The 55,880-nt window shown below is 60.9% G+C and carries 51 protein-coding genes and 3 tRNA genes (1 of these 54 running past the window's edge); 25 read left to right on the forward strand and 29 right to left on the reverse strand.

What is annotated here, in order from left to right; genetic code table 11:
- Positions 1-144 precede the first annotated feature (144 nt).
- Entirely contained in the window at positions 145-498 is a 354-nt protein-coding gene (locus tag ACLEJR_RS23640; RefSeq protein WP_245142885.1) for a hypothetical protein, read from the reverse strand.
- Between the two features lie 178 nt (positions 499-676).
- On the opposite strand from ACLEJR_RS23640, the gene ACLEJR_RS23645 reads away from it, so the two are divergent.
- Positions 677-1,498 carry a shikimate 5-dehydrogenase gene (locus ACLEJR_RS23645; RefSeq protein WP_440816880.1) on the forward strand — a complete coding sequence of 274 codons (822 nt, stop codon included), beginning with the start codon at positions 677-679 and terminating at the stop codon, positions 1,496-1,498.
- A 3-nt stretch (positions 1,499-1,501) separates the two neighbouring features.
- Here the strand turns inward: ACLEJR_RS23645 and ACLEJR_RS23650 are convergent, their stop codons facing one another.
- The gene (locus ACLEJR_RS23650) at positions 1,502-2,149 is read right to left on the reverse strand and encodes a YceH family protein (RefSeq protein WP_440816881.1); all 648 of its coding nucleotides are present in this window, start codon (positions 2,147-2,149) and stop codon (positions 1,502-1,504) included.
- Positions 2,150-2,278: 129 nt separating this feature from the next.
- Here ACLEJR_RS23650 and ACLEJR_RS23655 point away from each other — a divergent pair, with 129 nt between their 5' ends.
- Positions 2,279-2,788, forward strand: a complete 510-nt coding sequence (locus ACLEJR_RS23655; RefSeq protein WP_440816884.1) for a DUF1993 domain-containing protein — start codon at positions 2,279-2,281, stop codon at positions 2,786-2,788.
- Between the two features lie 338 nt (positions 2,789-3,126).
- Here the strand turns inward: ACLEJR_RS23655 and sstT are convergent, their stop codons facing one another.
- Positions 3,127-4,359 (reverse strand): serine/threonine transporter SstT, encoded by a 1,233-nt coding sequence (gene sstT / locus ACLEJR_RS23660; RefSeq protein ID WP_440816886.1) that lies wholly within the window; start codon positions 4,357-4,359, stop codon positions 3,127-3,129.
- Between the two features lie 274 nt (positions 4,360-4,633).
- On the opposite strand from sstT, the gene ACLEJR_RS23665 reads away from it, so the two are divergent.
- The gene (locus ACLEJR_RS23665; protein WP_440816889.1) at positions 4,634-5,794 is read left to right on the forward strand and encodes an MFS transporter; all 1,161 of its coding nucleotides are present in this window, start codon (positions 4,634-4,636) and stop codon (positions 5,792-5,794) included.
- Here the strand turns inward: ACLEJR_RS23665 and nhaR are convergent.
- The gene (gene nhaR, locus ACLEJR_RS23670; RefSeq protein WP_440795368.1) at positions 5,791-6,687 is read right to left on the reverse strand and encodes a transcriptional activator NhaR; all 897 of its coding nucleotides are present in this window, start codon (positions 6,685-6,687) and stop codon (positions 5,791-5,793) included. The two genes, ACLEJR_RS23665 and nhaR, sit on opposite strands and share 4 nt — an antisense overlap.
- A 140-nt stretch (positions 6,688-6,827) precedes the next feature.
- Here nhaR and ACLEJR_RS23675 point away from each other — a divergent pair, with 140 nt between their 5' ends.
- On the forward strand, positions 6,828-7,079 hold the full coding sequence (locus tag ACLEJR_RS23675; protein ID WP_440816892.1) for a hypothetical protein: 252 nt from the start codon (positions 6,828-6,830) through the stop codon (positions 7,077-7,079).
- Between the two features lie 26 nt (positions 7,080-7,105).
- On the forward strand, positions 7,106-7,855 hold the full coding sequence (locus tag ACLEJR_RS23680) for a TerC family protein (protein WP_440795371.1): 750 nt from the start codon (positions 7,106-7,108) through the stop codon (positions 7,853-7,855).
- A gap of 70 nt (positions 7,856-7,925) precedes the next feature.
- Here the strand turns inward: ACLEJR_RS23680 and ACLEJR_RS23685 are convergent, their stop codons facing one another.
- Positions 7,926-8,090 (reverse strand): hypothetical protein, encoded by a 165-nt coding sequence (locus tag ACLEJR_RS23685; protein ID WP_440795372.1) that lies wholly within the window; start codon positions 8,088-8,090, stop codon positions 7,926-7,928.
- A gap of 224 nt (positions 8,091-8,314) precedes the next feature.
- Here ACLEJR_RS23685 and ACLEJR_RS23690 point away from each other — a divergent pair, with 224 nt between their 5' ends.
- Positions 8,315-8,992, forward strand: coding sequence for a peptidase C39 family protein (locus ACLEJR_RS23690; RefSeq protein ID WP_440816894.1), 678 nt, complete (start codon positions 8,315-8,317; stop codon positions 8,990-8,992).
- 101 nt (positions 8,993-9,093) lie between these two features.
- Positions 9,094-9,291 (forward strand): DUF6021 family protein, encoded by a 198-nt coding sequence (locus ACLEJR_RS23695; RefSeq protein ID WP_440795375.1) that lies wholly within the window; start codon positions 9,094-9,096, stop codon positions 9,289-9,291.
- A gap of 176 nt (positions 9,292-9,467) precedes the next feature.
- Here the strand turns inward: ACLEJR_RS23695 and pbpG are convergent, their stop codons facing one another.
- Positions 9,468-10,406, reverse strand: a complete 939-nt coding sequence (pbpG, locus tag ACLEJR_RS23700; protein ID WP_440816897.1) for a D-alanyl-D-alanine endopeptidase — start codon at positions 10,404-10,406, stop codon at positions 9,468-9,470.
- A gap of 279 nt (positions 10,407-10,685) precedes the next feature.
- Positions 10,686-11,540: a bifunctional methylenetetrahydrofolate dehydrogenase/methenyltetrahydrofolate cyclohydrolase FolD gene (folD, locus tag ACLEJR_RS23705; protein ID WP_440795378.1), complete on the reverse strand. Its 855-nt coding sequence runs from the start codon at positions 11,538-11,540 to the stop codon at positions 10,686-10,688.
- A 281-nt stretch (positions 11,541-11,821) separates the two neighbouring features.
- On the opposite strand from folD, the gene ACLEJR_RS23710 reads away from it, so the two are divergent.
- From ACLEJR_RS23710 to ACLEJR_RS23755, 10 genes are all read left to right on the forward strand, one after another.
- A tRNA-Arg gene (locus tag ACLEJR_RS23710) sits at positions 11,822-11,898 on the forward strand.
- A 41-nt stretch (positions 11,899-11,939) separates the two neighbouring features.
- A tRNA-His gene (locus tag ACLEJR_RS23715) sits at positions 11,940-12,015 on the forward strand.
- Positions 12,016-12,073: 58 nt separating this feature from the next.
- A tRNA-Leu gene (locus tag ACLEJR_RS23720) sits at positions 12,074-12,158 on the forward strand.
- A 422-nt stretch (positions 12,159-12,580) separates the two neighbouring features.
- Positions 12,581-13,891: a trigger factor gene (gene tig / locus ACLEJR_RS23725; RefSeq protein ID WP_440795380.1), complete on the forward strand. Its 1,311-nt coding sequence runs from the start codon at positions 12,581-12,583 to the stop codon at positions 13,889-13,891.
- A 92-nt stretch (positions 13,892-13,983) separates the two neighbouring features.
- Positions 13,984-14,625, forward strand: a complete 642-nt coding sequence (clpP, locus tag ACLEJR_RS23730; RefSeq protein WP_003183177.1) for an ATP-dependent Clp endopeptidase proteolytic subunit ClpP — start codon at positions 13,984-13,986, stop codon at positions 14,623-14,625.
- Positions 14,626-14,732: 107 nt separating this feature from the next.
- On the forward strand, positions 14,733-16,016 hold the full coding sequence (gene clpX / locus ACLEJR_RS23735) for an ATP-dependent Clp protease ATP-binding subunit ClpX (protein WP_440795384.1): 1,284 nt from the start codon (positions 14,733-14,735) through the stop codon (positions 16,014-16,016).
- 162 nt (positions 16,017-16,178) lie between these two features.
- Positions 16,179-18,575 carry an endopeptidase La gene (lon, locus tag ACLEJR_RS23740; protein ID WP_440795386.1) on the forward strand — a complete coding sequence of 799 codons (2,397 nt, stop codon included), beginning with the start codon at positions 16,179-16,181 and terminating at the stop codon, positions 18,573-18,575.
- 149 nt (positions 18,576-18,724) lie between these two features.
- Positions 18,725-18,997, forward strand: a complete 273-nt coding sequence (locus tag ACLEJR_RS23745; protein WP_245142928.1) for an HU family DNA-binding protein — start codon at positions 18,725-18,727, stop codon at positions 18,995-18,997.
- Between the two features lie 200 nt (positions 18,998-19,197).
- The gene (locus ACLEJR_RS23750) at positions 19,198-21,069 is read left to right on the forward strand and encodes a SurA N-terminal domain-containing protein (RefSeq protein ID WP_440816899.1); all 1,872 of its coding nucleotides are present in this window, start codon (positions 19,198-19,200) and stop codon (positions 21,067-21,069) included.
- A gap of 221 nt (positions 21,070-21,290) precedes the next feature.
- A complete protein-coding gene (locus ACLEJR_RS23755) occupies positions 21,291-22,169 on the forward strand; it encodes a DUF2242 domain-containing protein (RefSeq protein ID WP_440816902.1) in 879 nt (292 codons plus the stop codon).
- Positions 22,170-22,450: 281 nt separating this feature from the next.
- On the opposite strand, the gene ACLEJR_RS23760 is transcribed toward ACLEJR_RS23755, so the two are convergent.
- Complete coding sequence (locus tag ACLEJR_RS23760) at positions 22,451-23,488, reverse strand: AraC family transcriptional regulator (protein WP_440816904.1); 1,038 nt, start codon at positions 23,486-23,488, stop codon at positions 22,451-22,453.
- Between the two features lie 2 nt (positions 23,489-23,490).
- On the reverse strand, positions 23,491-24,621 hold the full coding sequence (locus ACLEJR_RS23765; RefSeq protein WP_440816907.1) for a carbon-nitrogen hydrolase family protein: 1,131 nt from the start codon (positions 24,619-24,621) through the stop codon (positions 23,491-23,493).
- 207 nt (positions 24,622-24,828) lie between these two features.
- Between ACLEJR_RS23765 and ACLEJR_RS23770 the strand changes: the two genes are divergently transcribed.
- Together ACLEJR_RS23770 and ACLEJR_RS23775 are read left to right on the forward strand one after the other, a co-directional pair.
- Complete coding sequence (locus ACLEJR_RS23770) at positions 24,829-26,868, forward strand: oxidoreductase (protein WP_440795397.1); 2,040 nt, start codon at positions 24,829-24,831, stop codon at positions 26,866-26,868.
- Between the two features lie 95 nt (positions 26,869-26,963).
- Positions 26,964-27,872, forward strand: a complete 909-nt coding sequence (locus ACLEJR_RS23775) for a 1-aminocyclopropane-1-carboxylate deaminase/D-cysteine desulfhydrase (RefSeq protein ID WP_440816910.1) — start codon at positions 26,964-26,966, stop codon at positions 27,870-27,872.
- Between the two features lie 4 nt (positions 27,873-27,876).
- Here ACLEJR_RS23775 and ACLEJR_RS23780 read toward each other — a convergent pair whose 3' ends face one another.
- Positions 27,877-28,425 carry a cytochrome b gene (locus ACLEJR_RS23780; RefSeq protein ID WP_440816913.1) on the reverse strand — a complete coding sequence of 183 codons (549 nt, stop codon included), beginning with the start codon at positions 28,423-28,425 and terminating at the stop codon, positions 27,877-27,879.
- 223 nt (positions 28,426-28,648) lie between these two features.
- Positions 28,649-30,055 carry a type VI secretion system Vgr family protein gene (locus ACLEJR_RS23785; RefSeq protein ID WP_440816915.1) on the reverse strand — a complete coding sequence of 469 codons (1,407 nt, stop codon included), beginning with the start codon at positions 30,053-30,055 and terminating at the stop codon, positions 28,649-28,651.
- Between the two features lie 219 nt (positions 30,056-30,274).
- Between ACLEJR_RS23785 and ACLEJR_RS23790 the strand changes: the two genes are divergently transcribed.
- Positions 30,275-30,979, forward strand: coding sequence for a YebC/PmpR family DNA-binding transcriptional regulator (locus tag ACLEJR_RS23790; RefSeq protein ID WP_440795405.1), 705 nt, complete (start codon positions 30,275-30,277; stop codon positions 30,977-30,979).
- A 141-nt stretch (positions 30,980-31,120) separates the two neighbouring features.
- Here ACLEJR_RS23790 and ACLEJR_RS23795 read toward each other — a convergent pair whose 3' ends face one another.
- The 8 genes from ACLEJR_RS23795 to ACLEJR_RS23830 all read right to left on the reverse strand — a co-directional run bounded on the left by ACLEJR_RS23795 (position 31,121) and on the right by ACLEJR_RS23830 (position 39,399).
- Positions 31,121-32,434, reverse strand: coding sequence for a leucine-rich repeat-containing protein kinase family protein (locus ACLEJR_RS23795; protein WP_440816917.1), 1,314 nt, complete (start codon positions 32,432-32,434; stop codon positions 31,121-31,123).
- A gap of 260 nt (positions 32,435-32,694) precedes the next feature.
- Complete coding sequence (locus ACLEJR_RS23800) at positions 32,695-33,756, reverse strand: ABC transporter substrate-binding protein (RefSeq protein WP_440816920.1); 1,062 nt, start codon at positions 33,754-33,756, stop codon at positions 32,695-32,697.
- Positions 33,757-33,774: 18 nt separating this feature from the next.
- Complete coding sequence (locus ACLEJR_RS23805) at positions 33,775-34,890, reverse strand: NAD(P)/FAD-dependent oxidoreductase (RefSeq protein WP_440816921.1); 1,116 nt, start codon at positions 34,888-34,890, stop codon at positions 33,775-33,777.
- Positions 34,887-36,242 carry an FAD-dependent oxidoreductase gene (locus ACLEJR_RS23810; RefSeq protein ID WP_440816923.1) on the reverse strand — a complete coding sequence of 452 codons (1,356 nt, stop codon included), beginning with the start codon at positions 36,240-36,242 and terminating at the stop codon, positions 34,887-34,889. The genes ACLEJR_RS23805 and ACLEJR_RS23810 overlap by 4 nt, the downstream gene beginning before the upstream one ends.
- A gap of 166 nt (positions 36,243-36,408) precedes the next feature.
- Complete coding sequence (locus ACLEJR_RS23815) at positions 36,409-36,699, reverse strand: (2Fe-2S)-binding protein (protein WP_440795415.1); 291 nt, start codon at positions 36,697-36,699, stop codon at positions 36,409-36,411.
- A gap of 7 nt (positions 36,700-36,706) precedes the next feature.
- Positions 36,707-37,501 (reverse strand): ABC transporter permease, encoded by a 795-nt coding sequence (locus tag ACLEJR_RS23820; RefSeq protein WP_440816926.1) that lies wholly within the window; start codon positions 37,499-37,501, stop codon positions 36,707-36,709.
- 6 nt (positions 37,502-37,507) lie between these two features.
- Positions 37,508-38,377, reverse strand: a complete 870-nt coding sequence (locus ACLEJR_RS23825) for an ABC transporter permease (RefSeq protein ID WP_440816928.1) — start codon at positions 38,375-38,377, stop codon at positions 37,508-37,510.
- Positions 38,374-39,399 (reverse strand): ABC transporter ATP-binding protein, encoded by a 1,026-nt coding sequence (locus ACLEJR_RS23830; protein WP_440816930.1) that lies wholly within the window; start codon positions 39,397-39,399, stop codon positions 38,374-38,376. The genes ACLEJR_RS23825 and ACLEJR_RS23830 overlap by 4 nt, the downstream gene beginning before the upstream one ends.
- Before the next feature lie 245 nt (positions 39,400-39,644).
- Between ACLEJR_RS23830 and ACLEJR_RS23835 the strand changes: the two genes are divergently transcribed.
- Positions 39,645-40,481 carry an IclR family transcriptional regulator gene (locus ACLEJR_RS23835; RefSeq protein ID WP_440816955.1) on the forward strand — a complete coding sequence of 279 codons (837 nt, stop codon included), beginning with the start codon at positions 39,645-39,647 and terminating at the stop codon, positions 40,479-40,481.
- A gap of 130 nt (positions 40,482-40,611) precedes the next feature.
- Here the strand turns inward: ACLEJR_RS23835 and ACLEJR_RS23840 are convergent, their stop codons facing one another.
- Both ACLEJR_RS23840 and ACLEJR_RS23845 read right to left on the reverse strand, forming a co-directional pair.
- The gene (locus tag ACLEJR_RS23840) at positions 40,612-41,364 is read right to left on the reverse strand and encodes an anti-sigma factor family protein (protein WP_440795422.1); all 753 of its coding nucleotides are present in this window, start codon (positions 41,362-41,364) and stop codon (positions 40,612-40,614) included.
- A complete protein-coding gene (locus tag ACLEJR_RS23845; protein WP_440816933.1) occupies positions 41,361-41,867 on the reverse strand; it encodes a sigma-70 family RNA polymerase sigma factor in 507 nt (168 codons plus the stop codon). The genes ACLEJR_RS23840 and ACLEJR_RS23845 overlap by 4 nt, the downstream gene beginning before the upstream one ends.
- 165 nt (positions 41,868-42,032) lie before the next feature.
- Between ACLEJR_RS23845 and ACLEJR_RS23850 the strand changes: the two genes are divergently transcribed.
- Both ACLEJR_RS23850 and ACLEJR_RS23855 read left to right on the forward strand, forming a co-directional pair.
- Entirely contained in the window at positions 42,033-43,115 is a 1,083-nt protein-coding gene (locus ACLEJR_RS23850; RefSeq protein WP_440816935.1) for a catalase family peroxidase, read from the forward strand.
- Positions 43,112-43,648: a cytochrome b gene (locus tag ACLEJR_RS23855; RefSeq protein ID WP_440816937.1), complete on the forward strand. Its 537-nt coding sequence runs from the start codon at positions 43,112-43,114 to the stop codon at positions 43,646-43,648. The genes ACLEJR_RS23850 and ACLEJR_RS23855 overlap by 4 nt, the downstream gene beginning before the upstream one ends.
- 117 nt (positions 43,649-43,765) lie before the next feature.
- Here the strand turns inward: ACLEJR_RS23855 and ACLEJR_RS23860 are convergent, their stop codons facing one another.
- Together ACLEJR_RS23860 and ACLEJR_RS23865 are read right to left on the reverse strand one after the other, a co-directional pair.
- Positions 43,766-44,917 carry a M14 family metallopeptidase gene (locus ACLEJR_RS23860; RefSeq protein WP_440816939.1) on the reverse strand — a complete coding sequence of 384 codons (1,152 nt, stop codon included), beginning with the start codon at positions 44,915-44,917 and terminating at the stop codon, positions 43,766-43,768.
- Positions 44,918-45,406: 489 nt separating this feature from the next.
- Positions 45,407-45,754, reverse strand: coding sequence for a DUF6124 family protein (locus ACLEJR_RS23865; protein ID WP_440795432.1), 348 nt, complete (start codon positions 45,752-45,754; stop codon positions 45,407-45,409).
- A 130-nt stretch (positions 45,755-45,884) separates the two neighbouring features.
- On the opposite strand from ACLEJR_RS23865, the gene ACLEJR_RS23870 reads away from it, so the two are divergent.
- Positions 45,885-46,532, forward strand: coding sequence for a LexA family protein (locus tag ACLEJR_RS23870; RefSeq protein WP_440795434.1), 648 nt, complete (start codon positions 45,885-45,887; stop codon positions 46,530-46,532).
- Positions 46,533-46,561: 29 nt separating this feature from the next.
- On the opposite strand, the gene ACLEJR_RS23875 is transcribed toward ACLEJR_RS23870, so the two are convergent.
- The 4 genes from ACLEJR_RS23875 to ACLEJR_RS23890 form a co-directional block, all read right to left on the reverse strand.
- Positions 46,562-48,511: an acetyl/propionyl/methylcrotonyl-CoA carboxylase subunit alpha gene (locus ACLEJR_RS23875; RefSeq protein ID WP_440816940.1), complete on the reverse strand. Its 1,950-nt coding sequence runs from the start codon at positions 48,509-48,511 to the stop codon at positions 46,562-46,564.
- Positions 48,508-49,326, reverse strand: coding sequence for a gamma-carboxygeranoyl-CoA hydratase (locus tag ACLEJR_RS23880; protein WP_440795437.1), 819 nt, complete (start codon positions 49,324-49,326; stop codon positions 48,508-48,510). The genes ACLEJR_RS23875 and ACLEJR_RS23880 overlap by 4 nt, the downstream gene beginning before the upstream one ends.
- A 13-nt stretch (positions 49,327-49,339) precedes the next feature.
- Complete coding sequence (locus ACLEJR_RS23885) at positions 49,340-50,944, reverse strand: carboxyl transferase domain-containing protein (protein ID WP_440816942.1); 1,605 nt, start codon at positions 50,942-50,944, stop codon at positions 49,340-49,342.
- Between the two features lie 90 nt (positions 50,945-51,034).
- A complete protein-coding gene (locus tag ACLEJR_RS23890) occupies positions 51,035-52,198 on the reverse strand; it encodes an isovaleryl-CoA dehydrogenase (RefSeq protein ID WP_440795441.1) in 1,164 nt (387 codons plus the stop codon).
- Positions 52,199-52,514: 316 nt separating this feature from the next.
- Between ACLEJR_RS23890 and ACLEJR_RS23895 the strand changes: the two genes are divergently transcribed.
- The gene (locus tag ACLEJR_RS23895) at positions 52,515-54,212 is read left to right on the forward strand and encodes an AMP-binding protein (RefSeq protein WP_440816944.1); all 1,698 of its coding nucleotides are present in this window, start codon (positions 52,515-52,517) and stop codon (positions 54,210-54,212) included.
- A 665-nt stretch (positions 54,213-54,877) separates the two neighbouring features.
- Here ACLEJR_RS23895 and ACLEJR_RS23900 read toward each other — a convergent pair.
- Together ACLEJR_RS23900 and ACLEJR_RS23905 are read right to left on the reverse strand one after the other, a co-directional pair.
- Positions 54,878-55,777 carry a hydroxymethylglutaryl-CoA lyase gene (locus ACLEJR_RS23900; protein WP_440795445.1) on the reverse strand — a complete coding sequence of 300 codons (900 nt, stop codon included), beginning with the start codon at positions 55,775-55,777 and terminating at the stop codon, positions 54,878-54,880.
- A 74-nt stretch (positions 55,778-55,851) separates the two neighbouring features.
- Positions 55,852-55,880 carry the final stretch of a MerR family transcriptional regulator gene (locus tag ACLEJR_RS23905; protein ID WP_440795447.1) on the reverse strand. 364 nt of this gene lie beyond the right edge of the window, so 29 of the gene's 393 nt are visible here — the last part of the coding sequence; its start codon lies beyond the right edge, outside the window; it ends in the stop codon at positions 55,852-55,854.

The following is a 55,880-nucleotide window of genomic DNA, read 5'->3' on the forward strand; positions in this document are numbered from 1 at the left end:
CCCTGTGCGGCTCAAAGGCAGCAAGCATGTCTAAACCTGTCGGAGCGAGTCGGCTCGCTCCCACAGGTATTTCCAAGTGCAGAATGAAAAACAGCCTGTGATCGAGGATCACAGGCTGTTTTTTTATGTCACATAAAAGGCGCGTTACCAGCGACCGTAATGACCGCGAGGCGGGCCGTAGTAGTAGCCCCGTGGCGGCCCGTAATACACCGGCGCCGGGCGGTAGTATATCGGTTGCTCCACGTACACCGGCTGCGGCTGGTAGTAGACCGGCGGTGGTTGTTGCACATAGACCGGCTGCGGCTGGACGTAGACCGGTTGTTGCTGCACGTACACCGGCCGATCACGGTTGATGATGGCTGAGCCGACGATGGCCGAACCGACGATGGCACCAAACACGGCGGGCCCCTCCCAACCACCACGGCCATGGGCGCTAGCCTGGCCGGTGACCGCGAGTGCCCCCACGAGCAGGGCGATTAAGGGAAGTTTACGCTTCATGGCTTGTTCCTCGTTCCGGCCCCGGCGCCTGTGGTCTGCAACAGACCCGATGAGGGCCGCGGGGTTACTTGCTATGACCGCGATTTTCCCAGGATTTGCCACGCCGTTGGGTAAATATTGTGTAAGGTCTGTGGGGGCGGTGCTTCCGTCTGTCCGAAAGTGAACGCAAGGAACCAACATGCAAATCAATCCCAACAAAGACACGCAGCTGTGCATGTCACTCTCGGGGCGTCCCGGCAATTTCGGCCTGCGGTTTCATAATCACTTGTATGAGCAGATGGGTCTGAATTTCTACTACAAGGCCTTCAGCAGTCAGGACCTGCCGGGTGCAGTCCGAGGTATTCGCGCGCTGGGCATTCGCGGCTGCGGGGTCTCGATGCCGTTCAAGGAAGCCTGCATCGCACTGGTCGACGAGCTGGATCCTTCCGCCGCAGCCATCCAGTCCATCAACACCATCGTCAACACCGACGGCCATTTGAAGGCTTACAACACCGATTACATCGCTGTTGCCCAGTTGCTTGAGACTCACGCGGTGCCCCAGGACACAAGCTTTGCCCTGCGCGGCAGCGGCGGCATGGCCAAGGCCGTGGCCAGTGCCTTGCGCGATGGTGGCTACAAGAACGGCTTGATCGTGGCGCGCAACGAAACCACTGGACGGGCCCTGGCCAAGTCCCTGGGTTACGAATGGCAAGCCGAGTTGGGAGAGACGCGGCCCCGGATGCTGGTCAACGTCACGCCGATCGGCATGACCGGCGGGCCGGAGGCCGATCAGCTGGCGTTCTCCCCTGAAGCCATCGCTGCCGCCGAAACGGTGTTCGACGTGGTGGCGATTCCGCCGGAAACGCCGTTGATCGTGCGCGCCCGGGCCGAAGGCAAGCGAGTCATCACCGGGCTGGAAGTGATCGCGATCCAGGCCCTGGAGCAGTTCGTGCTGTACACCGGGGTGCGTCCAAGCCTGGAGCAGTTTGAAAAAGCCGTGGCGTTTGCCCGGCCCGCGTAGGCGCTATTCCAGTCGTGCCAGCCGCTCTTCCAATGCGGCAATCCGCGCTTCGAGCTCTTCGAAGCGCTCCAGCGAGACGCCACCGCCGGAATGGCGTTCGGTGGGGTGCTGGCGGGCGGTGAGGATCGCTTCGATGTCCGCCGGGTCGCCCATGGCGTGCACATAGCGGTCTTCACGCTGGCCGGCCTGGCGCGGCACCAGGAGCGCCAGGCCGCGGGCAATCAGTCGTTCAAGCTGGTGCACCACTTGTTCGGCATCCTCGAAGTCGTGCATCCGACCGCTACGGGTCAGCAGCTCATTGACCGTTTGCGGGCCGCGCAGGAACAGCAGGCCCATCAGGATCACCTGGGCCGGCACCAGCTCCAGAGCCTTGTCGAGCCGATGTTCCCAGCGGTCGGCGCGGCTGCCCATCACCAGCCGGGTAAAACCGCGACCTTCCAGCGCCCGCAGGCTCTGGCCGACCTGGCCGGGGTTGAGGTTCATCACCGGTTCGCGGCTGGTCTTCTGGTTGCAGGCCAGGACCAGGGCATTGAGGGTCAGCGGGTAGGTCTCGGGATTGGTCGCCTGTTTTTCGACCAGGGCGCCCAGGATGCGAATTTCCGTGCTATTGAGCCGTGGTTCTGCGGCCTGGCTTGGTTCTTCGATGGTCATCGCGCGTTCCCTATGCTGTGGAAGCCGCCTAGCCTAATCCTTGCGCAATAAAAGACAAGCTGCGTAACCCGCCGTGGCTATAATCGCCTCCGTTCGATTGTCCTTTCCTGTCACTTGCACGAGATTGCCATGACTATTTCCCTGTACGCTGCTTCCGTTCCGGTCTTCAAACAGATGCTCAACGCTATGAGCGACGTGCTGAACAAGGCCGAGGCCCACGCCACCGCGAAGAACATCGAGCCGAACGCTCTGCTGCAAGCGCGGCTGTACCCGGACATGTTCCCGCTGGTGCGCCAGGTGCAGATTGCCGTGGACTTCGCCAAGGGCGTTTCGGCGCGTCTGGCCGAGATCGAAGTGCCAAAGTATGACGACAGCGAAACCACTTTCGCCGAACTGCAAGCGCTGATCGCCAAGGTGCTGGCTTTCATCGAAGGCATCAGCCCGGCGCAGATCGATGGCAAGGAGGGTATCGAGATCGTCACCCGTCCGGGCACGCCGAAGGAGAAGCGCTTCACTGGCCAGAATTACTTGCTGACCTACGGCCTGCCGCAGTTCTTCTTCCACGTCACCACCACCTACGCGTTGCTGCGTCACAACGGCGTGGAAGTGGGCAAGCGGGACTACATGGGCGCGTTCTGATCACGCCGATGTGAAAAAGCCCGGGACGGTTTGCACCGTTCCGGGCTTCTTTTTGTCTGATGCATTGTCGCTGAATGTACCGCCGCTATCGCGAGCAGGCTCGCTCCCACATGGGTTCCTGGTTGGTTCCAGGATTTGCTTCCACATAGATCCCCTGTGGGAGCGAGCCTGCTCGCGATGACGGCGTGTCAGGCAATGCGATTTTGTCTGGTCTATTGCTTTCGCGAGCAAGCCCGCTCCCACACTGTTTCCTGGGTAGTCTCAGGATTCGCATTCACCCTGGAACCCCTGTGGGAGCGAGCCTGCTCGCGATGACGGCGGTACAGGCGACGCGATGATCAAGCCGTACGCGCGAGCTTCTGCTCCTCACCCAAGCAAGCCGCCGCTGTGAACAGCACGTCGGTGGACGAATTCAAGGCAGTCTCCGCCGAGTCCTGCAATACGCCGATGATGAAACCCACCGCGACCACCTGCATGGCGATTTCACTGGGGATGCCGAACAGGCTGCACGCCAGCGGAATCAGCAACAGCGAACCCCCGGCCACGCCGGAGGCACCGCAAGCGCAAATGGCTGCGACTACGCTCAGTAGCACGGCCGTCGGCACGTCCACCGCGATGCCCAAGGTGTGCACCGCCGCCAGGGCCAACACGGTAATGGTGATGGCGGCGCCGGCCATGTTGATGGTCGCGCCCAGTGGGATCGATACCGAATAAGTGTCTTCGTGCAGGCCCAGGCGCTTGCTCAGTTCCAGGTTCACCGGGATGTTCGCCGCCGAACTGCGGGTGAAGAATGCCGTGATGCCGCTCTCGCGCAGGCAAGTGAACACCAGCGGGTAGGGGTTGCGACGCAGCTTCCAGAACACGATCAGCGGGTTGACCACCAGCGCGACGAACAGCATGCAGCCGATCAGCACCGTGAGCAGGTGCAGGTAGCCGAGCAGGGCGCCGAAGCCGGACGTGGCGAGGGTTGAAGCCACCAACCCGAAGATCCCCAAGGGGGCGAAGCTGATGACCAGCCGTACGATCACGGTCACGCCCTCGGACAGATCTCCCAGCACCGAGCGCGTGGTCTGCCCTGCGTGACGAATGGCAATGCCCATGCCGATGGCCCAGGCCAGGATGCCGATGAAGTTACCATCGATCAGTGCGCGCACCGGGTTATCCACCACGCTGAGCAACAGGCTTTGCAGCACCTCGCTGATGCCACCCGGGGCAGTGACGGCGACATCCTGGGTAGACAGCACCAGGCTGGAGGGAAACAGCGTACTGGCAACGACCGCGACCACCGCTGCGGCGAAAGTACCCAGCAGATACAGGAACAGGATCGGCCGGATGTGGGTTTCCTGGCCGTGCTTGTGGTTGGCAATCGACGCCATCACCAGCACGAAGACCAGGATTGGCGCCACGGCCTTGAGCGCGGACACGAAGACCTTGCCGATGAACGCGGTGGACTTCGCCACCTCGGGCGCCAGCCAGGCCAGGGCAATGCCAATGACCAGGCCGATGACGATCTGCGTCACCAGGCCGGTGCGTTTAAGACGTTGAAGAAGAGAAGGGGATAAAGCGGTCATATCGGCATCTCGGGTTTTATTGTGTGCGACGGTCAACGGATCAGGGCAACAAGCGGGCAGGCCACATGAGGAGACCGAGAAGTACGGCGTTTGCAGGGCGCCGACTTTAACACAGCCCGGTAAAAGATCTGACGGACCTGTGACGATGGGTCACCCGGATGACTGCGCTTTTGTCCGGTGCAGGCATTCTGTTAGGCTGTGTCCCTCTCACTTATCTTCCGCCAGCGGGCCCCAGGGCTAGAACGCTGGTGTTGTCGTTTTGCTGGAGTTTTGCATGTTGTTACCCATTTTCCTGTTGTCGGCTGCCGGCTTCACCGTGCTGACCACGGAATTCATCATCGTCGGCCTGTTGCCTTCCATCGCCCGTGATTTGCAAGTCAGCATCCCGCAGGCCGGGCTGTTGGTGACGTTGTTCGCGTTTACCGTGGCGGCGTTCGGACCATTCCTGACGGCTTTCTTCGCGCGCGTCGAGCGGCGCAAGTTGTTTATCAGTGTGCTGGTGATGTTCGGGCTCGCCAATCTGCTGGCGACATTCGCGCCCAACATCTGGGTGATGGCGGTCGCCCGGTTGGTACCCGCTCTTGGGCTGCCGGTGTTCTGGGCACTCGCCAGTGAAACGGCGGTGGACATCGTCGGGCCGGAATACGCCGGCCGTGCCATCGCCCGGATCGGCTTTGGCATCGTCTGCGCGACGGTATTCGGCATTCCGGTGGGCACGCTGATCTCCGATGCGTTCGGCTGGCGCAGCGCTTTCGCGATTCTGGCGATCATTGCGTTCGCCAAGGCGTTGCTGCTGTTCATTTACTTGCCGAAAACCAACCTGCATCAACAGCAGGTGAGTTTCCGTTCGCAATTCAAGATTTTGCGCAGCCCGTTGATGCAAGGCCACGTGCTGTTATCGATCCTGGTGTTCAGCGGCATGTTCACCGCCTACACCTACCTGGCGGACATCCTCGAGCGTCTCGCCGGATTCGACGGTACGCTGGTGGGCTGGTGCCTGATGGGCTTTGGCGCCGTGGGGCTGGTGGGCAATTCCCTGGGCGGCCGTGCGGTGGACCGGCATCCGCTGATTGCGTCGATGGTGTTCTGCCTGTTCATGATCGGCGGCATGGTGGCGCTGGTGCCGAGCATTCACTCGGCCCTCGGGCTGGCGGCAGCGATGGGTGTCTGGGGCGTGACCCAGGCTGCGTTGTTTCTGGTCAGCCATGTGCGGTTGATGAAGGCGGCTCCCGAGGCCCCGGCGTTTGCCGCTTCGTTGAACATTGCCGGTGCCAACCTGGGGATCGGCCTGGGAGCGATGGTCGGTGGCCGGGTGATCGATACCCTGGGCCTTGGTAGCGTCGGTTTCGCTGCCGCGGGGTTTATCCTGGTGTCGATCCTGCTGGCGCTGTTGCTGATGACCTTCAAGCCTCGCGCAAGCTGTGTCGAGGGCTAGGCGCTGAACAGTTCGCGACGCGCCCCTTCGGCAATCGCCACGATGCCTGGATGGCTGACCTTGCGTTCTACCGAGATGGCATAGAAAGACTCGCGTACGGCGTCGGTCTGCCCGATCACCTCGACGCCGTACTGGCGCGTCACCTCTTCGGCGATCACGCTCGGGCCGATGAAGATCCCGCTGCCTGACTGACCGAACGCCTGCATCAAGGCACTGTCGTCGAATTCACCGACGATACGGGGTTGGATCTGCTGCTCGGCGAACCAGCGTTGCAGGCGGCTGCCCACGACTGTTTCAGGCCCGGGGACCAATAGTGGCGCGTCGTTGAGACCACGAGGGAAGCCTTGCCCGTAGCGGTTGGCCAGCGCACCGGTGGCAAAAAAGCTGATCCCGCATTCTCCCAGCTTCTGGCTGTAGCCCTTGATGTCCAGGTGGGTTGGCATCGGGCTGTCGGAAATCACCAGGTCCAGACGCTGGATCGCCAGGTCCGCCAGCAACCGTTCCAGTTTGTCCTCGCGACAGGTGATGCGCAGCGGTTCGCTTAACTCCATGGTCGGCGCCAGCAGCCGATAGACGATGGACTTGGGCACCACGTCCGCCACGCCGACCCGGAACAGCGTCTGCTGCTCGTTGGGCTGGGCCCGCAGCATCAGCTCCAGCTCGCCGCCCAGCTGGAACATGTGTTCGGCGTAGGGCAGCGTCTGACGGCCGGCCTCGGTCAGCTCCAACTGCCGCCCGACGCGACGAAACAGTTTGATGTTATAGGTCTGTTCGAACAGCGAAATCTGTCCGCTGATGGTTTGTGGTGTCAGGTTCAGTTGCTCGCAGGCTCGCACGATGCTGCCCGTCTTCGCCACCACCCAGAAATAATGCAATTGCCGGTAATTGAGCATGAGGTCACGTCAGTTCGTAAAAGACGAAGTATAACCGCCAAAAATACGAATTTTCCTGAAGTATTCTCCTCCCTAGAATGCCTGCCACTGATGGGCCATCTTCCGTGCCCCTCTAACTCGCGTTGAGAGGTAGCTTTTTCATGACCTATAAATCTTTAGGACTGGCCGCTTTGCTGGCCACGGCTTCAATGACCTTGGCAGGCTGCGACCAAGCGGAAAAAAGTGCCCAGCAACTGATGGGGCAGGCGGCCGAAACCGCCAAACAAGCCATCGATGACACTCATAAAGCGGCGGAACAGGCCCTCAGCGAAGCCACGGGCGGGCTGATCAAGCCCGAGAAAAAGCCGGCTGACGAAGCCGACGAATCCGAGCCCTCCACCCAGACTCTCTAACGCATTACATCTGTCAGGACTGACCCATGGATTATCTTTTACAGCTCGCCGCCAGCCCCACCGCGTGGATTGCCCTGGCTACCCTGGTCGTCATGGAAATCGTGCTCGGCATCGATAACCTGATCTTCATCTCGATCCTGACCAACAAATTGCCCGAACAGCATCGCGCCAAGGCGCGGCGGATCGGTATCGGTATGGCATTGATCCTGCGTCTGGGTTTGTTGAGCACCATTGCCTTCATCGTGCAGTTGACCGAGCCTGTGATCGATATCCTGGGCCAGGCGTTCTCCTGGAAGGACATGATCCTGATCGCCGGCGGCCTGTTCCTGCTGTGGAAAGCCACCACGGAAATCCATCACAGCATGGACCCGGCGCCGAATGATCCGAAAACCGCCACCTCTGGCGTGTCCTTGGGCTTTGCCGCCGCCATCGGCCAGATCCTGATGCTCGACCTGGTGTTTTCCATCGACAGCATCATCACCGCCGTCGGCATGACCGAGCATTTGCCGATCATGATCATCGCCGTGGTGGTGTCGGTTATGGTAATGCTGCTGGCCGCCGAACCGTTGGCCAAGTTCATCAACGATAACCCGACGGTGGTCATGTTGGCCCTGGGCTTCCTGATCATGATCGGCATGACGCTAATCGCCGAAGGTTTTGGTGCCCATGTGCCTAAAGGCTACATCTACGCGGCCATGGCGTTCTCGGCGGCAATCGAAGTGCTGAACATGCTGTCGCGCCGTGCGAAGCAGAAGGCGCTGTCTGACAACGCTTGATTCGAGGCAGACAGAAGCCGCCCGGGTCGATGCCCGGGCGGTTTTTTTTTGAGAAATAAAGAGTTCTGGGTCAGTGCGCGGCGACGTGGCGCCGGGCGGTTTTCACGGTTTTATTCGATCCGACGGATGGCGCGTGATGATGGCGCCGGGCAATCCGCAGCACACCCCACAGCATGGCGGTCGCTACACTCAGCCAGCCGAATATCAGCATCAGGATTGTCGAGGTCAGGCTCATCTGTGCCTCCTTTTTATCCCGGTTCGGGACAACGCACTCAGTACAATGGACAGTCTAGTCGCTCCAGTGTTGCAGGTAGTCGTTCGCCTGCATCGACAGCGGACCGCTTTGTTCTATTAAAGCCCTGGGACTGTTGTTTAAGGCTATACCCGAGCCGGTGAGCGTCTTATGATCGACCCCCCAAGCCTGGCTCGGATGTCAGGTGCCTGTACAAGAGAGTCATCATGTTGCCGGGAATTTCCTCTTTTCGATCACTGGTACTGGCGACGACCTGTCTCGCGACCCTGGCGGGTTGCGCGGGCAGCGTGTCGCCGCAGATCCAGCGCCTGCCCGAACGGGTGGAGCTCAACAGCGTGCCTTTCTATCGAGGCGAGATGTACCAGGGTGCCCCGCAATCACTGGCCGCCTTGCTGACCTTGCAAGGCACGGTGATTACGCCGGGGTTGCTGGAGAAATCATTGCACCTGCCGGGCGGCGAAGCGGATCTGCAACGCACCATGCAAACCGTTGCGCGCGATTACGGGTTGGTGGTGTATCCCCTCGACAACAAATTACCGGCGCTGCTTGAGCAGGTTGCAGCCGGTTATCCCGTCCTTGTGCGCTATATCGACGGTTCGGCATTCTGGGCAGAGCCGCGGTATGGGATCGTTGCCGGCTACAACCGTCAGAAGCAGACGGTGTTGCTGCGTTCGGGCATGAATCGCCGTCAATTGCTGAGCTTTGCTGCATTCGAGTCAGCCTTCACCAGCGCAGGTGGCTGGGCGGTATTGCTCCAGCGCCCCACGCAACTTCCGGCCAATGTCGACTCACAGCGCTGGTTGAAAGCTGCCCAGGATCTGGCGGGGGCAGGGCAGGAACAAGCAGCTGCGCGGGCGACTCATGCATTGGGTGCAGCCCATTGATGCTGCGCCCCCGTTCGTCACTTGTCGGGCACGAGTCACCACGGCCGAGGCTCTGACGATCAGGGCCTGGCGTTTCCAGGTCGTGATTCGAGGAGGCAAGCATGGCACAGTCCGATACACCCAAGGGTCCACACTCTTCCGAGCATTCTTCCGGCGATGATCTGGGGTTCGATCCGGACTCGCCGGATCTCGATGATCCACAGGTCGATCCGGTAGGCCCGGCCAAGGCGCCGTTGGATGAGAAAGAAGAGCGGGAGAAATCCAAGGCCCATGATCCGCTTGGCGACCTGAAGCCTTGATCCCGAAAAAAGCCCGACGGGTCGTCTCACTTTTCGTTGAGGGACGCTGAACCTGTGGCGAGGGAGTTTGCTCCCGCCTGAGTGCGAAGCGCTCAAATAATGGGTCTGCTGCGCAGCCCAGCGGGAGCAAGCTCCCTCGCCACGGGTTATCTATGTTCCCTAATGACCACGACGGGTTATTTGGAAGCTTCCACCACACCGCTCTGGCGGCTCTTGAGATTCTTTGCCGCCTTGTATTGAAGGGCCACTGCCGGAACGCTGGCACTCTTACCGGTTTCGACCCAGCTTCGAATCCGGCTGGCGTCGGCGAAATGGGTGTACTTGCCGAAAGCATCGAGGATGACCAATGCCATCGGCCGATTGTTCATTTTGGTCACCAGCACCAGACAGTGGCCGGCTTCGTTCGTGAAACCGGTCTTGGTCAGCTGGATATCCCAGTTGGCCTTGTGCACCAGGTGGTCGGTGTTACGAAAACCCAGGCTGTAGACAGGCTTGCGGAACGTGACAGTCTTTTCCTTGGTGGTACTCAATTCACTCAACAACGGATATTTGCGCGCGGCGATCAGCAGTTTGGTCAGGTCGCGGGCGGTGGAGACGTTGTGAATCGACAGGCCGGTGGGCTCGACGTAGTGGGTGCTGGTCATGCCCAGGGCTTTTGCCTTGGCGTTCATAGCCGCGATGAACGCCGCGTAGCCGCCCGGGTAGTGATGGGCCAGGCTGGCGGCTGCGCGGTTTTCCGATGACATCAGGGCAATCAGCAACACGTCCCGGCGCGACAGTTCGCTGTTGAGCTTGACCCGGGAAAACACGCCTTTCATTTCGGGCGTGTTGGCGATGGTCATGGATATGTACTCATCCAGGTTCTGCTTGGCGTCCAGTACTACCAGGCCCGTCATCAGCTTGGTCACCGAAGCGATGGGCACTACCACATCCGGATTGCTTGAATAGACAACCTTGTCCGTCTGCAGGTCGAGCAGGATCGCGCTGCCCGAGGCAACTTGCAGCTTTGATGTGTCTCTTGGGGGCGCGATGGTTTCCTGAGCGTTGATATTCTGCGTGATGAAGATACCTGTGAAAGCGAAAAACAGGCTGAGGATCGAAAGACGGATTTTCACGCGAGTGCACTCGGATAGAGTTGAAGGTGCCGTTGAGCAACGACTTTAAAAAACGTCGCATTCTAGGAGTATGGGCGACAACAGTGCTACCCGCCTGTACCGACGGGGCGGCTGAATAAATAAAGTTTAATGCGGGGAATACCTGGCGCCCGAAACAACGGTGGGAGCGAGGCTGCTCGCGATAACGGTGTGTCAGCCAACATAGACGTTGGCTGGACCCAAGCTATCGCGAGCAGGCTCGCTCCCACCGGGCAAGAGACCAGGCTTCAAGGGCGGGTATCAGCTATGCAGTGTCTCTGCCGCATACAGCGTGTTTTCCAACAGGCAGGCTCGGGTCATCGGGCCGACACCGCCGGGCACCGGAGTGATCCAGCCAGCGCGGGGCAGGGCGGTCTCGTACACCACGTCGCCTACCAGCTTGCCGTCATCCTGGCGGTTGATGCCCACGTCGATGACGATGGCGCCTTCTTTGATCCACTCGCCTTTCACCAGGCCAGGCTTGCCAGCGGCTACTACCACCAGGTCCGCACGACCGACATGGCCGGCCAGGTCTCTGGTAAAGCGGTGGGTCACGGTGACGGTGCAGCCGGCCAGCAGCAGTTCCATCGCCATCGGGCGGCCAACGATATTGGATGCACCCACCACCACGGCATCCAGACCGTAGAGGTCCACGCCGGTGCTTTCCAGCAGCGTCATGATGCCTTTGGGAGTGCAGGGGCGCAGCAACGGGATGCGCTGGGCCAGACGGCCGACGTTATAAGGATGGAAACCGTCGACATCTTTGTCCGGGCGGATACGTTCCAGGAGCCTGGAGGCGTCAAGGTGTTCAGGCAGTGGCAATTGAAGCAGCACACCGTCGATGTTCGGGTCGTCGTTCAGGCGATCGATCAGATCGGCCAACGCTTGCTGAGTGGTTTCGGAAGGCAGGTCGTAGGCCTGGGAAAGGAAGCCGACCTCTTCACAGTCTTTACGCTTGTGCGAGACATAAACCTGAGAGGCAGGATCGCTGCCGACCAGGATCACCGCAAGGCCGGGCGTGCGCAGGCCTTGCTGGCGGCGCTCGGTGACTCGTTGGGCGATCTGCTGGCGCAGGCTGGCGGCGATCGATTTGCCGTCGATAAGTTGTGCAGTCATTGCGCGTGGTTAACCATCGAGAGGGGAAAAAAAGAGCACGCATTCTCGCATGCCAGGGCGTGAGGGCAAAGGCGCTTGGTCTGCAAATTCCCCTAACCCCTTTAATTAAATGAATTTTTTTTAAAAAAGAGTTGACGACCTATCAGGCCGTCTATAACATTCGTCGCACTTGTCGGGCACAGCCTAGCACTGGTTAAGAAGGTTGAGCGGAGTTGGTTGTTTCAGCTCGGTGAAACTGAAAGCACTTAGTTTGTAATCGTCCAAGAATACAGATTAAAAAGGCGCCCGTAGCTCAGCTGGATAGAGCATCCGCCTTCTAAGCGGATGGTCGCAGGTTCGAGTCCTGCCGGGTGCGCCAATTAGGCAGCTTTGGCACAAGTAAGGCAACAAGGTAATATGGTGGGCGTAGCTCAGTTGGTAGAGCACGGGATTGTGACTCCCGTTGTCGTGGGTTCGATCCCCATCGTCCACCCCATATTCTAGAAAGGCGCCAGATTTAACAGTCTGGCGCCTTTGCTTTAAAAGCTTGCTACGCGGATGTGGTGGAATTGGTAGACACACTGGATTTAGGTTCCAGCGCCGCAAGGTGTGAGAGTTCGAGTCTCTCCGTCCGCACCATACAAGTCGCTATTTAAATAGCAGAAAACGGCGCAGTACCTGAAAAGGGCTGCGCCGTTTTTGTTTTCATGGTTTTTGTGCTTGATCGCCTGTTCTGATTGCGGAGGGGCGCGCAGCGGTCGGCTGCGGGTCATTGTGTTTCTTGATGATGCGAGGTGCGCCGTCTGTCTCCTGATGGGGCTTGGCGTTCTGTGCTCGGGGGCTGCGCCTCTATATATAGAAGCGTCGTCCCAGAGCCTCGGGCTGATCAGCTGTATTTGCAACTCGGGCAGGGCGGCTTCAATTGTCCTGTTTCTAAATTCGGCGCTTGTTTCCTGCGTGTTTTCAGTAGGGTGACTTCTTGAGTTTGACCTACTAGAATGCATGCCCTTGATTCTGGGGTCGGAAACGCCCGGCCAACGTCTGTGCAACGAGGAATATCCATGCAAGTTTCTGTTGAAAATACTTCTGCTCTTGAGCGCCGCATGAGCATCACCGTGCCGGCTGAGCGCATCGAGACTCAGGTCAACAAGCGTCTGCAGCAGACTGCCCAAAAGGCCAAAATCCCAGGTTTCCGCCCAGGCAAAGTGCCGATGAGCGTGATCCGTCAGCGTTACGAAGCTGATGCGCGTCAGGAAGCCGTGGGCGACGTCATCCAGTCTTCGTTCTACGAAGCGGTGGTCGAGCAGAAACTGAATCCGGCCGGCGCACCGTCCGTCGAGCCTAAAGTGCTGGAAAAAGGCAAGGACCTGGAATTCGTCGCTACGTTCGAAGTGTTCCCTGAGTTCACCGTTGCCGGTTTCGAGTCCATCGCCGTCGAGCGCCTGAGCGCTGACGTAACGGATGCCGACCTGGACAAGATGCTGGACATTCTGCGCAAGCAGAACACCCGTTTCGAAGTGGCCGATCGCGCTGCCCAGAACGAAGACCAGCTGAACATCGATTTCGTCGGCAAGGTCGACGGTGAAGTGTTCGCCGGCGGTTCCGCCAAGGCTACCCAGTTGGTGCTGGGCTCCGGCCGTATGATCCCGGGCTTCGAAGATGGCCTGGTCGGCGCCAAGGCCGGTGAAGAGCGCGTCCTGAACGTGACCTTCCCTGAGGACTACCAGAACCTGGACCTGGCCGGCAAAGCCGCCGAGTTCACCGTTACCGTCAACAGCGTTTCCGAGCCGAAACTGCCTGAGCTGAACGAAGAGTTCTTTGCCCAGTTCGGCATCAAGGAAACCGGTCTGGAAGGTTTCCGCGCCGAAGTTCGCAAGAACATGGAGCGTGAACTGCGCCAGGCCATCAAGTCCAAGGTCAAGAACCAGGTCATGGACGGTCTGCTGGCCTCCAACCCGATCGAAGTGCCGAAAGCTCTGCTGGACAACGAAGTCAACCGTCTGCGCGTGCAGGCCGTCCAGCAGTTCGGCGGCAACATCAAGCCGGACCAACTGCCTGCCGAACTGTTCGAAGAACAAGCCAAGCGCCGCGTCGTGCTGGGCCTGATCGTGGCCGAAGTGGTCAAGCAGTTCGAACTCAAGCCTGACGAAGCCCGTGTTCGCGAGCTGATCCAGGAAATGGCCTCGGCCTATCAGGAGCCTGAGCAAGTCGTGTCCTGGTACTACAAGAACGAGCAGCAACTGAACGAAGTCCGTTCGGTTGTGCTGGAAGAACAAGTTGTGGATACTGTTCTGCAGAAAGCTAGCGTGACCGATAAAGCGGTCTCTTACGAAGAAGCGGTCAAGCCGGTGGAAGCTCCACAAGCCGATTGATTGTTCTGCGGTAAGAAATACACACCATAAGCCAGCCTTCGCGCTGGCTTATGCGTATTCAAGACATAACTATTTGGGAGTGACTGCGAGACATGTCCCGCAATTCTTTTTATCAGCAGAGCTCTGACATCCAGGCCGCAGGCGGCCTGGTCCCGATGGTTATCGAGCAGTCCGCCCGCGGCGAACGTGCCTATGACATCTACTCGCGTCTGCTCAAGGAACGCGTCATCTTCCTGATCGGCCCCGTCGAAGACTACATGGCCAACCTGGTTGCGGCACAACTGCTGTTCCTTGAAGCGGAAAACCCGGACAAGGATATCCATCTGTACATCAACTCACCGGGCGGTTCGGTGACTGCGGGCATGTCGATCTACGACACCATGCAGTTCATCAAGCCGGACGTGTCCACCATCTGCATCGGCCAGGCCTGCAGCATGGGCGCGTTCCTGCTCGCCGGCGGCGCAGCGGGCAAGCGTCACTGCCTGCCGAACTCGCGGATGATGATTCACCAGCCATTGGGCGGGTTCCAGGGCCAGGCGTCGGACATCGACATCCATGCCAAGGAAATCCTGCACATCCGTTCGCGCCTGAACTCGCTGCTGGCCCATCATACCGGCCAGAGCCTGGAAACCATTGAGCGTGACACCGAGCGTGACAACTTCATGAGCGCCGAGCGTGCAGCCGAATACGGCCTGATCGACTCCGTGATCAACAAGCGTCAAATGCCTGCCTAAGCCGCTCAAAATGCAGGTGGTTGGGATGACCGGCCGCCTGCGGGCTTGAAAAAGCCCGCAATTGCCTTCATCTTGTGTTGCAAGCCTATCGGATTTGGATCGATCGAATGACTGACACCCGCAACGGCGAGGACAACGGCAAACTGCTTTATTGCTCCTTCTGTGGCAAAAGCCAGCATGAAGTACGCAAATTGATTGCCGGCCCCTCGGTCTTCATTTGCGACGAGTGCGTCGACCTGTGCAATGACATCATCCGCGAGGAGGTGCAGGAAGCCCAGGCCGAAAGCAGCGCGCATAAGTTGCCTTCGCCCAAAGAAATCAGCGGCATCCTTGATCAATATGTAATTGGTCAGGAGCGTGCGAAAAAGGTACTGGCCGTAGCGGTTTACAACCACTACAAGCGCCTGAACCAGCGTGACAAAAAGAATGACGAGGTCGAACTCGGCAAGAGCAACATCCTGCTGATCGGCCCGACAGGCTCGGGTAAGACCTTGCTCGCCGAAACCCTGGCGCGCTTGCTGAACGTTCCGTTCACCATCGCCGACGCGACCACGCTGACCGAGGCCGGTTATGTGGGCGAGGACGTCGAGAACATCATTCAGAAGTTGCTGCAGAAGTGTGACTACGATGTGGAAAAAGCCCAGATGGGCATCGTCTACATCGACGAAATCGACAAGATTTCCCGCAAGTCCGACAACCCGTCCATCACCCGAGATGTTTCCGGCGAAGGCGTGCAACAGGCCTTGCTCAAGTTGATCGAAGGCACGGTTGCCTCCGTACCGCCCCAAGGTGGTCGCAAGCATCCGCAGCAGGAATTCCTGCAGGTCGACACCCGTAACATCCTGTTCATCTGCGGTGGGGCGTTCTCGGGCCTTGAAAAGGTCATTCAGAACCGTTCTACCCGCGGCGGCATCGGCTTCAACGCCGAGGTGCGCAGCAAGGAAGAGGGCAAGAAGGTCGGTGAATCCTTGCGTGAGGTCGAGCCGGACGATCTGGTCAAGTTCGGTCTGATCCCGGAATTCGTCGGTCGTCTGCCGGTTCTGGCAACGCTGGATGAGTTGGATGAAGCGGCGTTGATGCAGATTCTGACCGAGCCGAAGAATGCCCTGACCAAGCAGTACGCCAAGCTGTTCGAAATGGAAGGTGTGGACCTGGAATTCCGTTCCGACGCGCTCAAGTCTGTCGCCAAGCGTGCCCTGGAGCGTAAGACCGGTGCCCGTGGGTTGCGCTCTATCCTCGAAGGCGTATTGCTCGACACGATGTATGAGATCCCCTCACAGTCGGATGTGAGTAAAGTCGTGATCGACGAAAGCGTTATCGAAGGCAAGTCCAAGCCGTTGTATCTGTATGAAAACAATGAGCAGCCTGCCAAGGCCGCGCCGGACGCCTAAGCGTCCTGCTGGCGGAACAAAGAAGGGGCCTTCGGGCCCCTTTTCTTTGAGTGCTGTTTTAGACGCGTCTTAGCGCTTGTTTTTTTTCAAGGCTGCCCCCATCTTGGTTTCAAGCTTACTTCCATCTGTTTCCGGCCCAAGGGCCGCCGTAGAGGCGAAATCATGAAGACAACCATCGAATTGCCTCTCCTGCCATTGCGCGATGTCGTTGTGTATCCGCACATGGTTATCCCGCTGTTCGTGGGGCGCGAGAAGTCTATCGAAGCCCTCGAGGCTGCGATGACGGGTGATAAGCAGATTCTTTTGCTGGCGCAGAGAAACCCTGCCGACGATGATCCCGGCGAGGACGCGCTTTATCGCGTAGGTACGATTGCAACGGTGCTGCAACTGCTCAAGCTGCCTGACGGCACCGTCAAGGTGCTGGTCGAAGGCGAGCAGCGTGGCACGGTCGAGCGTTTCAGCGAAGTGGACGGCCATTGCCGCGCTGAAGTGTCGCTGATCGAAGAAGTCGAAGCACCGGAGCGCGAGTCGGAGGTGTTTGTCCGCAGCCTGCTGTCGCAGTTCGAGCAATACGTGCAACTGGGTAAGAAGGTCCCTGCCGAAGTGCTGTCGTCGCTGAACAGCATCGACGAGCCGGGGAGGCTGGTCGACACGATGGCTGCCCACATGGCGCTCAAGATCGAGCAGAAGCAGGAAATCCTCGAAATCATTGATTTGTCGGCCCGTGTCGAACACGTGCTGGCCCTGCTCGACGGCGAAATAGACCTGCTGCAGGTCGAAAAGCGCATCCGTGGGCGCGTCAAGAAGCAGATGGAGCGCAGCCAGCGCGAGTACTACCTGAATGAGCAGATGAAGGCCATTCAGAAAGAGTTGGGCGATGGCGATGAAGGCCATAACGAAATCGAAGAGCTGAAAAAGCGCATCGATGCCGCCGGCCTGCCCAAGGATGCGTTGGCCAAGGCCCAGGCCGAACTGAACAAGCTCAAGCAGATGTCACCGATGTCTGCCGAGGCCACCGTGGTGCGTTCCTACATCGACTGGCTGGTCCAGGTGCCGTGGAAAGCCCAGAGCAAGGTGCGCCTCGACCTGGCGCGCGCCGAAGACATCCTCGACGCCGACCACTACGGCCTGGAAGAGGTCAAGGAGCGCATCCTTGAATACCTCGCCGTGCAAAAGCGCGTGAAAAAGATTCGTGGCCCGGTGCTGTGCCTGGTAGGTCCTCCCGGGGTCGGCAAGACCTCCCTCGCGGAGTCGATTGCCCACGCCACCAATCGAAAATTCGTACGCATGGCCCTCGGTGGCGTGCGCGACGAAGCGGAAATCCGTGGTCACCGCCGGACCTACATTGGTTCGATGCCAGGAAGATTGATTCAAAAAATGACAAAGGTCGGCGTGCGCAATCCGCTGTTCCTTTTGGATGAAATCGACAAGATGGGCAGCGACATGCGTGGCGATCCTGCCTCCGCATTGCTGGAAGTGCTCGATCCTGAGCAGAATCACAACTTCAACGATCACTACCTTGAGGTCGACTACGACCTGTCGGACGTGATGTTCCTCTGCACCTCCAACTCCATGAATATCCCGCCGGCATTGCTGGACCGGATGGAGGTGATTCGTCTGCCTGGCTACACCGAGGACGAGAAGATCAACATCGCGGAGAAGTACCTTTCGCCCAAGCAGGTCCAGGCCAACGGCCTGAAAAAGGGCGAGCTGGAATTCGACGAGGAAGCGATTCGCGACATCATCCGTTACTACACCCGCGAAGCCGGTGTGCGTGGCCTGGAACGCCAGATCGCTAAGGTTTGCCGCAAGGCCGTCAAGGAGCATGCGCTGGAAAAACGCTTCTCGGTGAAGGTCACGGCAGACTCGCTGGAACACTTCCTGGGCGTGCGTAAATTCCGCTACGGCCTTGCCGAGCAGCAGGACCAGATCGGCCAGGTGACAGGCCTGGCATGGACCCAGGTCGGTGGTGAGTTGTTGACCATCGAAGCGGCTGTGGTACCGGGCAAAGGGCAGCTGATCAAGACCGGTTCCCTGGGGGATGTGATGGTCGAATCGATCACCGCCGCGCAAACCGTGGTGCGCAGCCGAGCTCGGAGCCTGGGAATTCCCCTGGACTTCCACGAGAAGCGCGACACGCATATCCATATGCCGGAAGGGGCGACGCCCAAGGACGGTCCGAGTGCCGGGGTAGGCATGTGCACCGCGTTGGTGTCGGCGCTGACCGGTATTCCGGTGCGTGCCGATGTGGCCATGACGGGTGAAATCACCTTGCGCGGGCAGGTGTTGGCGATCGGTGGCCTCAAGGAAAAACTGCTGGCCGCCCACCGGGGTGGGATCAAGACGGTGATCATTCCCGAAGAGAATGTCCGTGATCTGAAGGAAATTCCTGACAACATCAAGCAGGATCTTCAGATCAAACCAGTTAAATGGATTGACGAGGTCCTGCAAATTGCGCTGCAATACGCGCCGGAGCCCTTGCCGGATGTGGCTCCGGAGATAGTCGCGAAGGACGAAAAGCGCGAGTCTGACTCTAAGGAAAGAATTAGCACGCATTAATACGCATTTGCCTGGGGGGCTTCCTTGACAGTTTTTTAGAGCCCTTGTTATAAAGCGGCTCTTAAGTGTCTGTAGGCCATTCAGCACTCGTTTTAAGCTTTCACCAAAAAAACTTAGAATCATCTCAAATAGATATAAGGGGACTTAGAGTGAACAAGTCGGAACTGATTGATGCTATCGCTGCATCCGCTGATATCCCGAAAGCTGCTGCTGGCCGTGCGCTGGACGCTGTAATCGAATCCGTCACTGGCGCTCTGAAGGCTGGCGACTCCGTTGTTCTGGTAGGTTTCGGCACTTTTTCCGTGACTGATCGTCCAGCTCGTACCGGTCGCAACCCGCAGACTGGCAAGACGCTGCAGATCCCGGCTGCCAAGAAGCCAGGCTTCAAAGCTGGTAAAGCGCTGAAAGAAGCCGTTAACTAAGGTTTCGTTGAGTTTATCCGGGTCGGGTCATGCCTGGCCTGGCAGCGGAGCGGTAAACGACGCCAGGGCTTGCAGGTTCGAGCCCGGTCCGCTCCGCCAGTTACGAGAAGGCGCATCCTCGGATGCGCCTTTCTTCTATTCGGATTCTACCCACGCTCCACGGTTGCCTAATTTGAAGTTCAACCGTTTCTGGGGGACGCATGCTGCAGAATATCAGGGACAATTCACAAGGCTGGATTGCCAAAACCATCATCGGGGTCATCGTCGCATTAATGGCGTTGACCGGTTTCGATGCCATCTTTCAAGCCTCCAGGCACAGCAACGACGCGGCCAAGGTCAACGGCGAGAACATCAGCCAGAACGAGCTGAGCCAAGCGGTCGACATGCAACGTCGTCAGCTCATGCAGCAGTTGGGCAAGGATTTCGACGCTTCACTGCTGGATGAAAAAATGCTGCGCGATTCGGCTCTCAAGGGGCTTATCGATCGCAAGCTGCTGTTGCAAGGCGCCCATGATGCGAAGTTCGCGTTTTCCGAGGCTGCGCTGGATCAAGTGATCCTGCAGACACCGGAATTCCAGGTCGACGGCAAGTTCAGTCCTGAGCGTTTCGACCAAGTGATCCGTCAGCTGGGTTACAGCCGCATGCAGTTCCGCCAGATGCTGGCTCAGGAAATGCTGATCGGCCAATTGCGCGCGGGTCTGGCTGGCAGCGGTTTCGTGACTGACGCCCAGGTGCTGGCGTTCGCCCGTCTGGAAAAACAGACGCGTGATTTTGCGACGTTGAACATCAAGGCCGACCCGGCGTCCGTGAAGCTGACCGATGACGAGGTGAAGGCTTATTACGACAAGCACGCCAAGGAATTCATGACGCCTGATCAGGTCGTCATCGATTACATCGAGCTGAAGAAAGCTACTTTCTTCGATCAGGTCAGCGTCAAGGATGAGGACTTGCAAGCGGCTTATCAGAAGGAAATCGCCAACCTGTCGGAACAGCGGCGAGCTGCGCATATCCTGATCGAAGTGAACGACAAGGTCAGCGAGGCCCAGGCCAAGGCGAAGATCGAGGAAATCCAGGCGCGCCTGGCCAAGGGCGAATCGTTTGAAGCCCTGGCCAAGGAGTTCTCCCAGGATCCAGGTTCGGCGAACAATGGCGGTGACCTCGGTTTTGCAGGCCCGGGCGTCTACGATCCAGCGTTCGAGAAGGCCTTGTATGCGTTGAGCAAGGATCAGGTCTCGGCACCGGTGCGTACGGACTTCGGTCTGCATCTGATCAAGCTGCTGGGCGTCGAGGCGCCGCAGGTCCCAACGTTTGCCAGCCTCAAGGACAAGCTGACCCGCGAACTGAAAACCCAGCAGGTGGAGCAGCGTTTCGTCGAGGCGACCAAGCAACTGGAAGATGCGTCGTTCGAAGCGTCCGACCTGGCGCAACCCGCTCAGGACCTGAAGCTGACGGTCCACACATCGGCCCCGTTCGGTCGTGAAGGCGGCGAGGGAATCGCAGCCAACCGTGCCGTGGTCACCGCTGCGTTCAGTCCTGAAGTGCTGGATGAAGGTGCCAACAGCACCGCCATCGAGCTGGACCCGGAAACTGTCGTGGTGCTGCGTGCCAAGGAGCACCGCAAGCCCGAGCAACTGCCGCTGGAAAGCGTCGCGGGCCCCATTCGTGCGCAACTGGCCAAGGAACACGCCAGCGCGGCAGCCAAGACCCGTGCCGATGAGCTGATAGCCAGCCTGCGCGACGGCAAGACCGCGCTGGACAAGCCCGTAGACGGTCAGAGCTGGAAAGTCACCGAAGCGGTGACCCGCAGCCAGGAAGGCATCGAGCCGGCGGTGCTACAAGCATTGTTCCGTATGCCCAAGCCTGCCTCGAAGGACAAGCCGACATTCACCAGCGTGACATTGCCTGACGGCGGTCTGGTGGTGGTGCGTCTGAACGGTGTGAACGAAGCGGCGGCCCCGACCGACGAAGAGAAGGCCGAATATCGCCGCTACCTCGCGTCCCGCGTCGGGCAGCAGGACTTCGCAGCCTATCGCAAGCAGTTGGAAAGCCAGGCCGACATCAAGCGTTACTGATGTTCTGAGGCTGGACCGAAAAAGACCCCGGTTGCAGAACCGGGGTCTTTTTGTTTCCTGTTGTTAAAAACCTGGGGCTTTCGTCGATCCGCCGCCATTGCGTCTTTTGTCCGCAAACATCCGCCAGTAGACTTGTAGCCCCTTTGAGACACGAATACCTGCGCCGGCAGATCGTGTTCTGTTGCACAATACGCCCCGGATCGTTTTCCTCAGGATGTTCAATGTTCAGACCATTTCACATGCGTACCGTCGGGCTGGCACTGATGCTGGCCGCCGCAGCCGGATGTTCGTCGAAGAAAGCCGCGATTTACGAGCATGAGAACTTCGATGACTCGGGCACGTTCTCGCGTACTTATCCCGTGACCGACGCGGCCACCTGCGAAGCCGGTCGCCGGGCATTGCTCAGTCAGGGCTACATCATCACCAGCAGCGACCCCAAGCTGGTCAGCGGCCACAAGAGTTTCCAGCAGGCCGGCGATACCCATATGGAAATCAGCTTCAACCTGGTCTGCGCCGAAGACGGCGGTCCCGGGCACCGGGCGACCATGTTTGCCAACGCCTTGCAGGACCGCTACGCACTGAAAAAGATCAACAACTCCGCCAGCCTGGGGGTCGGTGTGCTGGGCTCGGTATCGATGCCGATCGGCTCTACGGATGATTCGATGGTCAAGGTCGCCAGCGAGACGGTATCAGCGCCGAAGTTCTATGAGCGTTTCTTTGCCCTGGTCGAGCTGTTCTTGCCGGCCGACGCCAAGAAGGCTGCCGGCAATGCCGATCAGCCGAAGGCCGAACTGGGCATTCCGGAAACCAAGGCTGAACCGGCCGGGTTGATGCCTGCGCCGGCTCCGGCGGCAGAGTCTCTGGCTCCCACGCCTGCTCCAGCACCTGCACCGGCGCCGGCCGTGCCGGTCGAGGAGGCCGCTCCGGCCCCGGTGGAAACTGCTCCTGCGGCGTCGGAGCCGGTCGCACCACCGGCCGAACCTGCGCCGATTGCGCCTGTGCCGCAGGAGACTGTGCCGACGAGCGAGCCGATCACGCCGCCACCACCCAGCTCGTTGCCCGCGCCGACCGAGCCGATCCAGCCCCTTCCGGCATCCTGAGCGTGTGACAGGGGTAATCTCCTGTCACACTTACCGCAGTAATTCCTCGACGCTGTGCTACGTTTAATTCATGAAGCCTTCGCTTCATGTCTTGTTCATAAAGCAGCTTTAAGCTGATCACCAGTGCCATCAGGCTTGATTGATCGCTTTCAATGATAGGGGAAAGACTCGTAATGGATGATTATCAGGAAGAGCTGCTGGAGTACCAGGCATATGAACTGGACCCGCTGGAGCCCGCCGAAGATGCGACGGAGCTCTAGGTAACGCTTCAAACCTTGTACCTATGTGCGCCGGTGGCTGCGACGAAACTCACCCGGCGTCTGGTCGTTCCAGCGCTTGAATGCGCGTTGGAAGGCCTCGGCCGAGGCGAACCCCAGCAGGTAGGCGATTTCACCGAACGCCAGTTCGGTATCGCGGATGTAAGTCATGGCAAGGTCACGGCGGGTGTCGTTGAGGATTGCGCGAAACTGCGTGCCTTCCTCGGCCAGCTTGCGGCGCAGTGTCCAGGTCGGCAGCTTGAGGCGCGCTGCCACTTCCTCCAGGTCCGGTTCCCGGCCGCCATTGAGCAGCGGTCCCAGCAGCTGGATGATGCGCTCGCGCAGACTCCGGGTGCGGGTCAACTGCTCCAATTCCCGCTCACACAACTGGATCAGATGCTGCCACGTGCTGGGGCAATGCTGCGGGTTGCGCTGGGCGAGGCTGTCGAGTCCCAGGCGCAGTTGATTGTGTTCGGCACCGAACTGGATCGCACAGTCCCCCAGGATGCGGTAGGCCTCCAGATAGGCCGGCTCCTCGAATTCGATGTCTATACGCTCGGCACGCAACGCTACGCCGCCCACAGTGGAGAGTTGTGTGAGCCAGCCGCCGATGATGGAGTCCACGACGAAGCGGTTATAGGCGTTGTACGGGCTGATGGAGTAAAACCGCAGCCACGCTCCCCGGGCGTCCTCGTGGAAGCTCGATTGGCCGCGATAGTTGGAGCCGTACAGGGGCTCGAAACGGATCATACAGCGCGCGGCTTCACGGACAGTCGGCGCCTGGGCAGCGGTTACGCCCGCCAGCCCGGCCTGGCTCAAGCGGCTGAGGCGACCCATGCGCAGGCCCAGTGCCGGATCCTGGGTCAGTTGAATGGCCGCATGACCCAGGCGCATGTAGCGAGGGATCGACAACCGGGCTCCGGGCTCCGACAGACGCACGGCATCCAGACCGTACTGGGCCAGCAAGGGGTGAGGATCTTGTCCATGACTGGCAACCGCGTCAGCCAGGCTGTGGACGAAGCCCACAGACAAATCCCCCAGGCGCATCGGTTGCGCTTTCATGGTCACAACCATAGGTTCAGCAAGCGAGCGCCACGGGCCTCGCCATCGCTGAAGTGCTGGCCGTCGTGGCTGATGAAGCTCTGGCCGGCGCTTGCGCTGTCCCAGAACTGGCCGCGCAGGAACACGCTGACGCCGCCCCGTGCCTGGCTGATGGGCAATTGGCTGGTCAGGGTCAGACGGTGCCAGGCCTGGCCCTCACTGACTTCACCGGGCTTGAGGCTGACTTCCTCTGGCGTGGACAGGCCTTTATAACCGCTCCAGGGTCTGTCCCAGGCGTCGCGGCCCAGGATAAAGGCCGGCACTGCAATCAGCTGCGCCCCTTGGTCATTGAGCTGCCGGTAGTGAACCGGATACCAACTGTCGCTGCCGATCAGCACGCCCAGACGCCCAGCGGGGGTTTTGACGACCTGGGTGGCGTCGGGGCGGTCGGCGCCGAGCACGTCCCGTTGTTCGAATACTGGATGGCGTTGGCGTTGCGGTTGGCCGATCGGCCGGCCATCGCGCCCAAACACCAGGCTGCTGTTGTACAGCGCACCCGCGCCGACTTTCAGCTGGCCGTCGCTGACGCTGGGCTCGGGAAGGACGATGGAGCCGGCTACCAGGGTGATGCCGAACTCTTCGGCCAGCCCGCCGAACAACTCCTGGTAATCATGGGCCATGCGCGGGGCCTTCATGCGCAGGTAGGCATCGTCCAGCCGATTATCGCCCTGTGCCCTGACCAGCGCCTGGATGAACGCCAGTGGGTTGCTGACCGCCAGCCAGTTCATGGCTTCCTTCATAGTGCCGGCCTGGTACAACTCGTCTTTTTCACCGCTGAACATCAGCCAGGTGCCGATGTGCTCGGGCAGCACCACGACCGTCTTGTCGTTGAGAAAACCCAGGTCACGGGCGCTTTGCAAATAGGCAGCAAGTTTGCGATGCAGGCGCTCCGGGCTCTGGTAGTCAGTGGGGAACAACTCGGGCTGAATGCCCAGCAGGTTACCGCGCTCGGCGGGCATGCCCTGGTCGACCGCCAGGTTGATGCGCAGGTCCGACAGGTAATGGCCCGCCGGACGATCCGCCGTCCACAGGGCGTAAGTGACCAGGATGGCGATCAGGGCCGTGGACAACAACAAGTAGAAAAATTTACGCATGGAGAGCTGTCAGCGGCCGTTTGCGGATTCGCTGACTAGGGTAGGGCTCGGAACGGGTGTTGCCAAGGGGCGCTGCGCATTCGGATCATTAAGTTGTCAGTTACGGTCATTGAGCGCCCGCATCGCGCCTCTTAGGCTGTTGGGCATGACTGAGGGAAGCCGCAGAGCTTCCGCATTTTTCCGTGATCGCCCGTTGTGGAGTTACTGATGACCGCCTCCCATTATCCGCACCTGCTGGCCCCGCTGGACCTGGGTTTCACTACGTTGCGCAATCGGACCCTGATGGGGTCGATGCACACTGGCCTTGAAGAAAAGCCGGGCGGTTTCGAGCGCATGGCGGCATATTTTGCCGAGCGCGCCCGTGGCGGCGTGGGCCTGATGGTCACCGGCGGGATCGGGCCGAATGACGAGGGCGGCGTTTACTCCGGGGCAGCCAAGCTGACCACGGAAGACGAGGCGCTCAAGCACCAGATCGTGACTCGGGCGGTGCACGAGGCCGGTGGCAAGATCTGCATGCAGATCCTGCATGCCGGGCGCTACGCCTACAGCCCCAAGCAGGTCGCTCCCAGTGCGATCCAGGCGCCGATCAACCCGTTCAAGCCCAAGGAGCTGGATGAAGAGGGCATTGAAAAGCAGATCAGCGATTTCGTGACCTGTTCGCTGTTGGCCCAGAAGGCTGAATACGATGGGGTCGAGATCATGGGCTCCGAGGGCTACTTCATCAATCAGTTCCTCGCGGCCCACACCAACCACCGTACCGACCGTTGGGGCGGCAGCTACGAAAACCGCATGCGCCTGCCGGTTGAAATCGTCCGTCGCGTCCGCGATGCAGTGGGCCCCCATTTCATTATCATCTTCCGCCTGTCGATGCTCGACCTGGTGGAAGGCGGAAGCTCTTGGGAAGAGATCGTCCAGCTCGCCAAAGCCATCGAGCAGGCCGGCGCGACCATCATCAACACCGGCATCGGCTGGCATGAGGCGCGTATTCCTACCATCGCCACCAAGGTTCCGCGGGCGGCGTTCAGCAAAGTCACGGCCAAGCTGCGCGGTTCGGTGAACATCCCGCTGATCACCACCAACCGTATCAACACCCCGGAAGTGGCCGAACAGATCCTGGCCGAAGGCGATGCCGACATGGTCTCCATGGCGCGTCCGTTCCTGGCCGACCCGGAGTTCGTCAACAAGGCGGCCGCCGGACGCAGCGATGAGATCAATACCTGCATCGGCTGCAACCAGGCCTGTCTCGACCATACCTTTGGCGGAAAGCTCACCAGTTGCCTGGTGAACCCGCGTGCCTGCCACGAAACCGAGCTCAATTACCTGCCGGTCACCCAGGTGAAGAAAATCGCCGTGGTCGGCGCCGGTCCGGCCGGGTTGTCGGCGGCCACCGTGGCGGCCGAGCGGGGGCACCAGGTGACGCTGTTCGATGCGGCTGGTGAGATCGGCGGACAGTTCAACGTCGCCAAGCGTGTGCCGGGCAAGGAGGAGTTCTACGAAACCCTGCGCTACTTCAAGCGTAAGTTGCAGACCACCCATGTCGAGGTGTGCCTCAATACCCGGGTGGATGTGGCGAAGCTGGTGGAAGGCGGGTACGACGAAATCATTCTTGCGACCGGTATTGCGCCGCGGGTGCCGGCGATTCCTGGCGTGGAGCATGCCAAGGTCCTGAGCTACCTGGACGTGATCCTGGAGCGCAGGCCGGTGGGCCGCAGCGTGGCGGTAATCGGTGCCGGCGGCATCGGTTTCGATGTTTCGGAGTTCCTGGTGCATCAGGGCGTCGCCACCAGCCAGGACCGCGAGGCGTTCTGGAAGGAGTGGGGTATCGACACCGCGCTCCAGGCGCGCGGCGGCGTGGCCGGGATCAAGGCTGAACCCCATGCTCCGGCGCGTCAGGTGTTCCTGTTGCAGCGCAAGGCTTCCAAGGTCGGCGACGGCCTGGGCAAGACCACTGGCTGGATTCACCGCACGGGCCTGAAGAACAAGCAGGTGCAGATGCTCAACAACGTTCAGTACCTGAAGATCGACGACGAGGGGCTGCACATTCGCATCGGCGAAACCGGCGAGCCGCAGGTGTTGCCGGTGGACAACATCGTGATCTGCGCCGGTCAGGATCCGTTGCGTGAATTGCAGGAAGGCCTGGAGGCCGCCGGGCAGAAGGTCCACCTCATCGGTGGCGCCGACGTGGCGGCAGAGCTGGACGCCAAGCGGGCGATCAACCAGGGCTCGCGGTTGGCGGCGCAGTTGTAAGGCGCACGCCTGTAGCGCCAGGGGGCCCTGTGGGAGCGAGCCTGGATTCAACGACTGTTAAGATGCCCGCATTCCTGCCCCAATGGCCTGCCGCAATGCTTTCTTCTGCCCTCGACTGGCACCCTCAGCCGCTGCTTGAACCCCTTCATCTGGACTGGCTCGCCCGAGCCGGTGTCGAGGTGGCGGTGTTGCGCCTGGATCGGATCGATCCACTGATCAGTGGCAACAAGTGGTTCAAACTCGTTCCTTCCCTGCGCGCCGCCGATTTGGCTGGCGCCGAGGGCATCATCAGCCTGGGCGGTGCTTACTCCAACCATCTGCATGCATTGGCGGCCGCCGGCAAGCGCTTCGGATTTCCCACGGTCGGGCTGTTGCGTGGGCAGCCACGAGAAACGCCAACGGTGCGCGACCTGCAAGCGTTCGGCATGCAGCTGCACTGGTTGGGTTACGGCGGTTATCGCGAACGGCATGCGCCAGGGTTCTGGGAGCCTTGGCGCCGGCGCTATCCGTATTTGTATCCGCTGCCCGAGGGTGGGGCAGGATTGCCTGGGGCACAGGGCTGCATGACTTGGCTGGGGCGCGTCCGGGAGCAACTGGCGGCGGTGGGATGGTCCGATTATCACGGTTGGTGGCTGGCCTGTGGCACTGGCACGTCGCTGGCCGGACTGGTGCTGGCCGAAGCGGGGGAACGTCCGGTCTATGGTGTGCTGGCCGTACCCGAAGACCATGGGGTGTCGCAGCAGGTCAAGCACATCATCGAGGAAGCAGGGCTGGCCCATCCGCTTTATGAATTACTCGATGGCAGCCGGGGCGGGTTCGGGCGGGTCGATGCCGAACTCACCGATTGCATCCAACGCACCGACGTCATCGAGTTGGAGCCGTTGTACACCGGCAAGGCACTGCTGTTGCTCAAAGCGCAGGTCGAGATTGGACGATTTGCCCAGGGCACCCGCTTGATCTTCGTTCACACCGGAGGTCTGCAAGGCCGCCGGGGTTTCGAATAACCCGTCAACCGCGTTTAGGCATCATCCGCAACAGCGTGTTATCGCGCACTACGTAGTGGTGATAGAGCCCGGCCAAGGCGTGCAGGCCGATCAGCCAGTAGCCGATGGTGCCGCCCAGCACATGCCAGCCTTCGAGCTGCTTGGCGAATGCCTTTTCCTGTTGGACGAGCAGCGGCAGGTCGAAGCCGTAGAACATCACCTGGTGCCCTTCGGCGCTGGTAATCAGCCAGCCCAGCAGCGGCATGGCGATCATGAACAGGTACAGCGCCCAGTGCATCAGCCGCGCCAGGAAGGTTTGCCAGACGGGTGAAGCCGGGAATATCGCCGGTGCCTTGCCCAGACTGCGGGCGAACAGGCGCAGCCAGACCAGCAGGAAAACAGTCAGGCCCAGCATGAAATGCGCCTCCTTGATCAGCGTCCGGCCACCGCTGCCCTTGGGAAAAATCCCTCTGAACTCGATGCAGGCATAAACCACGGCCAGTAACACCAGCATCAGCCAATGCAAGGTCACCGTGACGGTACTGTAGCGGCTTTCCGAGTTTTTCCAGGGCATTGCGGGTATCTCCAACAATCAGGGCAGAGCGCCGTCTTGAGCAGCGTTGTGTTTACTTTAAGCCCGTTTCGTTGGGTTTGCTTGTGCCGGATCAGCTTTCTCGATATGAAATTTCCAGCCCGGCATGGGGCGGATCGCGACGCAGGTGGAGGCGACGCGTACCCGTGGCGAGGGAGCTTGCTCCCGCTGGGCGCGAAGCGCCCCGATCGATATGCCGTCCACATCAGGATGTCGCATCCGGCGGATTCAGAAGCCAGTCGAACAACAACCCCGAATCGCCATTGGCAGGCGGTGTCTTCGGCGCCTCACAGGGCAGCCCTGCGCCAGTGTCGAGCGCCCCCGGACACAGCACCGGGCGGTCGGGGTCCCCGTCAAGAAAACTCACCAACACCTCGCTGCCGCCGGTCAGGCAAGTCTCGTTCCTCTGCCCCAGGCGCGACACCGGCAACGTGATGCCCTCCTGATCGGGCGCCCACAGACTGACACTGATCTCGCCGCGCTCGTCGGGTTGCACCGGTTGGCCAGCGCGACCAAGTACATGAGCCAGGTGATACCCGGGAATGCAGGGCTTGGGATGTCTGATCGCAGGTCTGAACACCGTGGACCAGGCAATCGCCGTGAACCGGTTGCGGTAGCCGCACGTGGAGAGCGCGGCGGTCGGGTCCGGTTCGAGGATCGAGAATTGTCGCCCGCGATGCTGGACCTCGGTGATCAACCACTGGTCATTGAACGCTGAGACCGGATGCTCGCCGATCTGCGCGATGTGGCCTGCGCGCAACGCCGGGTGGGTGCTGTGACCATGGATCTGCCGTTGCCGGCAGCGCAGCCGCTCCAGGTGACGACGCCCCCTCTGGTGACGGTGCGCCAGGGCCGGGTCGCCGTGGATTGTCGCGTGGTCGAGCCGTTCAAGGGACTGGTTCGCCGCCTCAGTATCGGCTTCGGTCGTCCCGCGATCGCTGAATCCGCCGTGCGGGCCAGCTGTCACCGGGTGGTGGCGCAGATATAAGTGCTTGAGACTCGGCCCCTGGCTCGCATTCGATTGCAGGTTCAGTTCGAGGGGCCGTGCGGGGAAGCTTTTCGGGTCGTCGGCGAAGACCAGGACGTGACCTTGGGCTGCGTGTTCGAAGTGGTAATGGATGCCTTCTTCCTCGCACAACCGGTGCAGGAAAGCCAGGTCGCTTTCCTCGTACTGGATGCAGAAGTCGCGGCGCGGGTAGTGCGCTGCTGCCAGCTCGAAGCGGTAGCTGTCGGCGGGTAACGTGCTGTCTTCCAGCAGCCGTTGCACAATCTGCACGGCGTTGAGTCGATGGAAGACCTTGCGGCGCGGGCCTTGTTCCAGGCGTTGAAGGTAAGGGACCAGCGTCATGCGATAGCCGATTCGATGCGAGGCGTGGGCGCTCAGGCTGACACTGTGGACCACACCGTGGATGCCCGATTCGCCATCCAGGCGCAGGAATGCCGGTTGCTCCAGGAGGCTGTCGGGACTTATGGGTGGCGCCAGGCCGATGAGTTCCAGATCAAAGCGGTACGGCTGGTTGAGGGCTTCCCGGCCATGGAAGCGCAGCACTTGCAACTGTAAGTCGCTTTGCGTGAGGGTCAGGCTGAAGGGGCTTTCCGTGTCGTTGCGCATCGCAGCTCCTACTTGCAGGAAGAGAGGCGCAGAGGGTACGAAACCCTGGGGGGCAGCGGTGTCGATGAGGGGCTATTTCAGAAATGCCCTACGACACGTTGTGAAAAAGCCGATTCGGCACGGTGAATTTTTTGGTCGATCAGCCGGTTTAGGCCGTATAAACTTGCGCCACAGCGCCGGCCGGCAGATGTCTCGGCGCGTCAGACAAGAGAGTGAGTAATGGGCGCACAGTGGAAGGTTAAACACAAAGAAGCGGCGGCCAACGCCAAGGGCAAGATCTTCGGCAAGCTGGTGAAGGAAATCACCATTGCCGCGCGAAATGGCGCGGACACCGCGACCAACGCGCATTTGCGCCTGGTGGTCGAGCAGGCGAAAAAGGCCTCGATGCCCCGTGAGACCCTGGAGCGCGCCATCAAGAAGGGCTCTGGCCAGCTCGGTGAGACCGTGCAGTACCACCGGGTAACCTACGAAGGGTTCGCGCCGCATCAGGTGCCGTTGATCGTTGAATGCGTGACCGACAACATCAACCGCACCGTTGCCGAGATTCGCGTGGCGTTCCGCAAGGGGCAGCTGGGTGCTTCCGGTTCGGTGGCGTGGGATTTCAACCATGTCGGCATGATCGAGGCTTCGCCGGACAGCCCGGACGCCGATCCGGAAATGGCTGCCATCGAGGCCGGCGCCCAGGATTTCGAGCCGGGCGAAGAGGGCGCAACCTTGTTCCTCACCGATCCTGCCGACCTCGATGCCGTGCAGAAGGCCCTGCCGGAACAGGGTTTTACCGTGCTGTCGGCCAAGCTGGGCTACCAGCCGAAAAACCCGGTGAGCGGCCTGACCGACGAGCAGATGGCTGAAGTCGAAGCGTTTCTTGAAGGTCTCGATAATCACGATGACGTGCAGGACATGTTTGTCGGCTTGGCCGGTTAAACACAAAATCCTGTGGCGAGGGAGCTTGCTCCCGCTCGGCGGCGAAGCCGTCGTGTGTCTATAACGCGGTCTCGCTGATAGAGGGTGGTTATGGATTGGGGCTGCTGCGCAGCCCAGCGGGAGCAAGCTCCCTCGCCACGGTCAGTGCTTTAGGTCTTCCAGGCACTGCTCAATCTCATCGAAACATGGCCGCGCCAGTACATCTGGCTGACAGCAGCGCGCCTGTAACTCCCACAATGTCCCAAGTTCCCCGGCCGCGGGTTTGATTCTCTCCAGCAACTCTCCCAGCAGGATCCCGAACGCCCGCACTTCGATGCGTCGCAGCGCCCGTGTCTGCAAGGTGTCCGTGGTGGCGTGGAACGACGCGGCGCCGAAGTCCCCCAACAGGCAATCGCCTTGATCGTTGAAAAGAATGTTGTGCCCGTACAGATCGCCATGAGTGATGCCCTGGCGATGCAGGTGCGCCGCCACCGAGGCGATGCCGTGGGCGATGCGCAGGGCCACGGGGCCACTCAAGCGCAGCGCGTCGGCATAGACGTCGCGGGTGCATGACGTCAGGCCCGGCAATCCGGCGAGGTTACGGTAGCTGGGCTCGATCAAGGCCATCACCAGTCCGGCCTGCTCCTCAGGATGCCCGACAATCTGGCCCAATACCTCGATCAGGTTGGGATGCCGGCCTGCGGTGATGCAGGCGTGCATTTCGTGCAGCGGCGAGCCGTCGCTGGTCATCTGGCCTTTGTACATTTTGACCGCGACGCTGCGTGCAGCCTGGCCCGGTGGTTGCCAGAGCGCCTGGTGAATCAGCCCCGAGGCGCCTTCGCCCAGTTGCTGTTGCACGATCAGTTGCCGCCAGTCGATCGGCGTCGTGACGTTCAGCGCGGCGGCTTCGGCCTGAGTCTCCAGAGGATTGCCGGCGTAGGCCAGCCAACTGAGGCTCGGCAGCTCCAGCAACCCTTGCGGCAGCTCGGTCAGCTGATTGGCGGCGATGCGCAGCAGTTCCAGACGCTGGCACTGGCCCAGGCTCGCCGGCAATTGCTGCAAACGGTTGCCGGCCAGCATGAGCTTTTGCAGATGCGCACGCTGCCCCAGTTCCTCGGGCAGATGGCGGACGTAGTTATCCGTCAGGATCAGCCAGCGCAGCAGCGGCGGCAAGGCCGCGCCGGTCACGCGCTCGATGCGATTGGCCTTGAAACCGACCATGGTCAGCGCGGCGCAGCGGCCCAGGCATTCGGGCAATTCAGTGAAGCGGTTATCTGAACAGAACAGCACGCGCAGGCGGGTCAACCGATGCAGGTCATCGGGCAGCGTGTCCAGCTGGTTGCCACTGAGGTTGAGAATTTCGAGGGAATCGGCCAGGTCGAAAATTTCCCGGGGGAACTGCGTCAGGCCGCAGGCCAGGTCCAGCCGGGTAATGCCTGAGAGTTGGCCGGCGCGCAGTTGGGCGAGGGTATGCATGAAAGAAGTCGCTGTTGAAGAGGCTGATACAAATCTGAAGCCAACCATAGCACCTGTGGCGAGGGAGCTTGCTCCCGCTGGGCTGCACAGCAGCCCCCAAAAGCTGCCATGCAACCAACCAGACACACCTCGGTGTCTGGTTTCGGGCCTGCTGCGCAGTCTAGCGGGAGCTTGCTCCCTCGCCACAAGTCAGGGGTCAGTTCATTTGCATCGGGCACAAGCCCGAACATATTTGGCATGATACAGGATGTTCGATCCCGCTAGCGCTCGATGCTGCGGTTCCAACGGGCATTCCAGGCCGGGCGCTGTTCGTTGACCTGGTCCCAGTCCACCGCGATGGCGGTCTCCAGGTACTGCTTCATGGCTTCTACCTGGCCACGGGTCTTGTCGGTAGTCGGGGTGTTGGGGTTGGACGGGATCTGGTCGCCCTCTTCCAGGGCGATGGCCTGGGCCTCGGGGGTCAACAGGAAGGCGGCGAGCTTTTGCGCCAGCTCAGGCTGAGTGTTGCGGGCGATGGTGCACTCGGCGACGTTGAGCACCACGGCGCCTTCCTTCGGCTGCGCATATTCCACCGGCATGCCCTTGAGTTTCAGGGCGGTGACCTGGGTCGGCGTCAGTGGGAACAGCGCAGCCTCGTCGGTCTGCAGCATTTCGGAAATCTTCGCCGAGCTTGGAATGTACTCCAGTACGTTGCGCCCGACCGTATTCGGCCACGCCTTGAAGCCCGGCTCGACATCGGTCTCGCTGCCGCCCTGGATCCGGTTGAACATCAGGAACCCGTGCAGGCCGAAGGTCGAGGACGCCATCGACTGGAATACCACTTTGTCCTTGAAGCGCGGATCGGCCAGGTCCATCCAGGAGCTCGGTGCGTTCCAGCCTTTTTCCTTGAACAGCCGGGTGTTGTAGGCAAGCCCTGTCACGCCGAGGCTCACGGCCACGGCCTGATCCTTGATGCGACCTTTGGCCGGAATCTGCGCCAGGGGCGGGCTGTCCTGGAGCTTGTCGCACAGGCCCATGGAGATGGCGCGGTACATGATGCCGTCATCCAGGAACATCACGTGCATTTGCGGGCTGTCTTTGCTGGCCTGGACCTTCGCCAGGATGTCGGCGGAGGTGCCGGGCACGATCACTACCTTGACGTTGTTGGCTTTCTCGAAGGCCGGCAAGACCTTGTCGGCGTAGAGCCGCTCCATGGTCCCACCGTTCATGCCCAGGTAAAGCGTCGGCTCGGCCAGCGCCTGGGTGACCGGGAGCAGGGCGCCCAGACAGGCGGAACCCAGCGAGCAGAAACCGAACAATGCACTGCGTTTGACGTTATTCATTGGCGCGACCTTCCTCTATCAAACAACGGAGATGGAGTGAAACCGGGTGATGGAAAACGCATCCAGCGGCGTGGTTGAAGCGCCGCAGCAGATGATCTCGGTGAGCGCTTGGCCCACCGCCGGGCCGATCTGGAAGCCCGCGCCGGCAAAGCCGAACGCGTGCAACAGGCCGGGTTGGGTGCTACTGGGCCCGATCACTGGCTGGCGATCAGGCAGATAGCCTTCGGTGCCGCTCCAGGTGCGAATCGCCTGGGCGCCTTGCAGAAACGGATACAGTTCGACCGCTTGGCGCAGGATCTCGATCACTGCGTTTTGTCCCGGTCGGACGCGTGACCCATCCAGGGCATAGCCTTGGCCGCCTCCCAGTACGCAATTGCCGCGGGCGACCTGGCGCGCATAGATGCCGCCGCCCTCCACGCCGGTGCTGGCGTCCATCACCAACGGCAGGGGTTCGGTGACCAGCATCGCCGGGTGCCCGGCATGCATCGGCACCGCTTCGCCGAACTGCGCGGCAAAATGACTCGCCCAGGCGCCGGCACAGTTCAGCAGCCATGGCGCGTGAAACCGCTGGCCCGTCTCGGTGCGCACATCGAAGCGCTGGCCGTCATAGGCAACGCCGCTGACGGCGCATTGTTCATGGATCTGCGCCCCGTGCCGACGGGCAGCCTGGGCGAAGGCCGGCGATACCAGGCGCGGGTTGGCGTGGCCGTCATCCGGGCACAGCGAGGCCCCGACGGCGACGGCGCCGACCCATGGGAAACGGGCGCGCAGTTCATCGCGGTCCAATAGCTGCAAATCGAGGCCGAAGCCCTGGCTGCTGCGGGCGTAATCCTGCAGTGCCTGGAAGTCCTCGGCGCTGCGGGCCAGTTTCAAATGACCGCTGCGCTGGTACTCACCGTCGATGCCGATCAACTGCGGCAGCCGGCCCCAGATCTCATGGGCCCGTTGCGACAGCGGCAATTGCGACAGCGGCCGGCCCTGGCGACGTACGCCGCCATAGTTCACGCCGCTTGCGTGCGAGCCGCAGAAATCCCGTTCCAACAGGGCCACCCGGCGTCCGGCCTGGCTCAGGAACAAGGCGGCCGAGGCACCGACGATGCCGCCGCCGATGATCACCACATCCACGTCGATCATGGCTCGACCTCCAGCCCGAATGGCACCGGTTTGATGGGCGCCTGGGCCCGCAGACGGCCAACGCCGCAGATCGGGCGATTGGTTTCCCGGGCGATGATTTCCGCGGCGGCTGCGCCGCACATCCGCCCCTGGCAGCGGCCCATGCCGACCCGGCAATGGGCCTTGACCCGGTTGATTTCCCAATGACCTTCGGCCACCACCTGGCGGATATCGCCGACGCTGACTTCTTCGCAGCGGCAAACCATCAGGTTGTCCGGCGCATCGCCGGCCCAGTCTTCGGGAAAGGCGAATGCGCGCTCCAGGCCCTGGCGGAACTGCCCGATGCGTTCAAGTGCGCTTTCCAGCTGGTTGCAATGTTGCGGGTCGGTCAGGTACCCGAGGTCTTCGAGCAAGGCCAGGGCTGCCCGTTCGCCGGCCATTTCGGCGGCGTCGGCGCCCATGATGCCGGCGCCGTCACCGGCCAGGTACACCCCACGCACGCTGCTGCGACCGGCGCGGTCGCGTCGTGGCAGCCAGGCGCGGTTGAGTTCGCTCCAGGAGAATTCGCAACCCAGCAGATCGGCCAGTTGGGTTTCGCTGCGCAAGCCGTGGGCGAAGGCGACGGCGTCGCAATCCAGGGATTGCTCGCCCTTGGCGTTGCGCCATTGCAGTGACTGCACCCGGCGTTCGCCATTGATACGCAACAGGTTCGCGCCTTGATGCACAGCGATGCCATGGGCGGTCAGCCAGGCGCGGTAGTAAAGCCCCTTGGCGAGCGTTGTCGGTTGCCTTAGCAAACCGGGCAGGGCGCGGGCCTGAGCGCTGAAAGGGGAACTGTCGAGGACAGCCACCACGTGCGCGCCGGCCTTGGCGTATTGGTACGCGACCAGGTAGAGCAACGGCCCGCTGCCGGCGAACACCACCCGCTCGCCGATGGCGCAGCCCTGGAATTTCAAGGCAATCTGCGCGGCGCCGAGGCTGTAGGCCCCAGGCAGGGTCCAACCAGGGACTGGCAGGATCCGGTCGGTGGCGCCGGTGGCGACGATCACGCTGGCATACTCGAGACGGTCGGCGCGGCCTTCATGCAAAGTGTCCAGCAGCCCGGCCTCGGCGTTCCACACCAAGGTATCGGGGCGATAGTCGAGCTGTTCGCGCAGCGTATCGAGGGTCTGATGGATGGCGTTGGCCTTGTGGGCTTCAAAGCCATAGAGCCCGACCGCCGACCGTTTGAAATTGGCCGGCTGGCGCCGATAGATCTGCCCACCGCCGCGCGCGGCTTCATCCAGCAGCACCGGGTACAGACCATGGGCGACCAGCGTCTGCGCCGCACGAATACCGGCCGGGCCGGCGCCGATGATGGCGATCGGTTTCATGGGCACCTCATGGCCAGGGCGTTGGCGTAGGCGGTGTATTTCACGACGCTATCGCGAGCAGGCTCGCTCCCACAGGGGGGCTGTGTTGGACACGAGTTTTGCGAACGCTCTCGGGTCCCTATGGGAGCGAGCTTGCTCGCGACGGGACTTAACGGGATCCCACGGTTCATAGCTGACGCCCCGGCTCACGGTTGATCTGCTGGCCGGCTTCGAGCAGGGTGGAGCAGGCGCGGACGCGGCGGCCGTCGCCCAGGCGGACCCAACAGTCCTGGCAGGCGCCCATCAGGCAGAAACCGGCCCGTGGTTCGGCGCTGAAATCGCTGCCGCGCAAGTGCTCGCTGCTGGTCAGTACGGCTGTCAGCAACGTGTCGCCCAGCAGACCCCGAGCCGGTTGGCCGTCGAGGGTAAAGTCCAGGGCCGGGCGGTCGCCTTCGGCCAGTCGTTTCAGCAGAGCCATGGCGCCCTCATTGTTTACCCACCAGGACCCGATCCAGGCCGTAGACCCGATCGAGCAGAATCATCGTCAGCGCAGTGAGCGCGATGACCAGTGCCGACACCGCCGCCATCATCGGATCGATGGATTCGGTGGCGTAGACATACATGCGTACCGGCAATGTTTGCGTGGCCGGCGAGGTGACGAAAATCGACAGCGTGACTTCATCGAAACTGTTGATGAACGCCAGCAGCCAGCCTCCGGCCACCCCTGGCAGAATCATCGGCAAAGTGATCTGCCGGAACAGCGTGAAGCGCCCGGCCCCCAGCGATTGCGCGGCCTGCTCGGCGCTGCGGTCCAGGCCGATGGCTGAAGCGAGCACCAGGCGCAGCACGTACGGGGTGATCACCAGCACGTGGGCAAAGATCAGCCAGGCAAAGCTGCCGTTGACGCCCATCAAGGCGAACAAGCGCAGCAGCGCCACACCCAATACCAGGTGCGGAATGATGATCGGCGACAGGAACAGCCCATTGAAAAAGTCCCGGCCGGGAAACTCGAGCCGGGTAATCGCAAGGGCTGCCGGGACTGCGATGATTGTCGCCAGCGAGGCGGCGCAGAAGGCCAGGATCAGGCTGTTGTAGAACGCATCGACAAAGTCGGCACGCTCGAACACCGCGCGGAACCAGCGCAGGGAAAACTCCGTGGTCGGCAGGCTCAACGTGTTTTCCGGGGTGAAGGCGACGAGGCAGACCACCACCAGCGGCGCCAGCATGAACACCACCACCAAGGCATGGAACAACAGGGCAAAAGGACCGTTTCTGGACATGACGAATTACCCCAATGACTTCTTGTAGCGGCCTTCGATCATCCGGTTCCACGACAGCATGATCAGCAGGTTGAGCAGCAGCAGTGCGATGGCAATGGCTGCGCCCATGGGCCAGTTGAGTTCCGACAGGTATTGGTCGTAGATCAGCGTCGCGACCATTTTCAAACGGCGTCCGCCGAGCAGGCCGGGGATCGCGAACGAACTGGCGGCGAGGCCGAACACGATCAGGGTGCCCGACAGCACCCCGGGCATGATCTGCGGCAACACGATCTTGCGGATCACCGTGAACTGGCTGGCGCCAAGAGACAGCGCCGCCTGTTCGGCGGCCGGGTCGAGTTTTTGCAACGAGGTCCAGACCGGAATGATCATGAACGGCAACATCACATGAACCAGGGCGATAACCACGGCGAACGGCGTGTACAGCAGCTTCAGCGGCGAGCCGCCAAGGGCTTGCAACGTCTGGTTGACCAGGCCGTCGGCGCCGAGCAACAGGCTCCAGCCAAAGGCCCGCACCACCACCGAAATCAACAGCGGCGTCAGGATCAGGACCAGGAAAATAGAGCGCCATGGCGCGCCCATTCGGCTCAGGATGTAGGCCTCGGGCACGCCGATCAGCACGCACAACAACGTGGTCAGGGCGCTGATCCAGAAGGTGCGCAGGAAAATCTCGTAGAAGTATGGGTCACCCAGCAGGCTGGTGTAGTGATCGAGGGTGTACGCGTCGCTGTTGATACCCGAGCCGTAGTCAAAGACGTTGAACGACAGCACCAGTGTCAGGCCCAGGGGAATGATCAACAGACCGAGGTAAAGGGCCAGGGCCGGTGCGGACATCAGGTAGCCTTGCCGGCCACGGCGCATTGCATCGATCCATTTCATGCCGGCACCTCGTCGCAGGCCAGCACCCGGAGCAACGCCGGATCCCAATCGAGGCCCACGGCGGTGCCCTCGGTCATCGGCGCGCTCCCGTCATTGCGGCGCACCACGCACAGTTCGCCCAGGCTGGTGGAGACGCTGTACAACCATTGGCTGCCGAGGAAGAAACGGCTGATGAGGGTGCCCTGCAGGCGGCCCGAGCCGGGCGCGCACAGGTCGATTTTTTCCGGACGCAGGCTCAAGGTCAGGTCGCCTTCGCCCTGGCCGCAGGCCTGGACGACCCCGGCACTGTCGCGCTTGCCGGGCAACAGATTGGCCTTGCCGACGAAACCAGAGATGAATTCGGTGCGCGGGTGCTCGTAGAGGGTGTAAGGCGCATCGATCTGGGTGATGCGTCCGGCCTGCATCACCACGACCCGGTCACTGATGGACAGTGCTTCGGATTGATCATGAGTGACCATCAGCGTGGTGATCCCGACCTCTCGCTGGATGCGGCGGATTTCGTATTGCATTTCTTCGCGCAGGTTGGCGTCGAGGTTGGACAGCGGTTCGTCGAGCAGCAGCACCGGCGGCTCGATCACCAGGGCGCGGGCCAGTGCCACCCGCTGGCGCTGGCCGCCGGAAAGCTCGCGTGGATAGCGTTCGGCGTGCCGGTCCAGGCGCACCAGTTGCAGCACCCGATCCACTCGTTGGCGCAAGTCGTCGTTGGCCACCTTGCGCATGCGCAGGCCGAAGGCGACGTTGTCCCGCACGGTCATGTGGGGGAACAGCGCGTAGCTCTGGAACACCACGCCCAGGCCACGGCTGGCAGGCTTGGCGTGAGTGATGTCGCGTCCGTCGAGCAGAATGCGTCCGCTGCTGACTTCGACGAAGCCGGCGATCATTTGCAGGGTTGTGGTCTTGCCGCAGCCGGAAGGCCCCAGCAGCGAGACGAATTCGCCTTTTTCCACCGAGAGATTGGTGGCCACCACGGCATCGATATCGCCGTAGCGTTTGCCAAGTTCTTCAAGTCGCACGAAAGCCATGACTGCGCTCCACCTGAGATTGTTATGCGTCGCCGCGCAAGCGCGCTTTTTTGTATGGGCAGATACGAAAGGGTGCTGCGGGGTGCGTTGGCGCTCGACCTGGGGTCGGCTGCCGCTGTTGTTCGAATCGCCCCTGTATGGACGCAGAGTAGGACGAAGACTAGGATGGGCTCAATGCACTATTTCACTGAGAAACGGATTATTTCAATTTTATTCAATGAATGAATCATTTTTAGAGAAATCGGATTTTGAATTCCACTGAGCGAAATATCGAAAAAAGCGAAGCCGGGGTCGGCGCAGTCTCCAGGTTGTTTGCTGTTTTACGCAGCCTCGGTGACGCCGTTGAGGGCGGGGAGCGGGTGACGCAGTTGGCCCAGCGCATCGGTCTGTCACAGCCGACCACCCATCGCTTGCTGCGCAGCCTGATGGACGAGGGCATGGTCGAGCAGGATGTGCGCAGCAAACGCTATCGGCTGAGCCTGGACTTCTTCGCCCTGGCCGCACGCGCCGGTAATACCGCAAACCTGCGCGAGCTGGTGCGGCCAGCGATGCTGCGGTTGTCGGCGTCGTTGGGAGACTCGTTGTTCCTGCTGGCGCGCAGCGGTTTCGATGCGATCTGCCTGGACCGCAGCGAAGGGCCGTTCCCGATTCGCACGTTCACCGGTGACATTGGCGGCCGTGTGGCGCTGGGCGTGGGGCAGGGCAGCCTGGCGATCCTGGCGTTCCTGCCGCAGGAAGAGCGCGACACGGTGATCCATTACAACTTGCCACGGCTCAAGGATTTCCATCTCTACGACGAAGTCTTCCTGCGCTCGGAGGTGGAGAACGTGCGCACACTGGGCTACGCCGGGCGCAACACCGGCGTGCTGCAAGGCATGGCTGGCGTCGCCGTGCCGATCCTCGACCGTGACGGTCGCGCCGTGGCCGCCCTGAGCGTGGCGACCGTGAGCGACCGCCTGGGGCCTGATCGTTTGCCGACCGTCGTGGAGATGCTCAAGCGTGAAGCGGCCCTGATCGGCCCCCGGATCAACCCGTTCGATCCGGTGTTGCGCAGGCCTTCGCAGGTGTTCGGACAGGGATGAATACCCTCTCAAGAACACCATGAACGCTGTGGGAGCGAGCCTGCTCGCGATGGCGGCATATCAGTACCGCTAATGTTGACTGACCCACCGCTATCGCGAGCAGGCTCGCTCCCACAGGGGATTGCGGTGTTCAGAAATTCAGGGTCTGTCTGAGCTTCTGCGCCGCCGGCATGTCGCTGGGGATGACCACCGCATAGTTGTACCCCGGACCGGACCAGTATTCGGCCTGCAACTCGCCATCGCGACGGCTGCCGCGAGGTAGCAAAAAGTTTCGCGGACCCGGCGGGCGCACGTAGAAACTGATTTTCTGACCGCTCGCGTCTTGATACACCACCATTGCCGCAGCACCTTGTTCGGTGCTGAGCAGTCGTCCGCTGACTGGCTTGAAGCCCGCCGCCGACAGGTCCGGCAAGCGATTGGCCTGGGTGAAATAGCGGTCGAGCCAGTCTTGCATATGCTGTTCGTCGCCGGTCTGGTAGTCGGCTGGGAGAATGCCCTGCTGGGCGAACAACCGGTACGCCTGCATGGCATCCGCCATGGGCGCTGCGGCGCGAAGCAGGGTCATTTCCCGCGCCTGCCAGCCGCTGACCCCGCCCACGCTGAGCGCCATCAGCAGCACCGCGGCGCTGGCAAGGTAGCGTCGGGAGCGGGATTTCAGGCGGCGGCGAATCATCGCCGGATCCAGATCCGGATTGGCCGGTTGCTGCAAGGCTCCGCCCAGCGCCGTGCGCAGCTGTTGCGCGTCCTGTTGCCAACCTCGGACCCGGGCGGCGATTTCGGGATGGGAGGCGAGGTAGCTCTGCATCAGGCGCTGGTCGGTAGGGCTCAGTTGACGGTCGACGTACGCGTGCAAGTCGCTGTCGCTGGGGGGCATGCTGATCATTTGAGTATTCGCAAGGTAGGTCGGCTGATCTCACCGTCGCTGAGCTGGCGCAGAGCTTGGCGGGCGCGGGACAGGCGTGACATTACGGTGCCGGTCGGTACGTCGAGGATGTTGGCGACTTGCTGGTAGCTCAAGCCTTCCACCGACACCCACAGTAACAGCGCGCGTTGTTCTGTCGTCAGTTGGTCGAAGGCCTGGAGGGACGATTGCGCGATCACACTGCGCTCGGCCGAAGGGTGGGCATCGTCGCGACCGGTGAAAAACTCCAGCATCCGCGCATAGCGCCGGGAGCGGCGATGAGCGTCGAGAAACTGCCGGTACAGAATCGAAAACAGCCAGGCGCGCAGGTCACCCTCCGGATGTTTGTCGTTCCATTTGGACAACGCTCGTTCCAGGCACGTCTGCACCAGGTCGTCGGCGTTGCTGGGGTTGCGCGTCAGCGACACGGCAAAACGCCGTAGCCTGGGGATGAGCTCGCGCAACTGTTCATCGAGTTCGTTCATGGGTCGTGGCTTCAAGGGCAGTCACTGCGCCGGGACTGGAAAGACGCCCCGCGAACGAGATTATTCCAACGCGGAAAAAATAAATACGCGGCGTGGGAATAAACCTGTCCGGCCTTCGTCTGACAGGTCCTTGCACAGATGGCCTCGGGCCTTGGAGCTGTTCTCATGGTTGATCCCTCATCCTCGCCGCGCCGGCCACCGTTGAGTGGCGCGCAACTGACCCTGCGCCTGGCCGGTATCGCGGTGATTGTCGCGGCGCTGGCCGGGGCGTTTGCCTACGTCAACGGCACACTCGACCCACAGCGTCTGACTCCCGATGCGCTGGTCAACGTGTTGGAAAAAAACAACGGAGTGCATCCGGGCTTCCGGCGCAATCACTCGAAAGGGGTTTGTGTCGTGGGGTATTTCGAGAGTACAGGTGAGGCGAGCGCGTTTTCCAGTGCCCAGGTGTTCACGTCGATGCGCACCCCCGTGGTCGGACGGTTCGCCTTGCCCAGCGGCAACCCCTATGCACCGGACGGCAGCGTGCCGATTCGCAGCCTGGCGCTGCGCTTCACCCAGGCCAACGGCCAGCAATGGCGCACAGGCATGAACAGCATGCCGGTGTTTCCGGTGGGCACGCCCGAAGCGTTCTACCAATTCCAACAGGCCCAGTTGCCGGATCCGGCTACCGGCAAACCCAACCCCACGGCTGTACCGGCGTTCTTTGCCGCGCACCCGGAAGCCATGCCGTTTTTGCAGTGGATCAAGACCGCCAGACCGTCGGCCAGCTATGCCACCGAAACCTATAACGGCATCAACGCGTTCTATCTGGTCAACCCGGCAGGGCAACGCCAGGCCGTGCGCTGGGGGGTGGTACCGCTGAGCCAGGACTCGGCGGATGCGGTGCCGGCCCAGGGTGCCGATTTCCTGGAGCAGGACCTGGTGAAGCGTCTTGCCAGCGGCCCCTTGCGTTGGCAGTTGAACATCACCCTGGCCAATCCGGGAGACCCGGTGAACGATGCCAGCAAGAGCTGGCCCGCTGACCGCAAGGTGCTCAATGCCGGTACGTTGGTGCTGGAGCGTACCCAGTCCCAGGACAACGGCGAATGCCGCGATATCAACTACGACCCGTTGATCCTGCCCAATGGGATCGAAGGTTCCGACGACCCGTTGTTGGCGGCGCGTTCCGCTGCCTACGCCAGTTCCTACCTGCGACGTACCAGCGAAGTGATCCAACTGCCCGCCACCCAGGAGTCCCGCCCATGAGCGCCCCTCGTCACTTCGCACCGCTGGCGCGGCTGCTGCACTGGTTGATGGCCTTGATGATCATCGCCATGCTGTTTATTGGCGCAGGCATGGTCGCTTCGGTGTCCGAGCGCCATGAATGGCTGCTGCAACTACACAAGCCTTTGGGCATCGCGATTCTGTTGCTGGTGATCGTGCGGCTGATCGTGCGCTTCACCACCCGGCAGCCACCGTTGCCGGCCGATCTGCCGGGCTGGCAAGTGCTGGCGGCCAAGGCCTCGCATGTTCTGTTGTACGCGCTGATGCTGGTCCTGCCGCTGCTGGGCTGGGGGATGATCTCCGCAGCGGGGGATCCGGTGATGCTCAGCCAGTCGTTGCAACTGCCGTCGATCCTGCCAGCAGACGCGCAGACGTTTGCGTTGTTGCGCAAGGCTCACGGATACCTGGCTTATCTATTGTTCATGACGGTGCTGGTACACCTGGCGGCAGCGTTGTTCCATGCCTGGGTGCGGCGCGATGAAGTGCTGGATAGCATGTTGCGTGGGCGAGGGTGATGCACATCCGTGGCGAGGGAGCTTGCTCCCGCTGGACTGCGTAGCAGTCCTGTTTTTCAAGAGGAGCTTTCGCCCCAGCGGGAGCAAGCTCCCTCGCCACGGGGACTGTGTCGCTTTTCAGCGCAGTTCGTCGACCATATCCGCAATCGTACTCAACACGTCCTTGCCCAACTGCATCGAGCGTTTGCCGGACCAGCCAGTGAGCGGGTTCGGGTGATCGTCGTGGTCCTTGAACGGCATTTCCAGGGTCAGGGAGAGGCAGTCGTATTTCTGCCCGACCGCGTTGCAGGCCAGGGTCATGTTGGCCTGGCCCGGTTCATCGCGGGTATATCCGTAGGTAGTCTGGAAATCTTTGGTCTGGTGCTTGAGATGGCTGCGAAACTGCTCTTCGAGTTTGGCGATGCGCGGCGTGTAGCCCGGATTGCCTTCGCAGCCGGCGGTGAAGACATGGGGGATCGTCTCATCGCCATGAGCATCGAGGAACAGGTCGACGCCATACTTTTCCATCTGCTGCTGGACGAACAGGACTTCAGGGCTGACCTCCTGACTGGCGCTCTGCCAGGCCCGGTTCAGATCCTGGCCCATGGCATTGGTGCGCAGGTGGCCGTGGAAGGCGCCGTCCGGGTTCATGTTCGGCACCAGGTACAGATCGGCTTTGGCGAGCAGGCGATTGAGTTGCGCATCGTCATGATGTTGAAGGCGCTCGATCACGCCCTCCATGAACCATTCAGCCATGTGCTCACCCGGGTGTTGCTGGGCGATGATCCAGATTTTGCGCTGGCCTTGAGCACCGCTGCCCTTGCGCAGCAGTTGAATGTCACGACCTTCCACGCTTTTGCCCACGGCCAACAGTTCGGCGCCGGCCTTGTGCTGCGCCTGTTCGATCAGCCAGTCGTGACGGCCACGGCTGTAGGGTTCGAAATAGGCAAACCAGGCGTGGGATTGTTCGGCCTCCAGATGGAAGCGCAGGGCATCGCCTTCGAATTGCGTCGGGATTCGGAACCAGTTGACGTGGTCGTACGATGCAACCGCCTGGTAACCGCTCCACCCCTTGCTATAAGACGACTGGCTGGCATTGAGCAGGCGGAAGGAATATTCCTGACCCACGTGCAGGCCGCTGGCCTTGAAGTGAAACCACTGGAAATGGGCGCTGCGGGTATCGGGCCGGATCCTGAGTAGCGACTGCAACGGGTTGCTGACGTCGACCACCTCAATGTTGCCGCTGTCGAAATTGGCGCTGATGTCAAAGGAAGATTTAGCCACGGTCACAATTCCTTGTAAGGATTTTTATGGCCGTTACTTTACACGCAAGAGGCAGGGCGTCGGGACGATTTACGTCAAAGAAAGGGGGGCGTCCTCCCTGGACGCTGAGCCAGCTTAGAGAGTCGGCAATTGATTCTCAAGTGCGGGTTGTCGATGCTGCCTGGCCGATGCGAGCGGTGCCGGACTTTTGTAAATGGATATTCATTTGCTATCATCGCCGCCATCGAATCAGCAACATCAAAGACTTCATTAGCCTGAAGCCATAAGCCGAAAATCGGCAAAAAAAAAGACCCGGCAAAAAGCCGGGTCAAAAACCGTGATTAGCCTGATGAGGAGATATTCCAGAAGTCCGACCTAAGGTTTTCTGGTCTATCGACTGATCTCGCGACCAGCTGATGCAATAATAATCATTATCATTTGCAAGTCAAATGATTTTATCGCGTCGATTGGAATCTTTTTTCTGGTCGTCCACCTTCGTGACGACCTTCCCAAGGGTTACACCTGGCGAGTAGGGTAGCCATCCAGGGATCGGTCAAGCATCACCTTGACCAGATCGATCATATGCACCACCGAGAAGGCGAGGTCGCGGCTCGAGCCATCCAGCCGATTGGCCGACTCATGAGCGGTGGCAGCTGCACATCGCAGTAAGTCGCAGGCGTGAACCAAGGCTTCCTCGGCACCAATGTTGCGATTCACGTCAAAGAATCGATGTTCCGTCTTTTCCTCCGAAACAGCTGGTTTCAAGTAATAGTCAAGGGCGCGCTGGGCTGCAGGACAATCCTGAAGCGGAGGAAATGTGCCGTTGAATGGGCTGTTGGGCAGGTCTTTATTGGATGTGTCCATGGTGTCGGGAATCTCCGTGTAGAGGGCTGAACTCCTGAATCCAGAATAGTACCTGTCGTAATTGTGACGATAATTTAAATACTACAAGTTGTGTTTTGAGGGTCGGAGGCGCCCACGTATCGTGCCGCACATGGATAAATGGATAGAGTTGGTCAAGGCCAAAATGAAGGAGCTGCACATCACGCAGGTGGTGCTTGCAGAACGGTTGGGAATGTCCCAGGGCGGCGTCGGCCATTGGTTGACCAAACGCCGGGAGCCCAGTGTCAAAGACATGAATCGAGTCCTGAAGGAGCTAGGACTGGAATTTCTTGAAGTAGCAACGGTGATTCGTGAGCCGGACACTTCCACCGAAGAGGGCATGGCCCTGGCGCACAAGTACAACCCGTACTTCCGCTATCCGGTCAGTGAATGGCATGAACTGAACAACATCCGCGAAGGCGACCCAGGTGCCTACAGCCCTTCACGCTATGAACTGACGGATTACCATGCCCGGGGAGACGCGTTCTGGCTGGTAGTGGTGGGTGATGCGATGACGGCGCCGAGCGGGTTGAGCATCCCCGAGGGAATGTCGATCCTTGTAGACCCGGCCGTCGAGGCGGTGCCCGGCAAACTGGTCGTCGCGTACTTGCCCGGCAGCAGCGACGCGACCTTTCGTAAGCTGATCGAGGAGAGCGGGCAGCGTTACCTGGTCCCGCTCAATCCGACTTACCCGAAAAACCTCTACACCGAACAATGCCGCATCATCGGCGTGGTGGTGCAGGCGACGATCAGGTTCTGACCGGATCGGCTCCTGGAACGGGCCGATTCCTACTCCTCGAACGCCACCAGGGCGCTGCCCTCACTGACCATTTCACCTTCCTGGCAGTACAGCGCCTTGATCACCCCGGCCTTGGACGCACGGATGCTGTGCTCCATTTTCATCGCCTCCAGAACCACCAATTGCGCCCCGGCCTCCACGGTCTGGCCGATGCTCACCAGAACCCGGACGATGCTGCCGTTCATGGGCGCGGTCAGGCCTCCTTGGTGACCGTGACTGGCTTCTGCAGCGGCCAGCGGATCGAACAGATCGATTCGGTGCAGGTCATCCGCCCATTGCAGATACAGGCTATCGCCTTGGCGGATCGCCTGATGATTGCGGCGCAGCCCATTGTGCTCGACCACCAGTTGCTCGCCTTTCAGTTCAGCGCAACCGGCCGTCATGTCCAGGGTAATCGCCCGGTCCTGACCTTCGCAGCTCAGGTGCAGGGTGATTTCGTTCGCCAATCCCAGGCGCAGCCCGGCGGTATCGGCCCAGGGTGAGTACACGTCATCAGGTCGTACGCGGGGCGTGAGACTCAAGGCGAAACCTTGAGCGGCGGCATACCAGAATCCGTCGTCCAGCTCCCCCTGCTCCGGCAGTAATTGCGCCTGGTGACGTGGGATAAATCCGGTATCCAGCTCCGCCGCTGCGAAAGCAGGATGAGCGACGATGCGCCGCAGAAAACCGATATTGGTCCTGAGCCCACCGATGGCGAACTCATCGAGCATGCCGAGCAAGCGCAATCGCGCCTGCTCACGGTTTTCTCCCCAGGCAATCAACTTGCCGAGCATCGGGTCGTAGAACGGCGAGATCTCATCGCCTTCTTCAACCCCGCTGTCGACCCGGCGTCCCGGTCCTTGGGACGATTCGCGGTACAGCGCCAGGCGCCCGGTAGCCGGCAGGAAATCGTTGGCCGGGTCTTCGGCATACAGGCGTACTTCGATCGCATGACCCCGCAACGGCACTTGCTCCTGGGTGATAGGCAACGGCTCGCCCTGGGCGACGCGGATCTGCCAGGCCACCAGGTCCAATCCGGTGATCGCTTCGGTGACCGGGTGCTCGACCTGCAACCGGGTGTTCATCTCCATGAAGAAAAACTCACCCCGCGAGTCCAGCAGGAACTCCACCGTGCCTGCCCCGACATAGCCGATGGCCTGGGCTGCGCGTACTGCTGCTTCCCCCATCGCCCTGCGCAACTGTGGGGTCAGGCCGGGGGCAGGGGCCTCCTCTACCACTTTCTGATGGCGGCGCTGGATCGAGCAATCGCGCTCGTTGAGATACAGGCAGTTGCCGTGACGATCAGCGAAGACCTGGATTTCCACGTGGCGCGGCTTGAGCAGGTATTTTTCCACCAGCATCCGCGAATCGCCGAACGACGATTGCGCTTCACGTTGTGCCGAGGCCAGGGCTTCGGCCAGTTGGCTGACTTCCTCGACGACCTTCATGCCCTTGCCGCCACCGCCCGCGGTGGCCTTGAGCAACACCGGATAGCCAATGCGCTCGGCAGCCTCACGGAAGGTTTCAAGGTCCTGGGCTTCGCCGTGATAGCCCGGCACCAAGGGCACGCCGGCAGTTTCCATCAGGGCCTTGGCCGCGGATTTGCTGCCCATTGCATCAATGGCCGAGGCCGGCGGGCCGAGGAAGATCAAACCGGCGTTTTCAATCGCCCGGGCGAACCCGGCGTTCTCGGACAAGAAGCCGTAGCCAGGATGGATCGCTTGGGCGCCACTGGCCTGGGCGGCGGCGATCACCTTGTCGATCTGCAGATAGCTGTCCGTCGCCTTGCTGCCGCCCAGATCAACGCTGATGTCGGCTTCACGGCTGTGGCGAGCATTACGGTCGGTGGCGCTGTGCACCGCCACGGTGGTCAGACCCATGGCCTTGGCGGTGCGCATCACACGGCAGGCGATTTCGCCGCGGTTGGCGACCAGCAAAGTGGTGATGGCAGGGGCGCTCATTGACGCGGCTCCTTGTTGTTCGGCTCGGCTTGCCAGCTCGGCGTACGTTTTTGCAGGAATGCCCGCAGGCCTTCCTGACCCTCGGGGCTGACGCGGATGCGGGCGATGGCGTTTTCGGTGTAGCGTCGCAGCGCCGGGGTGAGGGCGCCGTTGCCGACTTCACGCAGCAGTTCCTTGCTGGCGCGCATGGCCGCCGGGCTATTGAGCAACAGGTTGGCGATCCATTGCTCGGCCTGATCATCCAGCGTCTCGGCCGGGTAACTTTCCGACAATAAACCGATCTCTTTCGCACGTTGGCCACCGAAGCGTTCGGCGGTCAAGGCGTAACGTCGCGCTGCCCGCTCGCCGATCGCCTGCACCACGAACGGACTGATCACCGCCGGTGCCAGGCCAATGCGTACTTCCGACAGGCAGAACTGTGCTTCATCGGCACCGATGGCCATGTCACAGGCGCTGATCAGCCCCAGCGCACCGCCGAACGCCGCGCCCTGGACGACTGCCAGCGTGGGAATCTTCAGTTTGGCGAGGTTGTACATCAGTTCCGCCAGCTCACGGGCGTCGTCGAGGTTGGTGTGGTAGTCGAGCTCGGCCGATTGCTGCATCCAGGCCAGGTCGGCACCGGCGCTGAAATGTTTGCCGCGGCCGCGAATCAGCAGGAAGCGCAGGCTCGGATCGCTGCTGATCTGGTCCAGGGCCAGGATCAGCTCGCGGATCATCTCGGCGTTGAAGGCATTGTTCTTCGACTCGCGGCTCAGCCACAGGGTGGCGACGCCACGGGAATCGGTGAGCAGTTCCAGGGTGTTGAAATTTTCCATGGGCATTCCCCGTTTACATCCGGAACACGCCGAAGCGGCTCGGTTCGATAGGCGCGTTGAGTGACGCGGACAAGGCCAGACCCAGTACATCGCGGGTCTGGGCGGGGTCGATGACGCCGTCGTCCCAGAGTCTTGCGCTGGAATAATAGGGGTGTCCCTGTTCTTCGTACTGGTCGAGGATCGGCTGCTTGATCTCGGCTTCCTGATCGGCACTGAACGGATGGCCGCTGCGCTCGGCCTGTTCGCGCTTGACCTGAACCAGCACCCCGGCCGCCTGTTCGGCACCCATCACGCCGATTCGCGCATTCGGCCACATCCACAGGAACCGCGGGTCGTACGCCCGGCCACACATACCGTAGTTGCCCGCCCCGAAACTGCCGCCGATGATCACGGTGAATTTCGGTACTTTGGCGCAAGCCACGGCGGTCACCAGCTTCGCCCCATGCTTGGCGATCCCGCCGGCCTCGTATTTCTGGCCGACCATGAAACCCGTGATGTTCTGCAGGAACAGCAGCGGAATGCCGCGTTGGCAGGCCAGCTCGATGAAATGCGCGCCTTTTTGCGCCGCCTCGGCAAACAGAATGCCGTTGTTGGCCAGGATCGCGACCGGGTAACCGTGCAGATGGGCAAAGCCGCACACCAGCGTCGTGCCGAACAGCGCCTTGAACTCATCGAATACCGAGCCGTCCACCAGGCGTGCGATCACTTCCCGGACATCGAACGGTTGTTTGGGATCGGCTGAAACCACGCCGTACAACTCGTCACCCGAATACAGCGGGGCGATGGGTTGGCGTTGCTGCAGCTCACCGAGTTTGCGCCAGTTTAGGTTGGCCACGCTGCGCCGGGCCAGGGCCAGGGCATGTTCGTCGCTGTCGGCGTAGTGGTCGGCGACTCCGGAAATCTTGCAATGCACATCGGCACCGCCCAGGTCCTCGGCGCTGACCACTTCGCCAGTGGCGGCTTTTACCAGGGGCGGGCCGGCCAGGAAAATGGTCGCCTGTTGGCGGACCATGATGGCTTCATCTGCCATCGCCGGCACATAGGCGCCGCCAGCGGTGCAGGAGCCCATCACCACCGCCAGCTGAGGGATGCCCTGGGCGCTCATGTTGGCCTGGTTGAAGAAAATCCGCCCGAAGTGCTCGCGGTCCGGAAACACCTCGTCCTGACGCGGCAAATTAGCGCCGCCGGAATCCACCAGGTAAATGCAGGGCAGGCGGTTCTGCTGGGCGATGGCCTGGGCGCGCAAATGTTTCTTCACGGTCAGCGGGTAGTAGGAGCCGCCTTTGACCGTCGCGTCGTTGGCGACGATCATGCATTCGACGCCTTCCACCCGACCTATGCCGGCAATCACGCCGGCGGCGGGCACGTCTTCACCATAGACCTGATGAGCGGCGAGGGGGCTGATTTCCAGGAACGGCGAGCCGGGATCGAGCAATCGGTTGATGCGTTCACGCGGCAGCAGTTTGCCCCGTGAAGTATGCCGCTCCTGGGCCTTGAGGCCGCCGCCTTGTCGGACCTGGGCGAGCAAGGTGTGCAGCGCTTCGACCTGTTCGAGCATTGCGTCGCGGTTGGCGATGAAGTCGGGCGAACGCGGGTTGAGCTGGGTGTGCAGAATCATGGCTACTCCGTAGCAGCTTTGAGCTTCAAGCCACAAGCTACAAGCAAGAGCGCAGTTCGCTTGCCGCTTGTTGCTCGTAGCTGACGAAATTCATTTCGTTTCGTTGAACAGTTCGCGACCGATCAACATGCGACGAATCTCACTGGTGCCGGCACCGATTTCATACAACTTGGCGTCCCGTAGCAGGCGACCGGCCGGGAATTCATTGATGTAGCCGTTGCCGCCGAGAATCTGGATCGCGTCGAGGGCCATCTGGGTGGCGCGTTCAGCACTGTAGAGAATCACCCCGGCAGCATCCTTGCGGGTGGTTTCGCCGCGCTCGCAGGCCTGAGCCACGGCATACAGGTAGGCGCGGCTGGCATTGAGCTGGGTGTACATGTCTGCGACTTTGCCCTGGATCAACTGGAATTCGCCGATGCTCTGGCCGAACTGCTTGCGGTCATGAATGTACGGGACGATCAGATCCATGCAGGCTTGCATGATCCCGGTCGGGCCGCCGGACAACACCACCCGTTCGTAGTCCAGACCACTCATTAGCACTTTCACACCGCCGTTGAGCACGCCGAGAATGTTTTCTTCCGGCACTTCGACGTCATCGAAGAACAGCTCGCAGGTGTTGGAGCCGCGCATGCCGAGCTTGTCGAACTTGTTGCTGCGGCTGAAGCCTTTCCAGTCGCGTTCGACAATGAACGCGGTGATGCCGTGGGGACCTTTTTCCAGGTCGGTCTTGGCATAGATCACGTAGGTGTTGGCATCCGGGCCGTTGGTGATCCAGGTCTTGCTGCCGTTGAGTACGTAGTGGTCGCCACGCTTGTCGGCGCGTAATTTCATCGAGACGACGTCGGAACCGGCGTTCGGCTCGCTCATCGCCAGCGCGCCGATATGCTCGCCGCTGATCAGCTTGGGCAGGTATTTGATTTTCTGATCATGGTTGCCGTTACGGTTGATCTGGTTGACGCAGAGATTGGAGTGAGCGCCGTAGGACAGGGCGACCGACGCCGAGCCACGGCTGATTTCTTCCATCGCCACCACATGGGCCAGATAGCCGAGGCCCGCGCCGCCGTATTCTTCCGGTACGGTGATGCCCAGCAGGCCCATGTCGCCGAACTTGCGCCACATGTCGGCAGGAAACAGGTTGTCGCTGTCGATCTGAGCCGCGCGAGGGGCCAGCTCGGCCTTGACGAAGGCTTGTACCTGGTCGCGCAACATGTCGATGGTTTCGCCGAGGGCAAAATTCAGGGATGGGTAGCTCATGGGACACCTTTGGCTTTTTTGTAGGGTGTGGAGGAGCGATGAAGTGGCTCTCACCTTTACGTTAACGTAAGCCTGCGATGGATGGCTGTCAATCGCCTTTACGTTAACGTCAACTTGAGCGAGAGTAAGAGCGCTTTATCAGCTTTTGTGGCGAGGGAACTTGCTCCCGCTCAAGCGCGTAGCGCTCGTATCTAGTTTTCGCGTGCTTACTATGACGACTGCTGCGCAGCCGAGCGGGAGCAAGCTCCCTCGCCACAGAAGCCTGTGTGCACAAGGTTCACCGCTACACCCACTAATAAAGACAAGAGGGGGCGTCATGGATCAACCCGGTTCGCAATCGCAGCTCAGCTACACCCGAGGCTCGCAGGCCAAGGGTCTGCTGGCGCAAACCATCGGCGAGGCTTTCGACCAGACCGTTCAGCGGTATCCCGACGGCGAGGCGCTGGTGGTTCGTCACCAGTCGTTGCGCTACACCTGGCGGCAGCTGGCCGAAGCGGTGGACCTGCACGCCCGGGCCTTGCTGGCGCTGGGTTTGCAGCCCGGCGATCGCCTCGGTGTCTGGGCGCCCAATTGCGCTCAATGGTGCATCAGCCAGTTCGCCAGTGCGAAGATCGGCGTGATCCTGGTCAACATCAACCCGGCCTATCGCACTTCCGAACTGGAGTACGTGCTTAAACAATCCGGCTGCCAGTGGCTGGTGTGTGCCGGTGCGTTCAAGACTTCGGACTACCACGCGATGCTGCAAGCCCTGGCGCCGGAGTTGGCCGAGCAGTCAATCGGCCACTTGCGCAGCGAGCGCCTGCCGGAGTTGCGTGGGGTGATCAGCCTCGATCCCCAGCCCCCATCCGGTTTCCTGCCCTGGTCGCAATTGACAGCCCTTGGCGCAGCGGTGACGCCTGCGCGACTGGCCGAGCGCCAATCCAGCCTGCATTACGATCAAGCGGTGAATATCCAGTACACCTCCGGTACCACCGGTTTCCCCAAGGGCGCGACTCTCAGTCATTACAATATTCTCAACAATGGCTACATGGTCGGCGAAAGCCTGGGCCTGAGCGACATCGACCGGTTGGTGATCCCGGTGCCGCTCTACCATTGCTTCGGCATGGTCATGGGCAACCTGGGCTGCATGACCCATGGCAGCACCATGATCTACCCCAACGATGCCTTTGATCCGCTATTGACGTTAAAGACCGTCGCCGACGAAAAGGCCACCGCGTTGTACGGCGTACCGACCATGTTTATCGCCATGCTCGACCAGCCGCAGCGGGGCGAGTTCGACCTGTCCAGCCTGCGCACCGGGATCATGGCCGGGGCCACCTGTCCGATTGAAGTGATGCGGCGGGTAATCGGCGAGATGCACATGAGTGAAGTGCAGATTGCCTACGGCATGACCGAAACCAGTCCGGTGTCACTGCAGACCGGTCCTGCGGATGAGCTGGAGCTGCGCGTGACCACCGTCGGGCGCACCCAGCCGCACCTGGAAAGCAAGATCATCGACGAGGCCGGAGACCTCGTGCCCCGGGGTACCATCGGCGAGCTGTGTACCCGCGGTTACAGCGTGATGCTCGGCTACTGGAACAATCCCGAAGGCACTGCCGGTGTCATCGACCAGGAACGTTGGATGCATACCGGCGACCTGGCGACGATGGACGAGCAGGGTTACGTCTGCATCGTCGGGCGTAACAAGGACATGATCATTCGCGGCGGCGAGAATATTTACCCCCGTGAGCTGGAAGAGTTTTTCTTTACACACCCGGCGGTGGCCGATGTACAAGTGATCGGCATCCCTTGTTCGCGCTATGGCGAAGAGATCGTCGCCTGGATCAAGTTCCATCCCGGCCACAGCGCCACGGAGCAGCAATTGCAGGCCTGGTGCAAGGAGCGCATTGCGCACTTCAAGACGCCACGTCACTTCAAGTTCGTCGAGGCGTTCCCGATGACCGTGACCGGCAAGATCCAGAAATTCCGCATGCGCGAAATCAGCATTGAAGAGCTGGGTGATAGGGCAGACTGAGCAAATCCGCCTGTGGGAGCGAGCCTGCTCGCGATAGCGGTGTAACAGTTGATATATCTGCAAGCTGACACTGCGCCATCGCGAGCAGGCTCGCTCCCACAGGGCTTGCGCCAGGAGAAACCTGAAATCCGGAAAGCACAAAGGGGAGCCGAAGCTCCCCTTTAATTTGTCGTCGCGTGCTCTTTTTTTATTATTGAGGGGCGGCCTGTTGTTGTTTTTGGCAGCCGTGGCCCTTTACCGCTGTTTTTGGCGATCCCCATCCGGGATCAAGAGCAAACGTATTTTTTTGAGCGCTGATCTGCTTTTTCGCCTGGCGATCCAACCGATTCGGGAGCTACCTGAAGGTAGTTTTATTATTCTCTGCCCGGTTGCGGGTTGCTCCTGGAAGCACCCTGAAAAGCACATCTTCTCCAAAAAAATCTGTTAGCTGCGTCTCTGCCGTGTTGTTTTTGTTATCTCAGAGTCGTTTCGTCTTGTTTTTATTGGGTTTGCTGCTTTTTTTTATTCTTGTTATGCCAGAGATATAGCAGGTGGCGTGCCAACTTTTAAAAATTCTTATAAATCAGGGTGTTGGGTTTTTTCGCCGAAAATCCTGTCGGTGCAAACCTGACAAATTGTTTCCGTGTTACTCGTTTCGCCGCCGTTACAAAGCCAGCGGTAACACCTCACTGTGCACGGCGGGCCTTGGCGACGCGTGAACCGGTAGGGCGACCTAGCACGGCACAGATGTGTTGACCGGCGTCGATCAGGGCGTCCAGATCAACACCGGTTTCTATACCCAAGCCATTGAGCAGGTACAGCACGTCTTCGGTCGCAACATTACCGCTGGCGCCCTTGGCATAAGGACAGCCCCCCAGGCCGGCGATGGAACTGTCGAACACTGCGATGCCTTCCAGCAGGCTGGCGTACACGTTGGCCATGGCCTGGCCATAGGTGTCGTGGAAGTGACCGGCGAGCTTGTCCCGTGGCACCTGCGCACCCACCACTTCGAACATCCTGCGCGTGGCGCCGGCAGTGCCCGTGCCGATGGTGTCGCCCAGAGACACTTCATAGCAGCCCATCTCATACAACTCGCGGGCGACCCAGGCGACCTGCTCAGGCTTGACCGCACCTTCGTACGGGCAGCCCAGCACGCAGGACACGTAACCGCGCACGCTGACGCCGTGCTGCCGGGCGGCTTGCATGATCGGTGCGAAGCGTTCCAGGCTTTCCTTGATGGAGCAATTGATGTTGCGTTGGGAAAATGCTTCGGAGGCGGCGGCAAACACTGCCACTTCTTTCACGCCGGCGGCGAGTGCGTCTTCAAAACCCCGCAGGTTCGGTGCCAGGGCGCCATATGTTACGCCGGGCTTGCGTTGGATCTGTGCGAACACCTCGGCGGAACCGGCCATCTGCGGCACCCATTTGGGTGAGACAAAACTGCCGACTTCGATGTAGCCCAGGCCGGCGGCGCTCAAGGCGTCCACCAGGCGCACCTTGTCGGCGACGCTGATGGGTTGCGCTTCGTTCTGCAGGCCGTCACGGGGGCCGACTTCGATCAAGCGTACAAAGGAGGGGAGGGACATGGGGTTGACCTGTGTGGTTTGCCAATGATGTCGAGAACGATGATGTCTCCCACAGAGGCAGTTGTGTCATTGGATTATTCATCACCGTTGATCGTCTGCTCCA

The organism is Pseudomonas sp. SMN5 (assembly GCF_052041925.1).
GTDB lineage: Bacteria > Pseudomonadota > Gammaproteobacteria > Pseudomonadales > Pseudomonadaceae > Aquipseudomonas.

Excerpts from the sequence above, each read along its gene's own strand:
- ACLEJR_RS23640 (WP_245142885.1), bottom strand. The coding sequence starts at position 498 with ATGAAGCGTAAACTTCCCTTAATCGCCCTGCTCGTGGGGGCACTCGCG.
- ACLEJR_RS23645 (WP_440816880.1), top strand. The coding sequence starts at position 677 with ATGCAAATCAATCCCAACAAAGACACGCAGCTGTGCATGTCACTCTCG.
- ACLEJR_RS23650 (WP_440816881.1), bottom strand. The coding sequence starts at position 2,149 with ATGACCATCGAAGAACCAAGCCAGGCCGCAGAACCACGGCTCAATAGC.
- ACLEJR_RS23655 (WP_440816884.1), top strand. The coding sequence starts at position 2,279 with ATGACTATTTCCCTGTACGCTGCTTCCGTTCCGGTCTTCAAACAGATG.
- sstT (WP_440816886.1), bottom strand. The coding sequence starts at position 4,359 with ATGACCGCTTTATCCCCTTCTCTTCTTCAACGTCTTAAACGCACCGGC.
- ACLEJR_RS23665 (WP_440816889.1), top strand. The coding sequence starts at position 4,634 with ATGTTGTTACCCATTTTCCTGTTGTCGGCTGCCGGCTTCACCGTGCTG.
- nhaR (WP_440795368.1), bottom strand. The coding sequence starts at position 6,687 with ATGCTCAATTACCGGCAATTGCATTATTTCTGGGTGGTGGCGAAGACG.
- ACLEJR_RS23675 (WP_440816892.1), top strand. The coding sequence starts at position 6,828 with ATGACCTATAAATCTTTAGGACTGGCCGCTTTGCTGGCCACGGCTTCA.
- ACLEJR_RS23680 (WP_440795371.1), top strand. The coding sequence starts at position 7,106 with ATGGATTATCTTTTACAGCTCGCCGCCAGCCCCACCGCGTGGATTGCC.
- ACLEJR_RS23685 (WP_440795372.1), bottom strand. The coding sequence starts at position 8,090 with ATGAGCCTGACCTCGACAATCCTGATGCTGATATTCGGCTGGCTGAGT.
- ACLEJR_RS23690 (WP_440816894.1), top strand. The coding sequence starts at position 8,315 with ATGTTGCCGGGAATTTCCTCTTTTCGATCACTGGTACTGGCGACGACC.
- ACLEJR_RS23695 (WP_440795375.1), top strand. The coding sequence starts at position 9,094 with ATGGCACAGTCCGATACACCCAAGGGTCCACACTCTTCCGAGCATTCT.
- folD (WP_440795378.1), bottom strand. The coding sequence starts at position 11,540 with ATGACTGCACAACTTATCGACGGCAAATCGATCGCCGCCAGCCTGCGC.
- tig (WP_440795380.1), top strand. The coding sequence starts at position 12,581 with ATGCAAGTTTCTGTTGAAAATACTTCTGCTCTTGAGCGCCGCATGAGC.
- clpP (WP_003183177.1), top strand. The coding sequence starts at position 13,984 with ATGTCCCGCAATTCTTTTTATCAGCAGAGCTCTGACATCCAGGCCGCA.
- clpX (WP_440795384.1), top strand. The coding sequence starts at position 14,733 with ATGACTGACACCCGCAACGGCGAGGACAACGGCAAACTGCTTTATTGC.
- lon (WP_440795386.1), top strand. The coding sequence starts at position 16,179 with ATGAAGACAACCATCGAATTGCCTCTCCTGCCATTGCGCGATGTCGTT.
- ACLEJR_RS23750 (WP_440816899.1), top strand. The coding sequence starts at position 19,198 with ATGCTGCAGAATATCAGGGACAATTCACAAGGCTGGATTGCCAAAACC.
- ACLEJR_RS23755 (WP_440816902.1), top strand. The coding sequence starts at position 21,291 with ATGTTCAGACCATTTCACATGCGTACCGTCGGGCTGGCACTGATGCTG.
- ACLEJR_RS23760 (WP_440816904.1), bottom strand. The coding sequence starts at position 23,488 with ATGAAAGCGCAACCGATGCGCCTGGGGGATTTGTCTGTGGGCTTCGTC.
- ACLEJR_RS23765 (WP_440816907.1), bottom strand. The coding sequence starts at position 24,621 with ATGCGTAAATTTTTCTACTTGTTGTTGTCCACGGCCCTGATCGCCATC.
- ACLEJR_RS23770 (WP_440795397.1), top strand. The coding sequence starts at position 24,829 with ATGACCGCCTCCCATTATCCGCACCTGCTGGCCCCGCTGGACCTGGGT.
- ACLEJR_RS23775 (WP_440816910.1), top strand. The coding sequence starts at position 26,964 with ATGCTTTCTTCTGCCCTCGACTGGCACCCTCAGCCGCTGCTTGAACCC.
- ACLEJR_RS23780 (WP_440816913.1), bottom strand. The coding sequence starts at position 28,425 with ATGCCCTGGAAAAACTCGGAAAGCCGCTACAGTACCGTCACGGTGACC.
- ACLEJR_RS23785 (WP_440816915.1), bottom strand. The coding sequence starts at position 30,055 with ATGCGCAACGACACGGAAAGCCCCTTCAGCCTGACCCTCACGCAAAGC.
- ACLEJR_RS23790 (WP_440795405.1), top strand. The coding sequence starts at position 30,275 with ATGGGCGCACAGTGGAAGGTTAAACACAAAGAAGCGGCGGCCAACGCC.
- ACLEJR_RS23795 (WP_440816917.1), bottom strand. The coding sequence starts at position 32,434 with ATGCATACCCTCGCCCAACTGCGCGCCGGCCAACTCTCAGGCATTACC.
- ACLEJR_RS23800 (WP_440816920.1), bottom strand. The coding sequence starts at position 33,756 with ATGAATAACGTCAAACGCAGTGCATTGTTCGGTTTCTGCTCGCTGGGT.
- ACLEJR_RS23805 (WP_440816921.1), bottom strand. The coding sequence starts at position 34,890 with ATGATCGACGTGGATGTGGTGATCATCGGCGGCGGCATCGTCGGTGCC.
- ACLEJR_RS23810 (WP_440816923.1), bottom strand. The coding sequence starts at position 36,242 with ATGAAACCGATCGCCATCATCGGCGCCGGCCCGGCCGGTATTCGTGCG.
- ACLEJR_RS23815 (WP_440795415.1), bottom strand. The coding sequence starts at position 36,699 with ATGGCTCTGCTGAAACGACTGGCCGAAGGCGACCGCCCGGCCCTGGAC.
- ACLEJR_RS23820 (WP_440816926.1), bottom strand. The coding sequence starts at position 37,501 with ATGTCCAGAAACGGTCCTTTTGCCCTGTTGTTCCATGCCTTGGTGGTG.
- ACLEJR_RS23825 (WP_440816928.1), bottom strand. The coding sequence starts at position 38,377 with ATGAAATGGATCGATGCAATGCGCCGTGGCCGGCAAGGCTACCTGATG.
- ACLEJR_RS23830 (WP_440816930.1), bottom strand. The coding sequence starts at position 39,399 with ATGGCTTTCGTGCGACTTGAAGAACTTGGCAAACGCTACGGCGATATC.
- ACLEJR_RS23840 (WP_440795422.1), bottom strand. The coding sequence starts at position 41,364 with ATGATCAGCATGCCCCCCAGCGACAGCGACTTGCACGCGTACGTCGAC.
- ACLEJR_RS23845 (WP_440816933.1), bottom strand. The coding sequence starts at position 41,867 with ATGAACGAACTCGATGAACAGTTGCGCGAGCTCATCCCCAGGCTACGG.
- ACLEJR_RS23850 (WP_440816935.1), top strand. The coding sequence starts at position 42,033 with ATGGTTGATCCCTCATCCTCGCCGCGCCGGCCACCGTTGAGTGGCGCG.
- ACLEJR_RS23855 (WP_440816937.1), top strand. The coding sequence starts at position 43,112 with ATGAGCGCCCCTCGTCACTTCGCACCGCTGGCGCGGCTGCTGCACTGG.
- ACLEJR_RS23865 (WP_440795432.1), bottom strand. The coding sequence starts at position 45,754 with ATGGACACATCCAATAAAGACCTGCCCAACAGCCCATTCAACGGCACA.
- ACLEJR_RS23870 (WP_440795434.1), top strand. The coding sequence starts at position 45,885 with ATGGATAAATGGATAGAGTTGGTCAAGGCCAAAATGAAGGAGCTGCAC.
- ACLEJR_RS23875 (WP_440816940.1), bottom strand. The coding sequence starts at position 48,511 with ATGAGCGCCCCTGCCATCACCACTTTGCTGGTCGCCAACCGCGGCGAA.
- ACLEJR_RS23880 (WP_440795437.1), bottom strand. The coding sequence starts at position 49,326 with ATGGAAAATTTCAACACCCTGGAACTGCTCACCGATTCCCGTGGCGTC.
- ACLEJR_RS23885 (WP_440816942.1), bottom strand. The coding sequence starts at position 50,944 with ATGATTCTGCACACCCAGCTCAACCCGCGTTCGCCCGACTTCATCGCC.
- ACLEJR_RS23890 (WP_440795441.1), bottom strand. The coding sequence starts at position 52,198 with ATGAGCTACCCATCCCTGAATTTTGCCCTCGGCGAAACCATCGACATG.
- ACLEJR_RS23895 (WP_440816944.1), top strand. The coding sequence starts at position 52,515 with ATGGATCAACCCGGTTCGCAATCGCAGCTCAGCTACACCCGAGGCTCG.
- ACLEJR_RS23900 (WP_440795445.1), bottom strand. The coding sequence starts at position 55,777 with ATGTCCCTCCCCTCCTTTGTACGCTTGATCGAAGTCGGCCCCCGTGAC.